This window comes from Pseudokineococcus lusitanus (genome assembly GCF_003751265.1).
Lineage (GTDB): Bacteria > Actinomycetota > Actinomycetes > Actinomycetales > Quadrisphaeraceae > Pseudokineococcus > Pseudokineococcus lusitanus.
Window position 1 is genome coordinate 398,429 of record NZ_RJKN01000002.1, and the last position, 55,873, is coordinate 454,301.

Genomic DNA, 55,873 nt, shown 5'->3' on the forward strand with positions numbered 1-55,873 from the left:
CGGCCGGCCAGGGGGCCGGGTCGAGGTCGACCGTCCCGCCGGGGCCGCCGTCGCCCGGGTCCAGCGAGCCCCACAGCGCGGCGAGGACGTGGCACAGGTCCGCCGGCCGCGGGCGCGGCGCGGGCGGGTCGAGCGGTCCGGGGGCGCCGGCCGGGACGGCGCTCACGCGGCCGCCCCCGGCGAGGCGGTCCGGGCGACGTCGAGCAGGAGCAGCAGCCGCCCGGGCAGCTGGACGGCGCCCCGCGCCAGCTCCGCGAGCGGGTGCGGCAGGACGTCGGCGACGGGCTCGACGTCCGCGTCCTCGACGTGGACGACGTCGCGGACCCCGTCGGCGCGCAGCGCGACCCGCTCGTCGCCGACCCGCACGACGACGTCCGTCGCCCGCCCCGCGGGGACGCCCGGCGCGAGGCCGAGCCGCCGGCGCAGGTCGAGGGTCGTGACGACCTGCCCGCGCAGGTGCAGGAGCCCCACGACCTCGGGCGGGGCCAGCGGCACCCGGGTGAGCGGCTGCTCGGCGAGCACCTCGCGCACCTGGAGGACGTCCAGGCCCACGAGGTCCTCCCCCACCTCGACGACGACGTACGACGTGCCGCTCATGCGGGACCTCCCGGGGCGGTGGTGGTGGCGGGGGCGGACGGCGCGGGCCGCGGGCGGGGCACCTCGACGCCGGGGACCGGCGGACGGGCCGTGGCCGCGAGCACGGCGGCCGCGTCGAGGACGCCGACGAGCCGGCCGCCCACCTCGGCGACGCCGACGAGGCCGCCGTCCGTCGCGGGGCGCACCTCCTCGGCGGGCACCTCGACGACGTCGAGGACGCTGCCGACGACGAGCCCCACCGGGTCGCCGTCCGGGGCGTCGAGGACGACGAGGGGGACGGCGGGGCGGCCCGACGCGGAGCCGGGACGCCGCGGGGCCCGCGCCTCGCCCGCCGCGCGGGCCAGGTGGTCCGCGAGGTCGACGACGGTGAGCACCTCGCCGCGGCGCCGCGCGGCCCACCGGGTCCCGAGCCGCTCGAGCGCGCGGTCGGCGACCTCGTCGAGCCGGGCGACGGCGGGCAGGGGGATGCCGACGCGGTGCCGGCCGACGTCGACGAGCAGGAGCGGCACGCGGACGACGGGCGCGGCCTCGGGCGCCTCCAGCGCGGGCCGGTCGCCCTCGCGGGTCGAGCGGGCGAGCGAGGGCACGTCGAGGATGAGGGCCAGGCCGCCGTCGCCGAGGATCGTCGCGCCGGCGTAGGCGGGCACCGCCCGCAGGTGGCGCCCGAGCGGCTTGACGACGATCTCCTGCGAGGCGTGGACGGCGTCGACGACGAGGCCGAAGCGCCGGCCCGCGGTCTCGAGCACGGCGACGACCGCTCCCTCGCCGGGCGCCGCCGGCGGCAGCCCGAGCTCGGCGCGCAGGCGCACGAGCGGGAGCAGCCGGCCGCGCAGGCGCATGACCTCGACCCCGCCGACGCGCTCCGCCGTGCCGCTCACGGCGCCGGCGACGACGCCGCCCGGCGCGGTCCTGCCGGGCGTCAGCGCGACGAGCTCGCGCAGCGCCCCCTGCGGCAGGGCGTACCGGTCGCCGGCGCAGCCCACGAGCAGCGCGGGGACGATGGCGAGGGTCAGCGGCACGCGCAGGCGCGTCGTCGTCCCGCGGCCGGGCACGGAGTCGAGCTCGACGGAGCCGCCGATGCGCTCGACGTTGGTGCGGACGACGTCCATGCCGACACCGCGCCCCGAGACCGCGGTGACCTCGGTCGCCGTCGAGAAGCCGGGCGTGAAGACGAGCGCCAGCAGCTCGCCGGTCGACATGCGCCGCAGCGTCGCCTCGTCCGCGACGCCGCGCTCGTACGCCCGGGCGGCGATGGTGGCCGGGTCCATGCCGCGGCCGTCGTCGACGACCTCGACGACGACCTGCCCGCTCTCGTGGCGGGCCCGCAGCGTCAGCGTGCCGGTCGGGTGCTTGCCCGCCGCGCGGCGGCCCTCGGGCGCCTCGAGCCCGTGGTCCACGGCGTTGCGGACGAGGTGGAGCAGCGGGTCCTTGACCGCCTCGAGGAGGCTCCGGTCGAGCTCGGTGCCGCCGCCCTCGGTGACGAGGCGCACCTGGCGCCCGAGCTGGTGGCCCAGGTCGCGGACGACACGGGGCAGCGAGGCCCAGGCGTGCTCCATCGGCTGCATGCGCGTCTGCATGACGCTGCGCTGCAACGACCCGGCGACGACGTCGAGCCGGTGGGCGGCGCGCACCACCTCCGCGTCGCCGCTGCGGGCGGCGCGCTCGACGACCTGGTTGCGGGTGAGGACCAGCTCTCCGACGAGCGCGACGAGCTCCTCGAGCACCTCGACGTCGACCCGCACGGACTGCTCCGCCCCGCGGACGTCGGCGGTCGCGGGTGCCGGGGCGGCCGGCGGGCGGGGCGCGGGGACGGGAGCCGGGGCGGGCCCGGGTCCGGCGGCCCGGACCGGCTGCGCCGCAGCCGGTGCCGCAGACGCCTCCTCCGCGCCGGCCGCGGCGCACGCGGCCACCTCGGCGAGCAGGCCGGCGGTGTCCGCCCCGGCGTCCGAGCCGGTGGCGGCGACGACGGCCAGGACGGCGCGGAGCCCGTCGACGAGGTGCAGGAGGACGTCGGTCGTGGCCGGCTCGAGCACGCGGGCGCCGTCGCGCAGCGGCACGAGCAGCGTCTCCCCGGCGTGCGCCAGCTCCTCCAGGCGCGGCAGGTCGAGGAAGCCGCACGTGCCCTTGACGGTGTGGACGGTGCGGAAGACGGCGGCGAGCAGGGCGGGCGCGCGCGACGACGTCGGGTCGGCCTCGAGCGCCACGAGGGCGCGGTCGACGTCGACGAGCCCCTCCTCGGTCTCGAGGAGGAAGTCGCGGACGAGCTCGTCGAGCCCGTCGTCCGCCTCCCCGGTGCCCCCCGGTCCCCCGCCCACGCGCTCAGCCCTCGACGAGGAGCAGCGACAGGCCGCCGCGGCCGTAGCCGGCGACGTCGAGGACGAGGTCGAGGCGGCCGCCCGGGCGGCGCAGCGCGTCGGCCACGTCGGCCGGGCACTCCTCGCCGCTGCCGTGGACCTCCGCGAGACGGCCGTGCGAGCGCCGGCCGTCGGCGTCGACGAGGACGGCGACGAGCGGCGCGAGGACGTTGCAGAGCTCGGCGACGTTCTCGGCGAGGGCGGGCGGCAGGACGCCGTCCTCGACGGCCGCCTCGGCGCCCCCGCGCGGCACGAGCCCGAGGGCGGCGCCGAGCAGGGCCGAGGCGGTGAGGTCGAGCGCGAGGACGCCCACGGGCGTGCGCCCGCGGCGGTAGACGGCCACCGTGCCGGCCGGGTCGTCGCCCGTCACGGCGGTCCCGGGAGCGGTGACGACGGTGCGCCCGAGAAGCCCCTCGAGGACGCCGCGGACGTCGGCGGGGGCGGGCAGCTCCGGGGGCAGCGGCGCGGTGGTCACCGGGCGCCCTGCAGGACGCCCTCGACGGCCTCGCGCAGCGCCTCGGGGGTGAAGGGCTTGGTGACGACGAAGGCGGCCCCGGCGGCGGTGGCGCGCTGGTGCACGTCGGCGGCGGCCTCGGAGGTGACGAAGCCGAGCGGCGTCGTCGTCCCCCCGGCCCGCAGGGAGGCCAGCACCTCGATGCCGGTGAGGCCGGGCATGTTCCAGTCGCAGAGCACGAGGTCGGGGGCGTGCTCGGCGACGGCGTCGAGGGCGGCGTGGCCGTCGGCGGCCTCCACCGTCTCCAGCTGCCCGAGCCCGGCCTGCCGCAGCGCCCGGACGACGATCTGCCGCATCACCCTGCTGTCGTCGACCACCAGCACGCGCATGACCCGCTCCCGCCTCGTCGCCGCCGGCACCCGCGCCGACGGCCCTCGCGGGCGCCCGACGCGCCCCGCGTCCCTCCATCGGCAGGCACGGCCCCGCGCTCAAGGGGTCGGGCGGCCCGGCCTCCGACGGGTGCGGGACGCCGGGCGGGGCCACGATCGGGGCGTGGACCAGCCGCAGCGCGACCGCCCGCCCGCCCGCACCGGACGCCCCCTCGGGGCCGTCACGGCACTCCTCGACCGGGCGGTGGCCTGGTACCAGCGGCGGCTCTCCCCGCAGAAGGGGTACTCCTGCGCGCACCGGGTCGCGCACGGCGGCGACTCCTGCTCGCAGGCCGTCCGGCGCTCGCTGCTCGACCGGGGCCCGGTCGGGGCCGTGCTGCCGAGCCTCGGGCACCTGCTCGCCTGCTACCGCGCGGTCGCGCTGCTCACGCCGCACCAGCGGGTCCAGGGGGTGTGCTGCTGCGCGGGCATCCCCATCCCCTTCGCCTTCGGGCGCCGTCGCGGGTGACGTCCGCGCCGCGGGCCCGCCGAGGCCGTCGGGGCGACGTCAGGTGACGGCGACGAGCGAGCGCGCGGTGAGGGTGGCGGCGGCCATGGCCGCGAGGTGGGCGGCGACGACCTGCGCCGCGCCGGGACCGTGCGCGCCGTCGGCGACCTCCACGCCGCCGGGCGTCAGGTCGCCCTCCAGCTCGCGGACGGCGCTGAGCACCCGCCCCGCGCGGCCGGTGCCGCGCAGGAGCGCCTCGGCGACGACCTCGCCGACCCGGACGTCGCGCACGAGGTGCTCGACCGGGGTGCCGGTGACGTCGGCCACGGCCGACAGCAGGCCGGCGGTGTACAGCTCGTCCTCGCAGGACGGGTCCGGCGCGAGGAGCTCGCAGGCGCGGGCCCGGGTGAGGACGCGGACGAGGTCGTCGGCCGAGCGGGCCCCCGACGTCCCGACGAGCGCGAGGACGACCCACGACGTCAGCACGCGCGGCCCGAGCAGGACGAGCGCCTGGCCGACCGAGCGCACGGGCGCCCGGGTGCCGGAGCCCGCCGAGCCGGCCCAGCGCAGGACCCGGAGGCCGAGCGCGGGGTCCTCCCGGACGAGCGCCTCGACCTCCTTCGGCGAGGCGTCGCCCTTGCCGAGCAGCGCGAGCAGGCGGGCGCAGACGACCTGCGACGGGGAGAGCGCGACGCCGCTCACCGTCAGCGGGCGGTCGAAGAAGTACCCCTGGAACCACGTGTAGCCGGCGGCCGCGCACTCGGCGACGTCGTCGGCCGTCTCGACCCGCTCGGCGAGCAGGCGGACGCCGGGCGAGGCCTCCCAGCAGAGCGAGGCGACCTCGGCGGCCGTGCGTCCCGCGGCGCGGGTGGCCTCGAGGTCGACCTTGACGACGTCGACGAGCGGGACGAGCGCGAGCCGCTCGGCGTCGCCGACGTAGTCGTCGAGCGCGAGGAGGTAGCCCTCGGCGCGCAGGCGCGCCAGGCCCTCGACGAGCGCCGCGTCGACGGGCACGTCCTCGAGCACCTCGAGGACGACGCCGTCCGGCCCCAGCGGCAGCGGCACGTCGCCGACGAGGAAGGAGCGCGTGAGGTTGACGAAGAGGAGGCCGCCCTCGCCGAGGGTGCCGGGGGTGAAGCCGCCGAAGGCCTCGGAGATGACGACGGAGGTGGCCCGGTCCGCGGCGGCCGCGTCCCAGCCCGCGCTGCCGGGGGCGGCGCCGTCGCCGCGGAAGAGCAGCTCGAACCCGACGCGGCGTCCGTCGGCCTCGACGACCGACTGGCGCGCGAGCGGCAGCCGCGTCCCAGGCATCACGGCGGCTCCTCCTCCTCGGCGTGCGGGGCCCGGACGGCCGCGACGGGTGCTCCATCGGCAGGCGTGCGCCCGGGGACGAGCGCAGCGTGGGGCTGTCCCCCGTCTGCCGCACCCCGGGGCCGCCCGGTGGACCCCGCGCTCTCCCGCGCCGTCCCGGCCGCCGCGTGCCAGGGTGCTGGCGTGCCCGAGCTGCCCGAGGTGGAGGCGCTCGCGGGGTTCCTCCGCGAGCGCGTGGTCGGCCGCGTCGTCGCGGGCGTGGAGCTCGCGAGCATCACCGTGCTCAAGACCTTCGACCCGCCCGTCACGGCGCTCGCCGGCCTCGAGGTCCGCGCCGCCGACCGCCACGGCAAGTGGCTCGACCTCGACGTCGACGGGCTGCACCTCGTGTGGCACCTGTCCCGGGCGGGCTGGCTGCGCTGGTACGACGTCGTGCCGGAGCGCCCGGCCCGGCCGGGCAAGGGGCCGATCGCCCTCCGCGTGCGGCTCGACGACGGCAGCGGCTTCGACCTCACCGAGGCCGGGACGCGGAAACGGCTGGCGGTCCACGTCGTCCGCGACCCCGCGGAGATCCCGCAGGTCGCCTCGCTGGGCCCCGACCCGCTCGACCCGTCCTTCGACCGCGACGCCCTCGAGCGGCTGCTCGCGGGATCGCGCCAGCAGGTCAAGGGGCTGCTGCGCGACCAGCACCTGCTCGCGGGCGTGGGCAACGCCTACAGCGACGAGGTGCTCCACGCGGCGCGGCTGTCCCCCTTCGCCGTCGCCGGGCGGCTCACCGAGGGGCAGGTCGACCGGCTCGACGCCGCGCTGCACGGCGTGCTCGAGGCCGCCGTCGCGGACGCCCGCGGGCGGCCCGCCGCCGAGCTCAAGGACGCGAAGCGGGCGGGCATGCGCGTCCACGGCCGCACGGGCGAGACGTGCGGCGTGTGCGGCGACGTCGTCCGCGAGGTGTCCTTCGCCGACCGCTCGTTGCAGTACTGCCCGACGTGCCAGACGGGCGGCAAGGAGCTCGCCGACCGGCGGATGTCGCGGCTGCTGCGCTGACGCGCCCGCCGGGACGCCGGCGCGGCCGCGGCGCCGTCAGCGAGAGTCGCGGGTGCGGCGGCGGCGCGGGGCGTCGTCGCCCGTGGGGTCGGAGCGGTCGGACGGCGTGTGGACGTTGCCGGTCGTCGTCGCCACCGTGCGCCCGTCGAGCCCGAAGGCGCGCAGCAGGGGGCGGACGAGCGTGTCGAAGACGCCCGGCAGGTAGGTGAAGCCTGCGATGACGACGGGGTTGGCCCAGCCGACCTGCTGGTCGCGGCGGGCGCTGCGCGGCCGGGCGAGCGTGCCGACGACGCGCTCGGCCACGGTCTCCGGCGCGTAGACGGGGAACGGCGGCTTGCCGTGCCTGCCGATGAAGGTGGCCGCGCGCCGGTAGACGGGGGTCTCGACCCCGCCGGGCGAGACGACCTTCACCTGGATCCCCGGGTAGGGCCGGTTCTCGATGACGAGGGTCCGCGCGAGGCCGCGGACGGCCCACTTGCTCACCGTGTACGAGCCCATCCACGGCGCCGCGATGTGCCCGAGCAGCGAGCCCAGCAGGACGAGCGTCCCGCCGTCGCCGGGCCGGGCGTCCGCCTGCGCCCGGAGCTGCCGCACCGCGTGCCGCGCGACGTTGGCGGAGCCGAGGACGTCGGTGCGCACGACGGCGTCGAAGGTCCGGGCGGGGACGTCGGCGACGTCGCCGTAGGCGATGGTCGCGGCGCTGTGGACGACGGCGTCGAGGCGCCCGTGGCGGCGGACGACGGCGGCGACCGCCTGGGCCACCGCGGCGTCGTCGCCGACGTCGAGGGCGTGCACCTCGACGTCGGCGCCCTGCGCGCGGCAGTCGGCGGCCACCGCGTCGAGGCCCGCCCGCCCGCGCGCCACGAGCGCGAGGACGGCCCCGGGCCGGGCCAGGCGCAGCGCCGTCGCCCGGCCGATGCCGCTGCTCGCGCCGGTGACGAGGACGACGCGGGGCAGGTCCTCGAGCCGGCCGCGCGGGCCGGCCCCCTGCCCCACCGCGCGGGGGGCGGGGGCGTCGCTGCTGCGGGAGCCGGTCCGGGGGCCTCGGGAGAGCTGCACCCGCCCACCCTCGCCGCCGGGCGCGGCCCCCGCAGCGCGGGACGTCAGCTGCCGGCGCCGCCGACCGCGGGCAGGAGCGGCACCAGCGCGTCCCAGCGGTCGATCTCGCAGCCGTCCGAGCGCGAGAGGTCGGCCGAGACGGGCTCCCCCGCCACGGTCCCCGAGACGACGGCGGTCTGGGACCCGCCGAAGATCATCGTGCAGGCGGCGTCGCCCGTGGGCGCCTGCAGCGCCTCGACGCCGGCGGCCAGGGCCTCGCAGGCGGCGACCGGGTCCTCGACCGTCCCGCTCACCGCCCCCTCGCCGCCGCAGGTGAGGTCGAAGGTCGTCCCGGTGCCGGCGCCGTCGTCGTAGGCGACGGAGACGTCGGCCTCGAAGCCGCCGGGGAGGGTGCCCGCGGTCCCGGTGGCCGACGGCGACGGCGGCGCCTGCGTCGGCGAGGCCGGCGGCGTCGTGCCCGGGGTCGCGGGGGCGCTGGTGGGGGCGGCGCTGCCGCCGCCGGCACCCGGGGTGGTCGGCTGGCCGCAGGCGCCGACGAGCGCGGCGAGGGCCAGCGCGGGCAGGACGAGCGCGGCCCGCGAGGGACGGCGGGGCCGGTCCGCCGTGGGGCGGGGGGCGGGGGTCGGGGAGGTCATGGCGTCGTCTCCTCGGGGAGGTGCGGCAGGTCCGGCAGGTCGGTCGGGCGGTCGCTCCGCCATGCTGGTCCCGACGTCGCAGCCCCCGTCCGGGGTTCCCGCCCGGGCGCCCGAGACGTCCCGACCTGTCCCGCTGCTGCCCCGGAGGCCCCCGTGAGCGACACCCCCCGCGTCCCCGCCGCCGACGTCCCCGCCGACGCCGTCCTCGTCGACGTCCGCGAGCAGGACGAGTGGGACGCCGGCCACGCGCCCGACGCCGTCCACATCCCGATGGGCGAGCTGCCCGACCGCCTCGGCGAGCTCCCCGAGGGCGACGTCCACGTCGTCTGCCGCTCGGGCGGCCGCTCGGCCCGCGCCACGGCGTGGCTGCAGCAGAACGGCGTCGACGCCGTCGACGTCGCCGGTGGCATGGGCGCCTGGCTCGAGGCCGGCCGCCCCCTGGTGAGCGAGAACGGCCAGGACGCGCGCGTCCTCTGACGCGGGGCGGGGCGCCGCCCTGCTCCGACGTCGCTGCCGACGTCGTCCCCAGCGCCTCCCGTCTCCCACTTCGCTGCCGAAGTCGGCCCCTGAGGCCCCTTTCTCCCGACTTCGCTGCCGAAGTCGTCCCGCGGAGCCGCTGTGGGGCGACTTCGGCAGCGAAGTCGTCAGGGAGACGACTGGGTGGCCTCCTTCCGGCAGCAGCGACGTCGGCTGCGCCTGCCTCTCTCGTCGTCTCTCGCGACACGCCTAGACACCGGCAGACGTCCCGGGCCCGACGTCGGGCGCGCCCTACCGTCCGCGCGTGGACCCCGTGCGCAACCCCTACGCCCCCGGCGCCGGCCAACGCCCGCCGGAGCTGGCCGGGCGCGACCGCGAGCTCGAGGCCTTCGACGTCGTCCTCGAGCGGCTGGCGCGCGGGCGTCCCGAGCGGTCGGTCGTCCTCACGGGGTTGCGCGGGGTCGGGAAGACCGTCCTCCTCGGGGCGCTGCGGTCGGCGGCCGTCCGGCGCGGCTGGGGCACGGGCAAGCTCGAGGCGCGGCCCGACCAGCCGCTGCGCCGTCCCCTCGCCGCCGCGCTGCACCAGGCCGTCCGCGAGCTGTCCGGGCGGAACCCCGACGAGGCCGCCGAGGTCCTCGGCGTCGTCAAGGCCTTCGCCCTGCGGGCCTCCTCGGAGCCCGCGGCGGCCACCACCGGCAGCCGCACCCGCACGGCGCCCAAGATGCGCGACCGCTGGCAGCCGGGCATCGACGTCCCCGCGGCAGTGGGCCGGGCCGACTCCGGTGACGTCGAGATCGACCTCGTCGAGCTGCTCACCGACGTCGCCGGCCTCGCCGCGAGCGCCGGCCGCGGCATCGCCATCTGCATCGACGAGATGCAGGACCTCGGTGCGGAGGACGTCTCCGCGCTGTGCGCCGCCTGCCACGAGCTGAGCCAGCAGGGGCTGCCGCTCCTCGTCGTCGGCGCGGGCCTGCCGCACCTGCCGGCCGTCCTGTCCGCGTCGAAGTCCTACAGCGAGCGCCTCTTCCGCTACGTCCGGGTGGACGCCCTCGAGCGCGAGCAGGCCGACCGCGCCCTCCGCAGCCCCGCGCAGGAGGAGGAGGCGGACTTCACGCCCGAGGCCCTCGACGCGCTCTTCGCGGCGACCGACGGCTACCCGTACTTCGTGCAGGCCTACGGCAAGGCGGTGTGGGACGTCGCCCCGACGTCGCCCGTGACGGCCGAGGACGTCGCCGTCGCCGCCCCGCAGGCCGAGGCCGAGCTGGCGGTCGGCTTCTTCGGCTCCCGCTACGAGCGCGCGACGCCGGCCGAGCGCGAGTACATGCGCGCGATGGCCGACCTCGGCGAGCAGGCGGGCGACGGCGCCGTCGGCACCGCGGAGGTCGCCACGCTCCTGGGCCGCAAGCCCCAGTCCCTGTCCCCCGCCCGCGACGCCCTGCTGAAGAAGGGCCTCGTGTGGAGCGCCGAGCGCGGCCGCATCGCCTTCACGGTCCCCCACTTCGGGCGGTACCTGCGGCGGCACGCCGGCGAGTAGCCGATGGCACGGTTCGGCCTCGCCAGCCGACGGGCACGTGGATGCTGTCCTGGTGGAACGACACGTGGAGCACGCCTGGGACCGCCTCCTCAACAACGAGGTGGTCGTCTGCGACCTCCTCGCCGTCCTGGCTGCGGCGGAGCAGGGCCCGCTGCAGGCGCTCTTGGGCACCTCGAGCGAAATCAGCGTCCGACGTGAGGCGTCCACCGGGGGCGGCCGCGCTGATCTGCTCATCAGCGACGACACGGGGGTCGTCGCGGTCGTCGAGGTGAAGCTCTCGGCCGACGAGCACGGTGACCAACTGGCGAAGTACCAGACCGCACACCCCGCGGCCCGGCTGTTCTACGCCTCTCTCGAACAAGAGGTAGGGGGACTCGACTCGCGGTGGAAGCCGATCGACCTCAGCGAGCTCTTCGCCCTGTGGACCGGCGCGGGGGACGCGACGACTCGAGCCATGGCCGAGCAGGCGCGTCGCTTCACGTCGATGCTCTCGCAGGAGAGCCGTGGACCCCTGGGGGCACCTGGCCGGTCGACGGCCTCCCTACCCATTGCCTTGAGGCGTACTGCGGCTCAGTTGAGCAGGACCTCGCCCGGCCTCGGCACGAGCGCAGGGAAGACCTCGGGTGGTGGGAACCCTTTGATGCTCGCGTGGAAGGAGTCCTCCACCAGGCCCGGCCTGTGGTGGGTGGTCGACGTGAGGTGTCGCAACAGGTATGACAGTGACATGGCCTGGGACCTACGTCTTGGGCTCGAGGCCGACAGAACGCTTCTCCCTCTGCGCAATCGACTGATGACCGACATGCTCGACGGCCTCCGGACACCCGCGGTGAAGAAGGCGTTGGACACCCCCGTCGCGACCATCTCGGCCGCCGATGAGCATCAGGGGCTCAAGTCGACACCGCGCGCCCCCAGGAACCTCCCGGTGGAAAAGTTGTGCTTCTACGATCGTCGCGGTGCCGTCATCTACACCCGCCACCGCCTCGACGTGTCGAGGCTCGACTCGCACGGCTTGGGCGAGCTGATCAATCGCTCGTTGGGTTATCTGGCCGCACTCGCGGACGCGGCTCCCGACTTTGCCGTCGGCGATCCGGCGGAGTAGCGCTCACCGCAGACGTCCGAGCCGTCACGGCTCGCGAGTGGGCGTCGCCAGCCCTGTCGCGGCGGTCGTCGCCGCGCGGTCGGCGGCCTCCTGCACGGCGTCGTCGTCCCCCGCCCGCGTCGTCGAGCCGTCCCGCCCGACCTCCTGGGTCGGGTCGACGACCCGGCCCTCCGCCCCCTCGGGGCCCCCGTCGTCGTCCGGCCGGGGGCGGGCGTCGGGCTCGCTCATGGGGTGCTCCTCCGTGCGGGGCACGGCCGCCGGGCGACGGCGCGCGGTTCCCCGACGCTACGGCGGGGTCCCGCGGCCGGCACCTCGCGCCGGGGCCCGCGCCCGCCGCCGGGCTGCAGGTGCTGGTCGTCGTCACGGCGCGTCACCGCAGGTCAGGGGGCCGAGCGCCCCGGCAGCCACGACCGAGGCCTGTCGCACGGCGCGCACGGACCTGCACAAGTTCCCGACCCCGGACGTCGCCGCAGGTCAGCCGTCCGCGCCTTCGCCGGCGGAGGAGTTGTGCAGGTCCGCCCGCGCGGTCTCGAGGTCCAGCAGCCGCCGCTTCGCCGCCAGCCCGCCCGCGTACCCGGTGAGCGCCCCGCTGCTCGCGACGACCCGGTGGCAGGGCAGGACGACGCAGACGGGGTTGGCGCCCAGCGCCGCACCCACCGCCCGGGACGCCGTGGGGCGGCCGAGCCCGCGGGCCAGCGCGCCGTACGTCGTCAGGTCGCCGAAGCCGACCCCCGCGAGGTGTCCGAGCACCGCCCGCTGGAAGGGGGTGGCGAGCGCCAGGTCCACCGGCACGTCGAAGGCGCGACGGTCGCCGGCGAGGTACTCCGCCAGCTGGTCCGCCGCCGCGGCCGTGCGGCCCGGCGCCTCGACGACCCGCGGGGAGACCGCCGCCGCGAGGCGCCGCAGCGCCCGCTCGACGGCGTCGTCGTCCGGCACGAAGGAGCAGGCCAGCAGGGCGTCGTCGGGACCGGCTGCCAGCAGCACCCGCCCGAGGTCGGTGCCGAGGACGGCGAAGCCCACGTCCGCGCCGTCGACGGCCCGGGTCGGCACCCGGGGGCGTGCGCCGGGCGCGGGGCCGGCCGCGCGCAGCCGCGCCTCCACGTCCGCGGTGGTCGGGGCGGTCCCGGGGTCGGGCGCGTGCGTCATGGCGTCTCCTGCCGTGCGTCGTCGTGCGGGTCGGGGGGTGGCGCCGGGAGGGGGGCCAGCTCTCGGCGCAGCGTCGCGAGGCCGTCGCTGACGAGCCGCCGCGTGGCGCCCGGCGTCGTGCCGAGCGCGCGGGCGAGCGCCGCGTGGTCGAGGTCGGCGACGTAGCGCAGCGCCACCGCCTGCCGCTGGCGGGGCGGCAGCCGCCGCAGCGCGGCCCAGAGCTCGGGGTCGGCGCCGGGCAGCTCGCCGTCGGCCGGGTCGGCGCCCGGGGCGGGCCGGTCGGGGACGCCGTCGGCCGGGTCGACGGGGACGGCGCGGCGGGCCCGCGCCCGGTGGACGTCGGTGGCGCAGCGGCTCGTGACGACGAGCAGCCACGCGCGCGGGTCGCGCAGCCCGCCGGGCGGCGGGTAAGCGGCGAGGGCCTGCGCCCACGCCTGCTGGGCGACGTCGTCCCCGTCGACGGGGCCGGCCAGCGCCCGCGCCAGGCGGGCGACGTCGCCGGCGTGGCGCTCGACGAGGAGGGCGAAGGGCGGTGCGGTCACGACGTGCAGACGCGCGGGCGGCGCGTCGTGTGAGGGCGGGCCCCGACGGCCGCGCCGCGGATTTGTCCGCGCGGAGGCAGAACGAGGCCCGTGAGGGCTGGACCATCTGCCCGGTCGCGGTCCAGTCTGTCCCGTGGGGGGTGTCCCGCACCGGTCCGTCCCCCGGTGTCGCGCCTGCCCGCGCGCGCCCGGCTCCAGGAGGAGGAACGGCTGTGGTCCCCATCTCGGCACCCGAGCTGGTCGACGCGCGTCAGCGCGGGGACGCCCGGGCGGTCGCCGTCGCCCACCGCCCCGGCGCCGTGCCGGCCGCGCGGCGGGCGCTCTCCACCGACATCGCCGTCCGCGTCGACCCCGATCTCGCCCACGAGGTGAGCGTCGTGGCCAGCGAGCTCCTGGGCAACGCCGTCCGGCACGCGCGCCCCGACGACACCGGCCGGGTGCTCCTGCGCTGGCAGGTCCGCGGCGAGGTCGTCGACGTCGAGGTCACCGACGGCGGCTCGCCCGCCGAGGTCCGCCCGCAGCGCCCCGCGCCGCTCGCGACGTCCGGCCGCGGCCTCCGCATCGTCCGCGCCCTCGCCCACGAGTGGGGCGTCGTCGAGGACGAGGAGGGACGTCGAACCGTGTGGGCCGCCCTCGGCGGGCCGACCCGCCGCCGCCACCCCGTCACCTGACGGCCCGCGCCGGCCGCGGGGCCCGCGCGGGCGCGCTGCGTAGGGTGCCCGCCATGGCGAGGACGACGACGAGGCGACCGACCGGCACCACGGCGGAGGAGGTCCCCGTCGTCGGGCCGCGGGAGCCCTGCCCCTGCGGCTCCGGCAAGCGCTACAAGCTCTGCCACGGCCGCGCGGCCCGCGCCGCGGCGTCGCAGGTCGTCCGCCGGCCCTTCGAGGGCCTCCCCGGCGAGACGGACCTCGTGTGCCTGCGCGAGGTGGTCCCCGCGGCCACGGCGACCGTCCGCACGACCGCCGAGCACGGCGCGCAGGACGTCCTGCTCGCGACCGTCCTGCCGCTGGCCCGCCCGGGCACCCGCCGCTCGGACGGCGTGGCGATGGTCGGCCTCCAGTCCGCCGGCTCCAGCGGCGACCCGAGCCGCGACCTCGCCGCCGCGCTCCTCGCCGTCCTCGACCTCGCCCCCGGCGAGGACCTCGACGCCCGCCCCGCGGTGACGCCCGCGACGCCGCGCCTCCAGGACGTCCTCGACCTCTCCCACCCGTTGACGGTGCGCGTGCACGAGGGCTTCCGCTACTGGCTCGCCGAGGGCGAGGAGCCGACCGGCCTCGTCGCCGAGTCGATGCAGCGCGCCGACGCCGCCGTCGTCCCCACGGAGCGCCTCACGTCCGTCGAGGGCGCCTACTGGTGCAAGGTCGGCGAGCGCACCCACCTCCGGTGGGCCATGCCGCACGACGAGGAGGCCCTCCTCGACGCCCTGGCCCGTCTCCACGCCGCCGGCCGCTCGGGCCTCGGCGAGGGCACCCGCTACGTCGGCGCCTTCCGCGCGCTCGGCGTCGTCGTCCCCGTGTGGGACCTCGCGCCCGACGCGGTGGCGGACGACGTCGAGGAGCCCGCCGCGGCCTTCGGCGCCGCCCTCGCGGAGGCCCTGGCCGTCACGGAGCCGCTCACGGCCGACGAGCGCCGCGCCCGCGCGGGCGTCGTCTCCCGCCAGCTGACGCTGCGCTGACCGCCGCCGCGGCGGTCCGCACGACCGCCGCGGCCGCGGTGACCGCTACGCCGGCAGCGGGTCCCGCTGCACCGGGCAGGACATGCACCGCGGCCCGCCGCGGCCGGAGCCCAGCTCGGAGCCGCTGATGGCGAGCACCTCGACCCCGTGCGCCTCGAGCCGGGCGTTGGTGCGGGTGTTGCGCTCGTAGGCCACGACGACGCCCGGGGCCAGCGCCAGGGTGTTGTTGCCGTCGTCCCACTGCTCGCGCTCGGCGGTGACCTCGTCGAGGCCGGTGTCGACGACGCGCAGCTCGTCGATCCGCATGGCCTCGGCCGCGGCGACGAGGAAGGGCCGCTCGGCGGCGACGTGCACCCCGGCCGACGGGTCGTCCCGGTCGACCGGCGTGACGGCGTGGGCGACGAGCGAGGACGCGACGGACGGGTACATGACGACCTGGTCGACGTCGACCATCGTGCAGACGGTGTCGAGGTGCATCGTCGCCCGCTCCTGCGCCACGGGGACGGCGAGGACGACGCGCGCGGAGCCGCTCGCGAAGGCCCGGCGGGCCAGCCGCTCGACGCCGGCCGGCGTCGTCCGCTCCCCCGTCCCGACGGCGAGGACGCCGTCGCCGAGCACGAGGACGTCGCCGCCCTCGAGGTGCTCCAGGCCGGGCTCGTACAGCAGCGGCGTCCCCGCGAACCGCGGGTGGTGGGCGTAGACCGCGCGCGTCAGCGACGTCTCGCGGTGCCGCGCCGGCATCGCCAGCGACGAGACGACGACGCTGCCGCCCACCCACGCCGCCGAGTCGCGCGTGAAGAGGAGGTTGGGCAGGGGCTCGACGACGAAGTCGCCCGCCTCCCGCAGCGCCGCCACGAGCCCGGGCTCGCGCTCGGGCCGGGCGACGTCGAGCTCGTCGAGCCGCAGGCCCGCCATGAGCACGTGCGCGAGGTCGACCGGGGCGAGCGACGCGAGGTGGGCGCCCACGCGCTCCCCGAGCGCGACGCCGAGGGAGGGGTCGGTCATGACGGCCGCGACGGCCTCGGCCCGCGCCTCCGCCGAGCCGGAGAGGGTCTCCTCGACGAGCCGCGCGAGGTGCAGCACCTCCACGCCTCGGCCGCGCAGGACCTCGGCGAAGGCGTCGTGCTCCTCCTGCGCCCGCCCGACCCACGGGATGCCGTCGAAGAGCAGCCGGTCGTTGTTGCGCGGCGTGAGCCGGGCCAGCTCCGCCCCGGGGCGGTGCAGCACGACGGTGCGGAGCGTCCCGACCTCGCTCGTGACGCCGTGCGGCGCAGCGGGTCCGGGGTCGCCGGTGGTCGAGGACGGGACGACCGCGCGGTGCTGGCTCATGGGCGGAGGCTAGGTCGTCGGCGCCCGCCCCGGGAGGCCCCGGGCCGCCCCGGCAGCCCTCGACCTGCTCACGACCCGTCGGCCACCCCGGTGCGGTGTGGTTAGGTTTGCCTCACCTACCGTCCGGACTGCCGGATTGGCGTAGGTACGCCCTGCCCTGCCCCGCCACCCCCCGGAGTTCCCATGCGCCCGCCGGCCACCCGTCACCGTCCCGCCCTCCTCGCCGTCCCGACCGCCCTCCTCGTCGCCCTCGCCGGCTGCGGGACGCCGACCGCGGACGGGGCGGCGGACGCCCCCGGCGACGTCCTCGTCGTCGAGCACGCCCAGGGGACCACCGAGGTGCCGCGGGACCCGCAGCGCGTCGTCGTCCACGACCTGTCCGTCCTCGACACGCTGGACGCCCTCGGCGTCGAGGTCGTCGGCGTCCCCGACTTCGAGGCGGGCGACGCCCTGCCGGGGTACGAGGACGTCGAGACCGTCGGCACGCTGCACGAGCCCGACGTCGAGGCCGTGGCGGCGCTCGAGCCCGACCTCGTCGTCGTCGCGGCCCGCTCGAGCACCTCCTTCGACGCCCTCTCGGAGGTCGCGCCCACCATCGACCTCACCGTCGACCAGGCAGACTTCCTGCCCAGCGCCCGGGAGCGCGTGGAGACCCTCGGCGAGATCTTCGGGCTCGAGGACGAGGTGGCCGAGCGCCTCGACGCCGTCGACGCGCTGGCCGAGGAGACGGCCGCGCTGGCCGCGGACGCCGGCACGGGCCTCGTCGTCATGACGAGCGCCGCCGAGGTGGGCGCCTACGGGGCCGGCTCGCGGTTCGGGCTCGTCCACGACGAGCTCGGCGTCGCGCCCGCCGACCCTGACATCCCCGAGGCCTCGCACGGCGACGTCGTCTCCTTCGAGTACCTCGCCGAGACCGACCCCGACCACCTCTTCGTGCTCGACCGCGACGCCATCATCGGCGAGGGCGGGACGGCCGCGGCCGAGGTGCTCGACAACCCGCTGGTGGCCCGCACGGCCGCGGCGCGGGCGGGCGACGTCCACTACCTCGACTCCTTCGCCTGGTACATCGCGCCGAGCGGCCTGACGTCGCTCGAGACGATGGTCGGCGAGGTCCACGCCGCCCTCGCGTGACGACGACCTCCCCGCACGACGCCGGCCCCGCCGCCCCCTGGCGGGCGGCGGGGCTCCGCCGCGCGGCGGGCTCGCGCCCGGCCGCCGTCGCCGCCGCCGCGCTGGTCGTCGCGGGAGCGCTCGCCTCGCTCTTCCTCGGCGCGGCCGACCTCGCCCCCGCCGACCTGCTCGCGGCCCGGTCCCTCGACGACCCCGCGGTCGAGCTGCTGCTGGTGTCGCGCGGGCCCCGGCTGCTGGCCCTGCTGCTCGCCGGCTCGGCGATGGCCGTCGCAGGGCTGCTGATGATGCACCTGACGCGGAACCGCTTCGTGTCCCCGTCGACGGCGGGGACCGTGGAGTGGGCGCAGCTGGGGCTGCTGCTCGCCACACTCGTCCTCGGCTCGACGGGCGTGCTCGAGCGGATGCTCGTCGCCGTCGTCGCCGCGCTGGCCGGCACCGCGCTGTTCCTCCGCCTGCTGCGCCGGCTCGTGCTCGCCGACACCCTCCTCGTGCCCCTCGTCGGGCTCATGCTCGGTGCCGTCGTCAGCGGCGTGACGACGGGCATCGCCTACCGCGCGGACCTCCTGCCCGTCCTCGCGACGTGGACGGCGGGCGACGCGTCGGGAATCATCGCCGGCCGCTTCGAGCTGCTGTGGCTCGTGGTCGTCGCCCTGGCCGTGGCCTGGTGGCAGGCCGACCGCTTCACCGTCGCCGGCCTCGGCGAGGGCACGGCGGTCAGCCTGGGCGTCGACCACGGCGCCGTCGTGCGCGTGGGACTCGTCGTCGTGGCGGTCGTCACGGCCGTCGTCGTCGTGGTCGTCGGCGCCGTCCCGTTCGTGGCCCTCGTCGTCCCCAACCTCGTGACGATCGTCGTCGGCGACGACATCCGCCGCGCCCTGCCCGTCACGGCCGCAGCGGGTGCCGCCTTCGTGCTCCTGTGCGACGTCGTCGGGCGGGTGGTCGTCCACCCCTACGAGATCCCCGTCGGCACGGTGGCCGGGGTGATCGGCGGCGTGGTCTTCCTCGTCGTCCTGCTGCGGCTGCGCGGGCGGGGCGTGAGCGCGTGACGACCTCGACGTCCCCCGCGACCACCGCCCACGAGGCCGGCACGGGACCCTCGGACGCCGAGCGGAGGGCCGCCGCGCGCCGGTGGCGGGTCGTCGTCGTGCTCGCCGCCCTCGTCCTGCTCGCCGCCGCCGCGCTGCTGCTGCTCGGGGTCCGCGGCGACTGGGGCTTCGTCCTGGGGCTGCGGGGGCGCCGCCTCGGCGCGCTCGTCGTCGCGGGCGTCGCCGTCGGCGTGTCGACCGTCCTCTTCCAGACGGTGACCGCCAACCGGATCATCACGCCGGGGATCATGGGCTTCGACGCCCTCTACGTCCTCGTGCAGACGGTCGCGGTGGCCACGCTCGGCACCCTCGTCGTCGTCACCGCCGACGTGCGGGTCCGCTTCGCGCTCGAGGTGCTCGTCCTCCTCGCGTTCGGGCTGCTGCTCCACGCGCTCGTCCTCCGCAGCACCGCCTCGGGGGACGTCCTCCTGCTCGTCCTCGTCGGCGTCGTGCTCGGCGCGACCTTCACGAGCGCGACCCTCCTGGTCTCGCGCGTCATCGACCCCAACGAGGCCCTGACGCTGCAGGACCTCCTCTTCGCGCGGGTCGGCACCGTGGACCGGCAGCTGCTGCCGCTGGGCGCCGCGGTGGTGGCGGTCGTCGCCGCCGCCGCGCTGCGCCGGGCGCCGGTGCTCGACGTCGTCGCGCTCGGCCGGGAGGCCGCGGTCGGGCTCGGCGTGGCCCACCGGCGGGAGGTCCGACGGGCCTTCCTCCTCGTGGCCGTCCTCGTCGCCGTCTCGACGGCGCTCGTCGGCCCGCTGACCTTCCTCGGCCTGCTGGCGGCGAACGTCGCCCGCGAGCTCCTCGGCACGCACGCCCACCGCTGGAGCCTGCCGACGGCGTCACTCGTCGCCGTGCTCGCTCTCGTCGGCGGGCAAGTCGTGCTGGAGCGACTGCTCGGATGGGGCACGGCCCTCACCGTCGTCGTCGACGTCGTCGGCGGCCTCTACCTGCTCGTCCTGCTGGTCCGCCAGGGCCGCCCGCACACCCGGGGAGCCCTCCTGTGATCACGGTCCGCGGCGTCAGCGCCTCCCACCCCGGCGGCGGGCGGGTGGTCCACGACGTCGACCTCGACGTGGCCCCGGGCGCCGTCACCGCGCTCATCGGCCCCAACGGCGCCGGCAAGTCCACGCTGCTGGCCGTCATGTCCCGGCTCCTCGAGCCGGACGCCGGCGCGGTCCTGCTCGACGGCCGCGACGTGCGCTCCCTGCCCGGGGACGTCGTGGCCCGGCGCACGGCCGTCCTCCGGCAGGACACGCAGCTCGCCGTCCGGCTGACCGTCCGCGAGCTCGTGGCCCTGGGGCGCTTCCCCCACTCCGGCGGGCGCCCGACGGACGCCGACCGCGCGCTCGTCGCGCAGTCCGTCGCCGACGTCGAGCTGGCCGACCTCGCCGACCGCCGGCTGGACCGCCTGTCGGGCGGCCAACGGCAGCGCGCCCACCTGGCGATGACGCTGTGCCAGGTCGACGGCGGCGAGGGCGGCGAGCACCTCCTCCTCGACGAGCCCCTCGCCGCGCTCGACGTCCGGCACGCCGGCGCGGTCATGCGGCTGCTGCGCCGCCGGGCCGCCGAGCGCGCGGCGAGCGTGGTCGTCGTCGTCCACGACATCGGCTTCGCCGCCGCCCACGCGGACCGGGTCGTGGCGATGCGCGACGGCCGGGTCGTCGCCGACGGCCCCACCGCCGAGGTCATCACGTCACCGGTCCTCTCCGACCTCTACGCGACCGACGTCGTCGTCCACGAGATCGGGGGGCGGCGCCTCGTGGCCCACCACGGGTGAGCCGTCGGGGGACGGCGGGGGCTGGGTACCGTCCCCCCGTGCGAGTCGCCGTCGTCATCCCCGCCAAGGACGAGGAGGAGCGGATCGACGCCACCGTGCGCGCCGCCCTCGGGATCGAGGGGGTCGACGTCGTCGTCGTGGTCGACGACGGCAGCACCGACCGCACGGCCGTGACGGCCCGCGCGGCGGGCGCCCGCGTCGTCCGCCACCACCGCAACCGCGGCAAGGCGGCGGCGCTCGAGAGCGGCGCCGCGCTCGTCCGCGAGCTCGAGGACCCGCCGGACGGCGTCGTCCACGACGCCGCGGGCCGGGCGCTGGCGACCGACGAGCCGCGCGCGCTGCTGCTCGTCGACGCCGACCTGGGCGCGACGGCGGCGGCCACCGCGGCGCTGGCCGTGCCGGTGCTGGCCGGCGCGGCGGACGCGAGCATCGCCGTCCTGCCCCCGCAGCAGAGCCCCGGCGGCGGGCGCGGCCTCGTCATCGGCCTGGCCCGCCGCGGGATCGAACGCGCGACGGGGTGGACGCCCACCCAGCCCCTGTCCGGCATGCGCTGCCTCACGCGGGCGGCCTTCGAGGCGGCACGGCCCCTCGCCCCGGGCTGGGGCGTGGAGACGGCGATGACCGTCGACCTCCTGCGCGCCGGCCTGCGGGTCGTCGAGGTGCCGTGCGACCTGCACCACCGCGTCTCCGGGAAGGGCCTCCGGGCGCAGCTGCACCGCGCGGCCCAGTACCGCGACGTCGTCCGCGCCCTCGCCGCGCGCGGCCAGCTGGGCGCCGTCCGGGGCTGATGCCGCGCACGGTCGGGTCGACGGCGGGTGCCGGGTCCGACGTCCGGCCCCGCCGGACCCCTCACGGACGTGCACGACGTCGGACTCGCGACGTCTCGTCGGACCCGGGCGGACGGCACCCCGCGGGTCAGCGCGTCGACGCCCCGATCGCCACGCCCTCGCGCCGCTCGGCGGCCGCGTCGTCGTCCTCCAGCGCCCGGACCCCGGCCGCGGTGAGCAGCGGGACCATGAGCGTCGCGGCGACGGCCGGGATCGACGTGCCGGAGTCGTTGACGGCGAAGCCGATGAGCACGAGCACGAGCCAGGCGAGGAAGCCGTGGCGCAGGGTCGGGCTGCGGTCGAAGGCGCGGCGCAGGGCCGGCGGGCCGCCCGCCCCGGGCCGCAGGAGGACGAAGGCCACGAACAGCGCCGCGAGCGGCACGAGGAGCCCCTGCGGGTTGCCGGTGAGGACCTCGATGTTGGCGGACAGCTTCCGCTGCACGACGCCGACCGCGCCGCCGTCGAGCACCGTCTCGACGAAGCGGCCCAGGTGCGTGCGCTGGTCCGCCGGCCGCAGGTAGTCGAGCGTCGCGAGGAGCGACATGACGAGCAGCGTGCCGACGCCGACGCCCAGCACCCGGACGACGGTGAGCCGCACCCCCGCCACGAGGAGGGCGAGGAGCGTGAAGGCCGGGACGATGGCGGGCGGGCCGCCGAAGTCGCTGCCGAGGCCGGGCGTCCCGTTGATCGCGGCGCAGACCACGCCGACGACGGCGACGACGCCGACCGCGGCGCCCCGCCGGTCCCGGGTGAGCAGGCCGTGCGCCAGCGCCGTGGCGAGCAGGAGGAAGCCCGTCGAGAAGAGGGCGAAGGGCGGGTTGCCGAGGCCGTAGAAGCGGCCGGCGACCACGGGGTTCGGCCCCATGAGGCTGGACAGCTGCAGCGTCGAGCCCGTGATGACGTCGGCGGCCAGCACGAGCGCGGTCGCGCCGCCGACGACGGCCGCCGGGCCCAGCAGGGTCCGGCGCCAGGGCCCGAGGAGCGCCACCGCCGAGACGACCGCCGTGCCTGCGCCGACGGCCAGGACGAGGGAGAGCCCCGGGACGTCGGACCGCCACCACGGCACGAGGCCGGCGAGGACGGTGGCGACCGGGACGGACGCGAAGACGACGGACACCCGGCGCAGCCACGCGAGCACGCCGCGGCGGCCCGCCGTACCGCCCCAGCCGCGGCGGAGCCCGAGGAAGGCCGCGCCGTAGAGGAGCACCTGCGCGCCGTACAGGGCGTAGAAGAAGGGCCCCACGACGGGACGGACCTCGACGGCCGCGAGCGAGAGGTCGAGCACCGAGTCGCGGCGCTCCTCCGCGGTGAGGCCCGTGACGACGGGCAGCACCGGGGCGCCGACGAGCCCGCCCGGGGCGTCGACGCCGAGCGCGGCGAGCAGCGTGGGCGCCACGTCGGTGGTCTGGAGGAGACCGTCCTGACGGGTCGAGGTCGAGCCCACGAGCGTCCCGTCGTACGTGGCGGACGCCCCGCCCGCGGGGGCGGGGCCGACGGCCGCGAAGGCGCCGAGGTGGGCGCGCGCGGTCGCGTCGGCGATGCCCGCCACGAGGACCGTGGCGTCGTCGGGGACGGCGTCGAGGACGGCGCCGACGCGGGCGTCGAGCAGCTCGACGCTCGTCACCGCCGCCTCCTCGGGCACCTCCTCGCCGGGCGCCGGGTCGGCGAGGACGCTGCCGGCGTCGACGACGAGGAGCCGGGCGCCGTCGTCGAGCAGCCGCTCGACCGCCTCGCCGAGCGCGGCCGGCTCGGGCGGGCGCCGCTCGTGCGGGCCCTCGAGCGTGCCGTCGGTCGTGGCGAGGGCCACGGCGGCCCCCGGGCCCACGGACGCCGAGGGCGTCCCGGCCGCGGCCAGCGCGTCGCCGAGGAGGCCGAGACGGGCGTCGTAGTCCTGGGTGGCGACGGCGGCGCGGTACGTGCCCCACCGCGTGACCTCGCCGTCGACCGGCTCGGTCAGCGGCGAGCAGCGCGTGAGCACCTCGGCCGGGTCGGGCTCGGCGGTGCCGCCGTCGGCCAGGGGAATCTCCAGCCCCGGCCGGGGGTCGAGGGCCCGCGAGCCCGCGGAGACGGCGAGCCAGCCGTCGGCGGGGCAGGCGCTGGAGGTGACGGAGCGGACCGCGACGTCGCCGAGGCCGGCGTCGCGCTGCAGCGCCCCGAGGACGGGCGTGCCGGCGGGCGCCTGGACGGTGCCCGTGGGGCCCGCGCCGTGCTCGGCGAGGTCGCCGAGGGGCTCGCCGTCCGCGTCGACCGGGGTGACGTCGCCCCACCGCAGCCCTGGGACGCCGACGAGGACGACCGGGCCGGGGACGGCCGCGCCGCCCGTCGACCGGGGCGCGGAGGTCGCGGCGACGGCGGCGGGGGCCGCGACGAGGCCCGCCAGCAGCGCCAGGACGAGGGCGAGGGCGGCGGGCACGGCCCCGAGGGTAGGGGCGCCCCCTGGACGAGGCCTGTGCCGCGACGGCCGGGCCCTCCCCGCCGGAGCGGCGCCCCGGGAGGAGGCCGACGGGGGCGGCGTGCGGCCGACCGGTGGACGGCGGACCGGACGGCCCCCCGCGTCGGCTAAGGTCTGCGCCGTTCACGAAGGGGAGTAGCCCCCAACCGCGGCGTCGACACACTGGCCGCCCCGACCGCAGCAGTGCGGACGAGGCACCCGGTGCCGCGGACCTGGGCCCGCCGGCAGGCGCGCGCAGGTGGGCGAGACCTTCGACCACGCGCCCGTCGGCGCTCGGTCGGAGGCGTCCCCGCTCCCGCCCGGGCGCCTGCGCCCGACCCGGAGGACCTCCGTGGACGCCTTCTTCCTCACCGCAGCCGTCGGCTTCGGCGTCATCTTCGTCGCCGAGCTGGGCGACAAGTCCCAGCTCATGGCGCTGACCTTCGCCACCCGCTACCGGCCCTGGCCGATCATCGCGGCCATCACCGCGGCGACCGCCCTCGTGCACCTCGTCTCCGTGGTCCTCGGCGCCGCGCTGGGGGCGGCGCTGCCGACGACGGCCATCGCCGTGGTCGCCGGCCTCGCCTTCATCGGCTTCGGCCTCTGGACCTTCCGCGGCGACTCGCTCGACGACGACGAGCAGTCGCGCTCCTCGCGCACCGGCCGCTCGGTCTTCGTCACGGTGGCCGTGGCCTTCCTCCTCGCCGAGCTCGGCGACAAGACGATGCTCGCGACGATCACCCTCGCCGCCCGCGACGACGGCCTCGCCGAGATCGCGGGCACCTGGCTCGGGTCGACGATCGGCATGGTCGCGGCCGACGCCCTCGCCATCCTCCTCGGCGCCTTCCTCGGCCGGCGGCTGCCCGAGAAGGCGATCCGGATCGGCGCCGGCGTGCTGTTCTGCCTCATCGGCCTCTGGCTGCTGGCCGACGTCCTCCTGCTCGGCTGAGGCCCGGGCGGCGGGCTGTCGCCCGCCGCCCGCACCGCTCAGGACACGCGCGAGCGCGCCCGGTCCACGTCACGGGTGGACCGGTGACGCAGGACGGCCGCCCGCACCCCCGCCGCGAGCACGACGAGCGCGGCCGCCGCTGCCACGACGACGACGACCGGCACGGGCCCCGTCGTGTCGCTCGGGTCCGTGCGCCCGACCGCCACCCACGCCAGGCCCCACGCGAGCGAGAGCGTCGGCGCCAGGCGCCCCGTCAGCGTGGCGATCCCGACGCCGATCGCCGCGGCCACGACGAGGACGAGCACCGCCCACAGGCTCTCCCCGCCCGGGACGGGCGTCGGCAGCACGTCGGTCTTGAGCCACGCCGAGACGTTGGCCACCGTCGCGATGAGCACCCAGCCGAGGTAGAGGCCCGTCGTGCCGTCGACGAGCAGCGCCTCGACCCTCGTGCGCGGCGGCGTGCGGCCCAGCCGCGCGAGCGCGACGCCGAGCACCGCGGCGAGCGCGGCGATGACGACCACGCTGCCGACGAGCGAGCCCAGCTGGACGACGGTGATCCACAGCGCGTTGAGCACCGCCGAGGCCACGAGCCACCACCCCGCCGCGCGCTGGCGGGGGTAGTCCGGGCGCGCGGCGGCGAGCTGCCAGACCGCCAGCGCCACGAGGCCCGTGTAGATGACGCCCCAGATCGAGAAGGCGGGGCCCGCCGGCGCCACGAGCGTCGAGGTCGCCGAGAGCGCCCCTCCCGCCGCCTGCTCCACGGGCTGCCCGCCGAAGGCGCCCGACCCGATCGTCGAGACGGCCACCGCCACGACGGCGCTGACGAGCAGCACCCACTGCCTCACCCGGTCGCGCTGCTGCGCCCTCGATGTCTCCATGATGGAGAGACTACGGTGGGGAGCCGGGGACCGCTCGCCGGAGCGGTCGGGAGGGCGGGGCCGTGGCCGACGACGAGGGTGCACGCCGCTCCCCCCGGGCGGCACGGGTCCTGGCGGGCCTGCGCCGGCTCACCTCGGAGAGCGACCGGTACGTCGAGGCGGTCGGCGCCGCCCACGGCAGCGCGCCGACGGACCTCGCGGCCGTCTCCCTCGTCGTCGAGGGCGAGGCGCGCGGCGTGGAGCACAGCCCCGGCAGCCTCGGCCGCGGCCTGCACCTGTCCTCCCCCGCGACGAGCGCCCTCCTCGCGCGGCTCGAGCGCGCCGGCCACGTGCGGCGCACGCGGAGCGCCGAGGACGGCCGCCGCGTCGTCGTCGAGGTGACCGACACGGCCCGCGACCTCGGCCGCGCCGTCTTCACCCCGCTGGCCCGCGAGCTGGACAGGGTGCTGGCGGGCTACTCCGACGAGGAGCTGGCCCTCGTCGAGCGCTTCCTCGGCGAGGCGGGCGACGCCGTCGAGCGCAGCCGGCGCGCGGCCGGCGGCCCCGCGTCCTGAGGCCGGGGCGGGCGCCGACGCCCCCGTCGGGGCACCGACGCCCCACGTCCGGGTCACCGGTGGACGACGCCGCCCGCGGCGGGCGGCCTACCGGCAGACTGCGCCCCGTGCGCCCACGGGGAGGCGCGCGGGCGGGGGACCGCCGCACCCGAGCGGAAGAGCAGGCATGGACATCACCACCGGCATCGTCACCCTCGTCGTCGTAGGGCTCCTGGTCCTCGTCGTCCTGATCGTCGTCATCTCGGTGGTGCGGCGCTACAAGATCGCCAACCCGTCGGAGGCGCTCGTCGTCGTCGGGCGCAAGGGCGGGCGCCCCGTCCTCAACCCCGAGACGGGCGAGTCCTCGATGGACCTGTCCGGCCAGCGCGTCGTCATGGGCGGCGGCGTCTTCGTCAAGCCCTTCGTCGAGCAGGCGTACGCGCTGTCGCTCGCCTCCCGCTCGATCCGCGTGCAGATCCGCGGCGCCGTCTCGCAGCAGGGCATCCGGCTCAACCTCGACGCGGTCGCCATCGTCAAGGTCGGCGGCGCCGAGGCGAGCGTCCGCGCGGCCGCGCAGCGCTTCCTCCACCAGCAGGACGAGATCGAGGCCTTCACGCAGGAGGTCCTCGCCGGCTCGCTGCGCTCCATCGTCGGCACGCTGACGGTCGACGAGATCATCCGCGACCGCGCCGCCTTCGCCCGCCAGGTCGCCGACGAGTCGGTGTCCTCGCTCAACAACCAGGGCCTCGTCCTCGACACCTTCCAGATCCAGGACGTCTCCGACGACAGCAACTACCTGCGCGACCTCGGCCGCCCCGAGGCCGCCGCGGCCGCCCGCAACGCCGCCATCGCCGAGGCCGACGCCCAGCGCGAGGCGTCGCAGCGCGAGGCCGCGGCGCAGCAGCTCGTCGCCGAGGCCGAGCGCGACCTGGCCCTGCGCCGGGCCACCTTCCGCGCCGACACCGACCGCGCGCAGGCCGAGGCGCAGGCCGCCGGCGCGCTGGCCAAGGCGGCCCAGGACCAGGAGGTCCTCACCGTCCAGGAGCGGGTGGCGCAGCGGCAGGCCACCCTCACCGAGACCCAGCTCGACACCGACGTCCGCAAGCCCGCCGACGCCGCCCGGTACAAGACGGAGCAGGAGGCGCAGGCGCGCCGCAGCGCCGTCCAGTACGAGGCCGAGGGCCGCGCGGCGTCGTCCGTCGCCGACGCGAAGGCCGCCGCCGAGCGCACCCGCCTGACCGCCGACGCCGAGGCGCAGCGCCTGTCCATCAGCGCCGAGTCCGAGGCACGCGCCGTCCGCCTGGCCGCCGAGGCGGAGCTCGCGCGCCGCACCGCTCAGGCCGACGCCCGCCGTCTCGAGGGCGAGTCCGAGGCCGCCGCCGAGGAGGCGAAGGGCCGTGCGCAGGCCGCCGCCACCGAGGCCAAGGGCCGCGCCGAGGCCGCCGCCCGCCGCGAGCTGGCCGCGGCCTTCGCCGGCTACGGCGAGGCCGCCCGGCTGCAGATGGTCGTCGAGGTCCTCCCCGAGATGGCCCGCGCGCTCGCCGAGCCGCTCGGCTCGATCGACGACCTCACCGTCATCTCCAACGACGGCGCGGGCGCCCTCTCGCGCTCCGTGGCGGGCAACCTCCACGAGACGCTCGAGACGGTCCGGCGCACCACCGGGCTCGACCTGCGCTCCCTCCTCGGCGGGGGCGACGCGAAGGCCGCCCCGGCGCGGCCCGTGGCCGCCGGCGTGGCGCCGGGCGGCTTCGGCGCCGGCGACGAGGGCGAGCAGACCGCCGCCGGGGACACCGCCGGGGACACCGCCGGGGACACCGCCGGCGGGGGTCGGTGACCGGCGGGCCGCGGCCGCGCCGGTACGGCTACCTCGGCCCCGAGGGCACCTTCACCGACGCCGCCCTCGGCCTCGCGCTCGCCGCGCGGGGCGAGGACGGCGCGACGGGCGCGCCGACGGCCGAGCGCGTGCCCGCCGCCAGCGTCGACGCGGCGCTGGCGGCGGTGCGGGCCGGCGGGCTCGACGCCGCCGTCGTGCCCATGGAGAACTCCGTCGAGGGCGGCGTGCCCGCGACGCTCGACGGCCTCGCCGGCGGCGACCCCCTCGTGGTCGTCGCCGAGGTCCTCGTGCCCGTCTCCTTCGTCCTCGCCGTCCGCCCGGGCACGCGGCGCGAGGACGTGCGGGTCGTCAGCACGCACTCCCACGCCCAGGCGCAGTGCCGCGGCTGGCTGGCCGAGCACCTGCCCGACGCCGGGTACACGCCGAGCACGTCGACGGCCGCGGCCGCGGCCGGCCTCGCGCCGGACGCGCCGGCGCCGTCGTACGAGGCCGCGCTGTGCGCCCGCGTGGCCGCCGAGCGGTACGGCCTCGAGGTGCTGGCCGAGGACGTCGGCGACACCGCCGGCGCGGTGACGCGCTTCGTCGTCGTCTCGCGACCCACCCCGCCGCCCCCCCGCACGGGCGCCGACCGCACGACGGTCATCGCCTTCCAGCCGGCGGACCACCCGGGCATGCTGCTCGGCCTCCTCGAGGAGTTCTCCTCGCGCGGGGTCAACCTCACCCGCATCGAGTCGCGCCCCACCGGTGACGCGCTGGGCCGCTACTGCTTCGCCATCGACGCGGAGGGCCACGTCGAGGACGCCCGCGTGGCCGAGGCGCTCCTCGGCCTCCACAGGGTGTGCGCGCAGGTCCGCTTCCTCGGCTCCTACCCGAGGGCGGACGCCGTCCCCGTCGTCGTCCGGCCCGGCACGGCCGACGACGACTTCGCCGCCGCCCGCGGGTGGCTCGACGCCGTGCGCGCCGGTCGTCCCCCGGCGGGCTCCCACGCCGGTGACGGACCCGTCGCGCGGACCACCTCTTAGGATCGACGCGTGACGGAGATCTCCGGGCTGGCCGAGGCCGAGCCGACCGCCGGCGCGGCGCTCCCGGCCGTCGTCCTCGACTCGCCCGCCGCCGTCCTCCTCGTCGACCTCGGCCAGGGGGACGTGGTCTACGCCAACCACCTGGCGCAGCAGCTCGCGCCCGGCCTCGGGCTGCCCGCCGCCATCGGCGACTGGTCGCGCGCCGCGGGCCTGCGCGACGCCTCCGGCGAGGAGATGGAGGAGAGCTCCGCCCCGCTGCAGCGCGTCGCCGCCGGCGAGCCCGTGGCCGGCGAGGCCGTCTCGGCGGCCCGCGGCTCCGACGCCACGGAGGCCCGCGAGGCGCTCTGGGTCGTCGGCATCCCCCTCACGGACGCGCCTCCGCCGCTGGCCACGCGGGCCCTCGTCGTCATGCTGCCCATGCGGGAGCAGGCCGCCGTCGAGGGCCTGCGCGCCAGCAGCGACCTGCGGCACCGGGCCGTCCTCGCGAGCGACCTCTCCTTCAGCATCAGCGACCCCCACCGCGAGGACAACCCGCTCGTCTGGGTCAACCCCGCGTTCGAGCGGACCACCGGGTACACCTCGGAGCAGGTGGTCGGGAAGAACTGCCGCTTCCTCCAGGGGCCGGGGACGGACCGTGCGGCCGTCGCCCGCATCGCGCAGGCGCTGCGCGACGACGAGCCGGTCACCGAGGTCCTGCTCAACCACCGTGCCGACGGCACCGCCTTCTGGAACGAGGTGGTCATCAGCCCGGTGTTCGACGCCGACGGCCGGCTCACCCACCACGTCGGCGTGCAGTCGGACGTCACGCTGCGCGTCGAGGGCGCCGCCGAGCGCGACCGCGCGCTCGAGGCCGCCCGCCGCGCCAACGCCCGCCTCGAGGCCCTCTCGCGGGTCAGCGAGGCGCTGGCCAGCCGCTTCGACAGCCACGAGGCCCTCGCCTCGCTCCCAGGCCTCGTCGTCCCCGACCTCGCCGGCTGGGCCTTCGTCGTCGAGGCCGACACCCAGGGCCGTGCCGTCGGGGTCCACGTCGCCCACGGCGACCCGGCCCACGTCGAGGACGCCGCCGCGATGGAGCGGGTCGACCTCGGCGTCCTCCAGCGGGCGCCCGAGCTGGTCGACGTGCTCAGCGGCTCGGTCACGAGCCCCGTCGTCATCGACCTCAGCACGGCCGAGGGCACGGAGGGGCTCGAGCCCGAGGCCGCGCGCGCGGTCGAGGCGGTCCGGCTCGGCCGCGTCGTCCTCGTCCCCCTCCGCGCCCGCGGCCGGACGACGGCCGTGCTCGGCCTCGTCGTCGGCGAGCGCGAGCCGAACCAGGCCGACCTCACGACGATGGCGGACGTCGGGCTGCGCGCCGGCCTCGCCGTCGACAACGCCCGCCTGTACGAGCGCGAGCACGCCGCGGCGCTGACGCTGCAGCGGAGCCTGCTGCCGGACCTGCCGGACCTCGACGGCTTCGACGTCGCCGCCACCTACCTGCCGGCCTCGGTCGGCGCCGAGGTGGGCGGCGACTGGTACGACGTCCTCGACCTTCCGGACGGCGGCGTCGGCGTCGCCATCGGCGACGTCATGGGCCACGACCTCCAAGCCGCCGCCGCCATGGGCCAGCTCCGCTCGGTCCTGCGCTCCTACGCCTGGAGCGGCGACGAGCCGGGCGCCGTCGTGCGGCAGCTCGACCTGCTCGTCCGCGGCCTCGGCATGGCCGGCCTCGCCACCTGCGTCTACGCGCGGATCCAGGCCGACGACGAGGGGCGCTGCGTCGTCTCCTACGCCAAGGCCGGCCACCCGCCGCCGCTCATGCTCGTCCCGGGCGAGGGCGTGCACCGCCTCGACCAGGCGCTCAGCACGCCCATCGGGGTGGCCGCCGCCGCCCCGGGGGCGGAGCAGGCCGAGCTGGAGATGCGCCCGGGCTCGTCGCTCGTGCTCTACACGGACGGACTGCTGGAGCGCCGCGACCGGCCGCTGCGCGAGGGCATCGAGCAGCTGGAGGCCGTCCTGCGCGCCGCGCCCGCCGACGCCGACGCCGCGGCGCTGCGCGACCTCGTCGTCGAGGGGCTCGTGGACGACGTCGCCGCCCTCGACGACGACACCTGCGTGCTCATCGTCCGCCACCGCTGACGTCGCCCCCCGGCACGGCCCGGGGCCCCGCCGGCCGGGTCAGGCCGCGGCGTGCACCGCGCGGGAGACGTCGACCTCCTCGAGCCGCACCGGGCGCTGCAGGTGGTACCCCTGCGCCGTGTCGCACCCCGCGTCGCGCAGGGCCGTCACCTGGTGGGCGCTCTCGACGCCCTCGGCGACGACCTCGAGGTCGAGCGCCCGTGCGAGGGCGAGGACGGCGTCGACGACGGGCGTGCAGCCGGCGCCCGGCACGACGCGGTCGACGAAGGACTTGTCGAGCTTGAGGACGTCGACGGGGAGCTGGTCGAGCCGCGAGAGCGTGGACCACCCGGTGCCGAAGTCGTCGACGGCGATCCGGACGCCGGAACGGCGCAGCGTCGAGAGGGAGGCGTCCATCGTGGGGACGTCCATGAAGGCCGTCTCGGTGACCTCCAGGACGAGGTCGGAGGGCGCCAGACCGCTGTCGTCGAGGGCCCGGAGCACGCGGGCCGGGTAGGCCGCGGAGGCGAGCTCGGCGCCGGAGACGTTGACGGCCACGCTCGCGCGGCACCCGGTGCGGTCCTGCCACGCCTTGACCTCGTGGCAGGCGGCCCGCAGGACGCGGGCGCCGAGAAGGTCGACGACCCCGGTGGCCTCGGCGAGCGGCAGGAAGGTGTCGGGCGCGAGCAGCCCGCGCTCGGGGTGCTGCCACCGCACGAGCGCCTCCACGCCGGCGAGGCGGCCGGTCCGCAGCTCGACGACGGGCTGGTAGCGGACGACGAGCTCGCCGTCGGTGATGGCGCGCAGCAGCTCCTCGGCCTCGGGGGTGTCGAGGCTGGCCGGCACGAGGCCGCGGCGACGGCGCTTGGCGTCGTAGAGGTCGGCGTCGGCGCGCTGGCGCCAGGTGGCCCCGGAGTCGCTGCCGTCGAGGACGGCGACGCCGTAGGACAGCCCCTGCCCGTCCGGCATGGCGGCCGCCGACGCGTCGAGGCGGTCCCGCACCGCGGTCTCCGTCGCCTCGACCACCCAGACGAACTCGTCGCCGCCGATGCGGGCGAGCAGGCCGCCGCCGAGCGAGACCTCGAGGTGGCGCGCCACGGCGACGAGGCGGGCGTCGCCCGCGGCGTGCCCGTGGGTGTCGTTGACCTCCTTGAACCCGTCGAGGTCGAGCATCGCGAGGGCGACCGGCCCGCCGTCGCCGGCTCCCGGCCCCTGGGCGAGGAGCTCGTCGAGGCGGCGGTCGAGGGCCCGGCGGTTCGGCAGGCCCGTCAGCTCGTCGACGTCCGCGCGGGCGGCGGCCCGGCTGACGACGACGCCGAGGACGGAGACGGCCACGAGCATGACCGCGAGGTAGAGGCCCTCGACGGCGAGGGCCTCCCCCGGCCGGCCGAGCGTCAGCGTCGCGACGACGAGCAGGACCGCCGCGAGGTGGAGCGCGGCCGGGACGGGGCGCAGGAGGAAGGCCGAGGGGAGGACGCCGAGGACCAGCAGCGAGAGGACGGCCACGAGGCGGTGCGGGTCGGCCACGGCGTCCACGGCCGAGACGACGAGGAGGACCTCGCCGGCGACGACGCCGAGGTGCAGCACCCGCCACGACACGACGGCCCGGCGCAGGAGCAGCGCGGCCCCGCCGACGGCGGCCACGGCGGCGACGAGGAGGAGGACGGACGGCGTCTGGCCCGGGGCGGGACGCAGCACGGAGGCGACCGAGCACGCGCTGCCGACGAGCAGCACGACGCCGGCGAGGACGACGACCACCGGGCCGGGACGTGCGCCGGCCACCTCGGTCGTGGGCGCCTCCGGGGTCAGGGGAGACGGCGGCGGGACGGTCACGGGGACATCCTGCGGCCAGAAGGCCGCTTCCGTCACCGGTAGTAGGTGAAGACACCTGAGGGTGATGGCCGGATCGACGCGCCGGCGGGCGCCACGTCACCCGTTCGGAGCACCCTCCCGGCTCAGAGCAGGCCTTCCAGCCAGGGACGCAGCGCTGCGTACCCGACGAAGGCGACGGCGTCGATGAGGAAGTGGGCCACGACGAGGGGCATGACGCGGCCCGTGCGGCGGTAGACGAGGGCGAAGACGACGCCCATGACGACGTTGCCGACGAAGGGGCCGAAGCCCTGGTACAGGTGGTAGCTGCCGCGCAGGAGCGAGCTGACGACGACGGCGGCCACGGCGCCCCAGCGCAGGTCGCGGAGCCGTGTGAGCAGCCAGCCGACGACGAGCACCTCCTCGAGCACGGCGTTCTTCGCCGCGGCGAGCAGGAGCACGGGCACCGTCCACCAGTACGTGTCGAGCGCCGCGGGGTCCACGGAGGCGGTGACGCCCAGTGCGCGGCCGGCGAGGTAGAGGCCGAGCCCGGGGACCCCGATGAGCGCCGCGAGCCCGAGCCCCGCGAGGAGGTCGTGCCCGGGCCGGCGGAGGTCGAGCCCGAGCCGGTGGGCGGCCGAGCGGACGGTCCCGCCGGCGCTCCACCCGAGCAGGGCGAGCGCGAGGAGGACGGGGACGAGCGCCGTCGCCGTGCCGAGCAGCTGGTAGGTGAGGTCGAACCAGGGTCGCTCGCTGCGCGAGGCGTTGAGCGTGGCCGTCGCCTCGCCGATCGGCCCCCGCGTCAGCGAGCCGACGAGGCTGACGACGGCGTACACGCCCGACGCCCCCAGGCTCAGCGCGAGCACCAGCCCGATCTCCCACCGCAGCCGCGCGCGGCGGACGGCGTCGGGCAGCGCGTCGAGGAGCAGCGGCCCCCCCGCCCCGGTCCCCGCGTCGGGCCCGCGCCCCGGCTGCACGCCCTGCCCCGCCGTCATGCGCCGGAGAGTAGGCCGCGTCCCCGACCGCCCGCCCGCGCCCCGCTGGGAGCCCGCTGTGCGCGCGGCCGTCCTCCGCTCGCCGTCGAGGCGCGCGCCCGCCCCGTCACCCGCCCCTCCCCCTCACGACGTGCGGCCATGACGCGGGCGGGGCGGGCCTCACCGACGCGACATGGCCGCACGTCGCGGTGGGGTGGGGCGTCAGGCCTCGGACGGGCGGGCGCCGCGACGGCGGCGCAGCACGACGAGCGGGACGACGACGAGGGCGGCCACCGCGGCGAAGGGCAGGGCCGCCCCGACGACGACGGCGGCCACGCGGACGACGGCGACCAGCGCGTCCCACCCGGCGCCGAGCCCGCCGGTGAAGCCGCCCGCCGCGACCGGCTCGACCGGCAGGGCCGCGGCCTCCTCGGCCAGCGCGACGTCGAGGGTGGCGAGGGAGGTCTGGTCGGCGAGCACGCGCTGCCGGGCCTGCAGCGCCTCGAGGTCGGCCTGGCGCGCGGCCAGCTCGCGCTCCAGGGCGATGACGTCCTCGACGTCGGTGGCCTCGGGGAGCCGGGCGCGGAAGCCGGCGAGGACGGCCTCGGCCGAGTCCACGCGACTGGCGACGTCGGCGACCTCGGCCGTGACGTCGGTCGAGGAGGTCGTGCGCGACGTCGCCTCGCCGAGGCCCTCGACGCCGGCGAGCACCTCGGCGAAGCGGTCGGACGGGACGCGCAGGGTGAGGGTCGCGGTGGCCGGCTCCCCGCCGGGCTCCCCGGCGCCGCCGCTCGAGGAGCTCTCGGCCACGAGCCCGCCGGAGCCGGTGGCCAGCACGGCCGCCGCGTCGGCCGCCGCGCGGACGTCGTCGACGAGGACCTGCACGCCGCCCGTCGTCACGACCGCGCGCTCGCCGGGGAGGTCGGCGCCGACGACGCGGGCCGGGTCGGCGGTCGGGGCGGCGTCGGCGGCCGCGGCGGCGTCACCCTCGGCGTCGTAGGCCAGGTCGGCCCCGGAGGCGGCGGAGCCCCCGCCGCCGTCGCCGCCCTGCTCGTTCGCCGCCCCCGTGCACGCCGCCAGGGCGAGGAGGGCCGCCACGAGGCCCGCGGCGGCCAGGGCCCGCGGGGCCCGGCGGGGCCGGGGGGCGGTGGGGGTCGGGGCTGGGGTCGCGTCGCTCACGGCTGCCTCCTCGTCGGCCCGGCGGCCTGCCGGGGCCGTGGGACGCAAGGGGCGGTCCCGCGGGTTCCGGGGCGCCGAGGACGGCGTGCGGGCGCGGGCGCGAGCCGCACGAAAGGGGCACGCCGGGCACCGACGCAGTCCTACCGTGGCCGCCCCACCCCCGTCGGCCCGAAGGCCGCCATGACCCCCCGCCCCCTGCGCTCCCTGCTCCTCGCCACCACCCTCGCCCTCGCGGCGGGGCTCGTGCCGCCCGCCTCCGCCGCCCCGCCGACGGACGACACCGTCCCCGCGGCGGCCACGGACGACCCCGGCTGCGCCCCCGAGGCCACCGTCCCGCGCTCCGTCAGCATCGACCGGCCCGTCGTCGAGGTGGCGATGCCCCTGAGCAACCCGTGCGCGGCTCCACGGGGGGACGTCGTCGTCTACAGCGAGTACGACCGGACCGGCCCGTCCTTCGGAGGCTCACGGTGGACGGCCGCGGACGACGTCGTCGTCTGGCGCTTCGACGACCAGGTGGTGCCGCCGGGCCCGTACCAGGTCCGTACCCGACTCCCGGGGACGTACAGCATCTTCGAGGCCTCGCCCACCACCGTCGGCTTCGGCTCGCGCGTCCGCCTCACCGGGGTCCGGGACGGCGAGGACGTCACCTTCCGGCTCTGCGCCGCCTACTACAACGGCCGCCGCGACGCTTTCGTCCCGTGGGTGCGCGACCTCGTCGTCCAGCGGCTGGGCGCCGACGGGGTGACGTGGGAGTACGTCAAGACGCACCAGATGGACGCGGGCGGGTGCGGCGACTTCGTGCTCCGGGACGTCGGCGTCGAGACCTACCAGGCCCGGGCCTCCACGGGGGCCAAGATCTTCGGCCGGACCTCGCCCGCCCTCCGGGTCTGACCCCGACGCGACGACGCCCGCCCCCTCGCGGGGACGGGCGTCGTCGGGCCGGGCGGGAGAGGTCAGCGGCGGCCGCTGCTCTCCAGGTGGTCCGGGGTGCCGCCCTCGGGCGTGCTGGCGTTCGTCACGCCGACCGGGTCGGCGCTGGGCTTCGCCGCCGGGCCGTGGTGGTCGTCGACCATCGTCGACTCGTCGAACGGGTCGTCGCCCGAGAGGACGCGCTGCATCTGCGCCCGGTCGAGCGCCTTCGTCCAGTGGCCGATGAGCACGGTGGCCACGGCGTTGCCGGAGAAGTTGGTGAGGGCGCGGGCCTCGGACATGAAGCGGTCGATGCCGACGATGAGGCCGACGCCGTCCACGAGGTCGGGGCGGTGGCTCTGCAGCCCGCCGGCCAGCGTCGCGAGGCCGGCGCCGGTGACGCCCGCCGCGCCCTTCGAGGCGATGATCATGAAGACGAGCAGGGAGATCTGCTGGCCGATGCTGAAGGGCGCGCCCGACGCCTCGGCGATGAAGAGCGAGGCCATCGTCAGGTAGATCGCCGTGCCGTCGAGGTTGAACGAGTACCCGACGGGGACGGTGATGCCGACGACCGAGCGGTCGACGCCGACGTGCTCCATCTTGGCGATGAGGCGGGGCAGCGCCGTCTCGGAGGACGAGGTCGCGACGATGAGCAGCAGCTCGCGGCCGAGGTACTTCAGCAGCGTGAAGATCGAGATGCCGGCGACGAGCCGCAGCAGCGTGCCGAGGACGACGAAGATGAAGAGCGCGCAGGTCACGTAGAACGCGAGCATGACGAGCAGGAGCCCGCGGATGGCGCTCCAGCCGGTCTCGCCGACGACACCGGCGATGGCGCCGAAGGCCCCGACCGGCGCGACCCACATGATCATCGCGAGGACCTTGAAGACGACCTTCTGGAAGACCGCGACGCCGCGCAGGGCCGCCTCGCCGGTCTGGCCGAGGGCCTGGACGGCGAAGCCGACGAGGATCGCGACGAAGAGGGTCGAGAGGACCGACTCGCCGACGAGCGGGGAGACGAGCGTCGTCGGGATGATCGACAGGACGAAGCCGAGCGTGCCGCCGGGGCCGTCGCCCTCCGACTCCGGGGCCTCGTAGTCGTAGCTGGAGCCGGAGTAGTTGATGTCCGCGCCCGGCTGGACGAGGTTGCCGACGACGAGGCCGATGGCCAGCGCGAACGTCGACATCCCGATGAAGTAGCCGAGGGCCAGGCCGCCGACGCGGCCGACCTGCGCGGCGGCGCGGATCGAGCCGATGCCGAGGACGATCGTGCAGAAGATGACCGGCGAGATCATCATCTTCACGAGGTCGACGAAGGCCGAGCCGATGGGCTTGAGGGCCACGCCGGCCGAGGGCGACAGCAGCCCGACGGCGGCACCGGCCACCACGGCGATGATCACGCTGATGTACAGCCAGTGGCTGCGGTCCTTCTTGGCGGGCGCCGCGGTCGGCGTCTCCTGGGGGCTCTGCGGCGGCGGCTGGGCGCTCATGCCATCTCCTCGTCGAGATCTGCGGTCTGCACCGCTCAGGGCAGCGGTGCCCGCGCAGCATCGTGGGGCCGCCCGGCCCGCCGCGCAGCCTTGCGTTCCTTGCGTCGACGCGACGGCGACGCAGCGGCGACACTTCCGCCGTGGCGGTGACGACGACGGGGCGCGGGGGACGACGTCGTCCCGCCGGCCGGCCCCGGAGCGTCGCGGCCTCGCTCATGTGGTGGCAGGTGGCCCTCGTCGTCGCGCTCGTCGTCGTCGCCGCGGTGCTGGCCACCGTCGACGTCCGGGCGGACGCCCGCGACGGTGCCGGCGAGCGCGCCGAGGCGGTGGCCGTCTCCGTCGCCGACTCCCCCGAGGTGCGCGAGGTCGCGGTCGACGCCGACCTCGACGTGGCCGCCCGCAGCGCGCGGCTGCAGCCCTTCGTCGAGCGGGTCCGCCGCGACACGGGCACGAGCTTCGTCGTCGTCATGGCGACGGACGGGACGCGGTGGACCCACCCGGACCGGGGCCAGATCGGCCGCACCTACATCGGCAGCCGCGACGCCGCGCTCGCCGGCGGCCGCGTCGTCGAGACGTACACCGGCACGCTCGGGCCGTCGGTGCGCGCGGTCGTGCCCGTCGTCGAGGGCGGCGACGTCGTCGCGCTCGTCGCCACCGGCATCAGCGTCACGTCGGTCGGCGAGGACGCCGCCGACGGCCTGCGCCTCGTCCTCCTCGCGGGCGCCGGCGTCCTCGCGCTCGCGCTGGGCGGCTCGTACCTCGTCGCGCGGCGGGCGCGGCGCCTCACGCTGGGGCTCGCCGGGCCCGAGCTGGCGCGGATGGTCACCTACTACGACGCCGTCCTCCGCTCGGTCCGCGAGGGCCTGCTGCTCGTGGACGCCGACGGGCGCGTGCAGCTGCTCAACGAGGAGGCCCGCGCGCTGCTGGACCTGCCGGACGACGTCGTCGGGCGGCCCGTCGACGACCTCGGCCTGCCGCCCGGCCTCGTGCGCCTGCTGCGCGGCGACGACGACGTCGCCGACGAGGTCGTCCTCACCGCGTCGCGGGTCCTCGTGGCCTCGGTCCGTGACGCGCGGGCGCCGTCCGGCGCGGGCGCCGCGCCCGCGCACGACGCCGGCCGCGTCATGACGCTGCGCGACCGCACCGACCTCCTCGCCCTCTCCGACGAGCTGGAGACCACCCGCTCGCTCGCCGAGGCGCTGCGCAGCCAGGCGCACGAGCAGGCCAACCGGCTCCACACCGTCGTCCAGCTCGTCGAGATGGGCCGCTCGCGGGAGGCGGTGGAGCTGGCCGTGGACGAGCTCGCGGCCGCGCAGGCCCTCACCGACCAGGTGGTGGGCGCCGTCGCCGAGCCCGTCGTCGCCGCCCTCCTGCTGGGCGCGAGCGCCCGGGCCGCCGAGCGCGGCGTGGACGTCGTCGTCGCCGGGCAGAGCCGCCTCGACGAGGGGGCGCTCGACCGCACGGGGACGCCGGTGCGCGACGTCCTCACGGTGCTCGGCAACCTCACCGACAACGCCGTCGACGCCGCGGCGGCGGCACGCGACGCGGCCGGCGGGGGCGACGCGCTCGTCGAGGTGGTGCTGCGGGCCGACGACGACGGGGTGGTCGTCGAAGTGTCCGACTCGGGCGCCGGCCTCGCCCCGGAGGACGCCGAGCGGGCCTTCCGCCGCGGCTGGTCGACGAAGGGCGACGGCGGCCGGCTGCACGGGCGGGGGCTGGGGCTCGCGCTCGTGGGCCAGGCGGTGGACCGCCTCGGCGGCCGGATCGACGTCTCCCGCTCCGACCTCGGCGGGGCGTGCTTCGCCGTCCGGCTCCCCGCCGGGCCCGGCCCGTCGGGCGCCGGGCGGGCCGACGCCGTCGTGGGCGCGCCGTGACCGGCCGGCGCGACCTCGTCGTCCTCGTCGTCGAGGACGAGCCGGTGGCCGCGGCGGCCCACCGCACCCACGTCGACGCGACGCCCGGCTTCCGGGCCCTGCCGCCCGCCGCGACCGCCGCGGAGGCGCTGCGCCGGCTGCGGGCCGCGGACGAGATCGACGGCGAGCCCGTGGACCTCGTCCTGCTCGACATGCACCTGCCGGACCGGCCGGGCCTCGACGTCGTCCGGGCGCTGCGGGCGGCCGGGCGGTGGACCGACGTCCTCGCCGTCACGTCGGCGCGCGAGCTGTCGACAGTGCGGGCGGCAACGTCGCTCGGCGTCGTCGGCTACCTGCTCAAGCCCTTCGCCGGGGCGGCGCTGCGGGAGCGGCTCGAGCAGTACGCGGCCGCCCGCGCCGCGCGGTCCGACGACGGCACCGCGCTGTCGCAGGAGGAGGTCGACCGGGCGGTCGGGGGGCACCTGGCGCCGCGCGGCGCCACCACTGGCCGGCCGGGCGGGCTGTCCCCCGAGACCCTCACCGCGGTGGCCGAGGTGGTGCGTGCCGCGCCGTCCTCGGCCGGGGAGGTCGCGTCCGCCGTGGGGGTCGGCCGGGTCACCGCGCGCCGCTACCTCGAGCACCTCGTGGGCCAGGGGACGGCCGACCGCCGACCGCGCTACGGCGGGACGGGGCGCCCCGAGCTCGAGTACCGCTGGACCGGCTGACCCCCGGGCCGGCTCAGGGGGCGTGCAGCGGCCGCAGGCACGACGCGGGCAGCCACCCCATGACGACGCCGCCCGTGCCGTCGTCCCCCAGCGCGTAGGCGACGCGGGCCTGCCACGCGCCCTGCTCGTCGCGCCGCCAGCCCGCGACGACGCCGGGCATCGGCTCGACGTCGGGCATGAGCACCCAGCAGTGCGTGCCGCGCGGCGAGCGCCGGGGCGTGGCGCCGGGCGCTCCCCCGTCGGCCCTGTCAGCCCCGTCAGCCCCGTCGGCCTCGTCGGGCGCGGCGGCCGACTGCTCGTGCTGGTCGGCCATGGATCGGCGGAAGGCGGCCGCCCTGCTGCTCGACCACCCTCCGCCCACGACGGAAGGTTCGCACAGACGTTCGAGTGATCGCACGGCCGCTCCCCCGGTCGGTGGACGACGGCGGGGCAGGGCGGCCGGGGTCAGCCCTCGGCGAGGGCCCCCTCCCACAGGCCCGCCTGCTCCTCCGTGCGGGCGACGAGCAGGGCCAGCTCGACGCGGGTCCGGGCGGCACGGAGGGCGCCGACCGAGACGCGGGCGGCCTCCGGCGCCGGGTAGCCGTAGACGCCGGTGGAGATCGACGGGAAGGCCACCGACGTGGCGCCCACCTCGTCCGCCCGCGCGAGCGACGCCGTGTACGCCGAGGCCAGGAGCACCGGGTCCTCCGGCCGGCCCGACCAGCGGGGGCCGACGGCGTGGACGACCCAGCGCACGGGCGCGAGGTCGAACGCCGGGGTCACGACCGCCGAGCCCGTGGGGCAGGGCGCCAGCGCGCGGCTCGCCGTGAGGAGCTCGGGCCCGGCGGCGCCGTGGACCGCGGCGTCGACCCCGCCGCCGCCCCTCAGCGCCCGGTTGGCCGCCGTGACGACGGCGTCGACCGGCTGGCGGGTGACGTCGCCCGACGTGCCTGCGACCACCTCGATGCGCACGCGCCCATGGTGCGCGGGCCGCGGGCCCGCCGGGGGCGGACGTCCCGACGGCGCCGTCGGCGGGTCAGCGGCGGGCGGCCACGGGGCGGCCGGCGGCCACCCGGTCGTAGAGCTCCTCGAGCCGGGCGGTCTGGCGGGCGAGGTCGAAGTCGCGCTCGACCATGCGGCGCCCCGCCAGCCCCATCTCCTGCGCGGGGGCGCCGTCGGCCATGACGGCGCCGAGCGCGCGGGACAGCGCCGGGACGTCGCCCTCGGGCACGAGGTGGCCGGTGACGCCGTCCTCGACGGCCTCCGGGACGCCGCCGTGCCGGTAGGAGACGACGGGCAGCCCGGCCGCCGCGGCCTCGAGGAAGACGGTGCCGAGGCCCTCGGCGTCGCCGGCCGCGCTGCTGCGCGAGGGCCCGCAGAAGACGCCGCCGCCGCGGTACGTCGCCGCGAGCTGGGCGGGCGTGAGGTGGCCGCGGAACTCGACGGTGAGGCCGAGCTCGGCCGCGCGGCGCTCGAGGTCCTCGCGGAGCGGACCGTCGCCGCAGATCTCCACGGGCGTGCCGCGCAGGTCGCCGGGCAGCGCCGCGACCGCCTCGAGGAGGTCGGCGACGCCCTTCTTCTCCACGAGGCGGCCGACGAAGAGCACCCGCCGCACCGGCGGGGCGGGCGGCGCCGCCGGGCCCGGGTCGATCCCGGTGGGCAGCCGCACGAGCCGGTCGGCGTGGGCCCCCAGGGCCAGCACCTGCTCGCGGACGAAGTCCGACACGACGACGACGGCCGCCGCCTGGTCGAAGAGCCGGCGCAGCCCCGCCCGGTAGGCCGGGCCGGTCCGCGGGTGCCGCGGCAGCTGCGTGACGTCGTAGCCGTGGAGCGTGACGACGAGCGGCCGCCGGGCCCGCGCGGCCGCGGGCGCGACGAGCTGGGCGTCCCGGCCGAAGTGGGCGTGCACGACCCGGACGTCGGGACGGCGCAGCAGGGCGTCGAGGCGCCGGCTGCGGCCGCTGCGCCGGACCCATCGCCGGTAGGGCGCCGCCCAGCGGGCCGACGGCGAGAGCACCAGCTCGGGCCGCACGTCGAGGACGCTGGGCGTCCGGTAGAGCCCGGCGACGACGGGATGCCACCGCCGCATCGCCCCCACCTGCCCGGCGACGAACGTCTCCGACGCCGGCAGGACGTCGTCCCGCCACACGACGACCGACCCGGCCGACCCGTCCTGCTGCTGCACCGCTCCACCCCCGTGGTGCCGGCACGCCGTCGCGCCGACCGGTGGTCGACCCTAGGGCGCGGCGGCACGCCCGCGGGCGGCGTCGGGTCGACGTCGCCCGGCGGGGAGCCGCCGCCGTCCGACCGGGGAGCGCTGTGCACGGTCGCGCGGCGTCCGGGGAACGCCCGGCACGGCTGGAGGTCTCTCGGCCGGACCGCACGCTCCCCAGTCGACGCTCCACCGGACCGCACGCTCCCCGGACGCCGCCGACGCCCCACGGCGAGGCTCACCAGCCCGCCGAGACCGATTGGGGAACGCCCTGCACGGCCGCAGGGCCCTCAGCCGGACCGCACGCTCCCCAATCGACGCTCCACCGGACCGCACGCTCCCCGGACGCCGCCGACGCCCCACGGCGAGGCGCCCCAGCCCGCCGGGACCGACGGGGGAACGCCGTGACCGGCCGAAGGGCGACCGGGGAACGCCCTGCACGGCCGCAGGGCCCTCAGCCGGACCGCACGCTCCCCGGTCGCCGCCCGTCACCCGAGGTAGAGGCAGAAGGGGTGGCCCGCCGGGTCCAGCACCACGCGGACGTCCTCCTGCGGCTGGTGCTCGGGCAGCCGGCCCCCGAGCGCGACGGCGCGGTCCGCCGCGGCCGCGAGGGCCGCGGCCGGCGTCGTCCCGTCCGGGACCGCCACCTCGACGTCGAGGTGCAGCTGCATCTGCTGGTCGCCCGGCCCCTGCGGCCAGACGGGCGGGACGTGGTCGGGCTCCCGCTGGAACGACAGCCCGGCACCGCCGTCCGGCGCCCTGAGCGTCACCCAGTCCGGCTCGTCCGTGCCGGGCGTCAGCCCCAGCAGCTCGCGGTAGTACGCCGCGAGCGCACGGGGGTCCGGGGCACCGAGGACGGTGGCGTTGAGGCGGAGAGGTGCGTCCATCCCCCGAGCCTGGCCGACCGGCGCCGCGGGCGGGGGCGCCGGTCAGCCCGGGGCGGGACCGGCCCCGGCGAGGGCGCCGTGGCCCGAGGCGCTGTGCGCGTCCGCCCGCGCCCGCAGGTGCTCCGGCACGTGCCGGAGCACCTCGGCCATCGCCCGACCGCCGCCGCGCCAGTCGCCGCCGTCCAGCGGCACGGTCGCCGTCGTCCCGACGAGGACGTGCGTGAAGCCCTCGCTGTCGTCCTCCAGCAGGCCGAGGACGTCCTCCCACCGCACGGTGGCGCGGTGGTCGGGGCCGGTCGTGAGCGTCACGCCCTCCTCGCCGACGACGAGCCGCGCGCGCCGCGGCACGCCCTTCCACCACCGCGGCAGGTAGGTCCGCCCGGTCACGGTGGTCGGGGACGACGTCGGCCACACCGAGAGGTCGGCGACGCGCTCTTCCGCGTCCGTCTCCTCCGGGACGACGACGAGCGCGGACCGCTCCACCGCGCGGAAGACGTCGCGGACGTCCTCCGGGCGCACGGACCGCGCCTCCTCGTCGATGTCGGCCGTCTCCTCGCCCGCCCACCCCAGCACCCGGCACTCCGCCCGCCACCGGGCGTAGCCCCGGAGCCGCTCGGGGTCGGGCTGCTCGCCGGGGTCCTCGCAGAAGATCTCGACCTCCTCGGCCAGCTCGGCCGCCGAGGGGCCGCGCTGGGCCAGGTCGCGGAGGACCGACCTCACCACGTCCACGACCTGCCCCTCACGTCCCTCCGGCGGCGCGGCCGTCACGAGCAGGTGCCGCTCCCCGTCCGACAGGCGGAGGAGGTCCACGTCGACGTCGTAGACGAGGCCTCTGCGGGTCCTCAGCTCCGTCACGAGACGCTCCTCGAGCAGGTTCGCCCCCATCGACGTGGCGACGGCGTGCGGCACGACGGCGGTCACGGCGACCGGTACGTCCGGCAGCGACAGGCGGGCCGGGAGCGGCGCACCCACCGGCAGCTCGCCACGGTCGACCGACGGCGGTCGGCCCGGCGGCAGGGGCAGGGCGAGGTGCCCCGGCACCGGCCCGGACAGCCAGACGCAGGCGTTGCCGGCGACCGCCCAGCGCGCCGCCCACTCCCTGACGGCGGACGCGTCCAGGGTCGCCGTCGCGGGCTCGACCAGGGCCGCCAGCCCCGCCCGACGCCGGCCGAAGCGCTCCGCCAGGAGGGTGGCGCCGAGATCCGGTCCGCCGTCCTCCCGCTCCTCGGCGGCGAGGACGTCGAGCTCCAGGGCGAGGTGGTCGGTCGGCGGGTCGGCCAGGAGCTCGCAGACCCGGCGCAAGAAGGTGACGACCACGTCCGGGGAGCCGCTGACGTGGAACTCGGTCGACAGGACGTCCACCGAGGCCCCCACCGCCGCCCTCCGGGTGTGCACCTCGCGCATGACGAGGTGCTCGAGGAGGTGGGTCACGCCCCGCCGGAGGTAGGGCTCGTCACGCCAGCCGACCCCGAGGACGAGACCCGCCGACAGCTCCCCCGGCGCCTCCACCGAGACGACGGGCACGCCGTCGACCTCGGTCCAGCGGGTCCGGCGGCCGGTCGTCCGGCCGACGGTGGTCGCGTCGTGGCCCGCGGAGGAGGTCGAGGTGGTCACCCCGGCATGCTCACCGCCGGGCACGCGCCGGCGCACGCCCTTTCCGGCGACGTCACCGGTCCGGGCGTCACCCGGCGGTCGCGGCGGGGCTCAGGCCGACGTCGTCCGCACGTCCCGCCACGAGTGCTCGGGCTCGTAGCCGAGGAGCTCGCGGGCGGTGTCGATGGACAGCAGCGTCTCGTGCTCGCCGAGGTCCTTGCGCACCTCGACACCCGGGAAGACCTCCGCGAGGAGGCTCGCGCTGGAGCGGCTCATCACCGTGTCGGCCGCCGCGATGATCGCGACGTGCGCGCCGGGGCGGTCGAGCTCGAGGCCCTTCCGGACGGCCTGGGCGCCGTCGCGGGCGTCGATGTAGCCCCACAGGTTCCACTTGCGCAGCATCGGGTCGGCGTCGAAGGACGGGAAGCGCGCGTAGTCCTGCGGCTCCATGACGTTGGAGAAGCGCAGCCCCACCATCGTCAGCTGCGGGTCCCACCGGCACAGGTGGTGCGCCATCTCCTCCTCGAGCGTCTTGACGAGCGAGTAGGTGGAGCCGGGGCGCGCGCGGTAGCGCTCGTCGACGGGCGCGTACGGCGGCGCCTCGTCGAAGGGCAGGCCGAGCACGGTCTCGCTCGAGGCCCAGACGACGTGCCGGACGCCGGCGGCGCGCGCGGCCGTCTGGACGTTCCACGCGGCGGTCATGTTGTTCGTGAAGGTCGCCGAGTTCGGCACGATCCCGGGCGCCGGCACCGCGGCGAGGTGGGCGACGGCGTCGACCGGGCCCTCGCGCTCGTCGGTGCGCCCCGCGATCACCTCGACGACCTGCGCCTGGTCGGTGAGGTCGACGACCAGGAGGTCCTCGGGCGCGTGCGGCGTCCGCTCGCGGTCCACCGGCAGGACGTCCCAGCCGTGCTCACGGAGGTCCGCGACGACGGCCCGGCCGAGCTTGCCGGCGGCGCCGGTGACGACGACGCGACGGGCACGGCCGGAGGGGGTGTCAACGCTCACAGCGAGGACCGTGGCAGCAGTCGGTCCCGGCCGCACCCCGGCGCGGGGACGGCAGCCGCCGGCTCACCCGGTCGCCGTCGTCGTCGGTGCCCCCGCCCCCTGCGCGGGAGCACCGACGACGGGCGGGCTCAGCGGACGGTGACGGCCGCGTAGGCGTCGACGAGGCCCTCGCCGAAGTAGGCGTTGTCCTCGGCGCCGCCGGTGCAGGGCTTGGTGGCGGGCGCCGTCGCCGGGCAGGGCACGTCGGTGGCCTGCTCCTCGAGCAGCGCGGTCAGCTCGGCCGGCGTCGCGTCCGGGTGCGTCGTCGCGAGCAGCGCCAGCACCCCGGCGACGTGCGGCGAGGCCATCGACGTGCCGGAGATGGAGGCGTAGCCGGACGGCGAGACGGAGAGCGGGAAGGTCGAGACGACGGAGCTGCCCGGGGCCGCGACGTCGACGACGCCCTCGCCGTAGTTGGAGAAGGACGACAGCGCCCCGGCCGACGTCGTCGACGAGACGGTGACGACGCCCGGCAGCTCGGTCGGGAGGTCGAGGCAGCCGATGACGGGCCGCTGGACGGGCGTGCTGTCGTTGGGGCTCGAGCCGCTCGTCGTCTTGTGCGCGAGGTCGTACGAGGAGTTGCCCGCGGCCGCGGCGCTGACGACGCCCTGCTCCTGGCTGTACGCGACGGCCTTGGCGACGGCCTCCCGGGCGGCGGCCTGGCTCGCCTGGTCGGCGCACCAGAACTCCCACGGGTCGACGTAGTAGCTGTTGTTCGTCACCTCGAAGCCCTCCTCCGCGGCGTGCATGAAGCCGCAGATGGCCGACTCGGGGTAGATGAAGCCCTCGTCGCTGACGACCTTGACGGCCGCGAGCGTGACGCCCGGCGCGACGCCGACGATGCCGACGCCGTTGTCCGCGGCGCCGATCGTGCCCGCGACGTGGGTGCCGTGGTAGCTCCCCGCCGTCGGCAGGTACGCGCCCGCGCTGCCGTCGAAGCGGCCGCCGCCGGTGCAGTCGCCGGAGAGGCTGCGGTCCACCCGGCCGGCGAGGTCGGGGTGGCTGTCGTCGATGCCGTCGTCGAGGACGCCGACCACGACGTCCGGGCTGCCCGGCTCGACGGCGTTGGCGCGGTCGGCGCCGATGGCGGCCATGTCGTACTGCACGGCCTCGCCCGGGTCGGGCACGTTGACCTGCGCCGCCTCGACGGCGGTGCGGCCGCCGAGCCCGCGCAGGTCCGTCCGCTCGCGGCCGGCCACGGGGCCGCGGTCGCGGCCGGGCAGGCCCTCGACGACGGGGGTCGTCCGTGTCGGGCCGACGGAGTCGACGACCCGGGCGTACGGGCTGGCGAGGACCCGCGCGGGGAAGTCGGCGGCGGTCGAGCGGGCCACGACGACCCCGATCTCGGGGTAGTCGACGACGACGCTGCCGCCGGCGCGCGCGACGGCGAGGCGGGCGCGGGCGACGTCGGCGACGCTCGCGTCCGTGTTGACGACGTAGCTCATGAGGCCGGGGGCCGGCGTCGTGCGGGTGAGCGGCTGGGCGACGGCCGGGCCGGCCACCGCCGTCGCCGCGGCCGCCCCCGCGAGGGCGAGGGCGGCGGCAGCAGCGAGGGCGCGGGACGTGCGGCGGGAGGGTGAGGTCACCGGCGGACCGTACGCCCGGGCAACGACAAAGGGAACGGGTCCGGACAGGTCGGCGTCGCGCCGGTGGCCCGCCCGGCGTCAGGGGCGGTCGAGCTCCCCCACGAGGCGGCCGGCGAGGCCCGTGTACGTCGCCGGCGTGAGGGCGGCGAGGCGGGCGGCGACGTCGTCGGGCAGGCCGAGACCGGCGACGAACTCCTGCATCGCGGCGCCGTCGACGCGGCGGCCCCGGGTCAGCTCCTTGACCCGCTCGTACGGCTCGTCCATGCCGGGGACGCCGGCCACGGCCTGGGCGCGCATGACCGACTGCACGGCCTCGCCGAGCACCTCCCACGTCGCGTCGAGGTCGCTGGCCATCGCGTCGGCGGCAACGTCGAGCCCCCGCAGGCCGCGGCGGACGTTGTCGACGGCGAGCAGCGAGTGGCCGACGGCCGTGCCGATGTTGCGCTGCATGGACGAGTCGGTGAGGTCGCGCTGGAGCCGCGACGTGACGAGCGTCTGCCCGAGCACGTCGAGGAGCGCGTTGGAGACCTCGAGGTTGGCCTCGGCGTTCTCGAAGCGGATCGGGTTCACCTTGTGCGGCATCGTCGACGAGCCCGTGGAGCCGTGGGCCCCGAGCTGCTGGCGGAAGTAGCCGACGGAGATGTAGCTCCACACGTCCGTGCAGAGGTTGTGCAGCACGCGGTTGAAGCGGGCGAGGTCGGCGTAGAGCTCGGCCTGCCAGTCGTGCGACTCGATCTGCGTCGTCAGCGGGTTCCACGTGAGCCCGAGGTGCTCGACGAACGCGCGGCCCTCGGCGGGCCAGTCGACGTCCGGCAGCGCGGCGACGTGGGCGCCGAAGGTGCCCGTGGCGCCGTTGAGCTTGCCGAGGTACTCGGCGCCCTCGACCCGGCGGAGCTGGCGGCGGAGCCGGTGCGCGAGGACGGCGAGCTCCTTGCCGAGCGTCGTCGGCGTCGCGGGCTGGCCGTGGGTGCGGGCGAGCATGGGCACGTCGGCGCTCTCGTGCGCCATCTGCGCGAGCTGGTCGACGAGCGCCGTCGCGGCGGGCAGCCACACCTGCGTGACCGAGCCGCGGACCATGAGCGCGTAGGCGAGGTTGTTGACGTCCTCGCTCGTGCAGCAGAAGTGGACGAGCGCCGCGGCGTCCTCCAGCGACGTGCCCTCGAGGTGGCGGGCCACGTAGTACTCGACGGCCTTGACGTCGTGGGCGGTCTCCCGCTCCAGCGCGGCCAGCTCGGCGACGGCGTCGGCGTCGAAGCGCTCGACGAGGCCGCGGAGGGCGGTCACGTCCTCCGGCGTCGGCTGCGGCGCGCCCGGGACGACGCGCGTGAGGTGCAGCAGCCACTCGACCTCGACGCGGACCCGCTCGCGGTTGAGCGCGGCCTCGGAGAGGTGCTCGACGAGGGGGGCGACGACGCCGCGGTAGCGCCCGTCGAGCGCGCCGAGCGGGATGCCCGCGTCGGCCAGCGGGGTCGGGGTGGGCTGGGCGGCGGCGGGCGCGTCGGTCACGGCCCCGATCGTCCCAGACGTCGGGCCGGCGCCGCGCCGCCGGAGCGGGCGGCGGAGGTCCGGTGGCTCAGGAGGGCAGCAGCGTCTGCCAGTAGTCCCAGAAGCGGGTGCCCACGAGGGCGACGACGACGGCGTACGACAGCAGGACGAGCGGGACCCGCAGGTCCACGACGGCCCGCACGAGACCGGACGGCGCGGGCAGCGCGCCCTGCTCGAGGGTCCGCGCCGTCGTCGTCCAGAACAGCGGCACCATGACCGCCCACACGACCATGCAGTACGGGCACAGCGCGTTGATCGAGTAGAGGCTCTGCGCGATCAACCAGCCCACGAGCACGGTGCCGGCGGTCACGCCGACCTGCAGCCCGAGCTGCACCCACCGCGCGAGCCGGCCGCCGCCGAGGAGCACCGCGCCGAGCGCGAGGAGCACCGGGAAGGCCGCCACCCCGATGAGGGGGTTGGGGAAGCCGAGGAGCGCGGCCTGCGGCGTCGCCATGACGCTGCCGCACGACAGCACCGGGTTGATGCTGCAGGAGGGGACGTACGTGGGGTCCTCCGCCAGCGCGAAGCGCTCGACGGCGAGGACGAAGGCGGCGACGAGGCCGATCGCCCCGCTGACGACGAGCCAGACGCCGAAGCGCCGGTCCCCGAGGACGGGCTCCGGCGCGAGGTCGCCGTCGTCCCAGGTGTCGTCGACCGGCTCGTCGGCACCGGCGGGGAGGGCGTCGCCGCCCCGGGACGAGCGGTCGGTGAGGGCCATACCACGAGGGTAGGTCGCCGACCCTGGGCCGCCGCTGGGAACGACCTGGCCGGACGCCCCGGGCCACCCGTCCGGAGCATCCGGACGGGTGACCCCCGACGGACCTGCACAGGTCGGCCGCCGCCAGCGTCGCCGCAGGTCAGCGGCCTGCCATCCCCGCCGGGCGGCGGTTGTACAGGTCCGCCCGCGGGCTCAGCCCTCGCGGACGGCGTCCGCCGGGCGACGCTCGCGCAGCGCCCGGGCCACGAGCACCGCGGCGGCGAGGACGACGACGCCGCCGATGGCCGCGGTGACGTCGACGCCCGCGGCGAAGGCGTCGCGCGCCGAGGCGAGCAGCGCGTCGCCGTCCGCCCCGCCGAGGGCGCCGGCGGCCTCGACCGCGCCGCCGAGCGTCTGGGTCGAGGCGTCCACGGCCTCGGCCGAGGCCGTGGCCGGGACGAGGAGGTGCGAGCGGTAGACGGCGCCGAGCACGCTGCCGAGGACCGCGGTGCCGAGGACGGCGCCCAGCTCGTAGGCCGTCTCGGAGACCGCGGACGCGGCACCGGTCCGCCCGGCGGGCGCCGCGGTGAGGATGGCGTCGTTCGTCAGCGTCTCCGCGAGTCCGACGCCCGCACCGACGAGGACCGACGCCGCGACGAGCAGCGCCGCCTCGGGGCCGCCGCCGAGCTGGGTGGCGACGGCGTAGCCGAGCGCCGACGTCGCGAGCCCCGTGGGGACGAGGACCCGCAGCGACCACCGCTTCGCCAGCTGCACCGCGAGCAGCCCCGTGACGACGGTCGCGACCATGGCCGGGACGAGGTGCGCCGCGGCGACGAGCGGCGACAGCCCGACGACGAGCTGCAGGTACTGCGCGGTGAAGAAGAGCAGCCCGGCGAAGGCGAAGATGCTCATGAGGTTCGCCGCGACGGAGGCGCTGAAGACCGGGAGCCGGAAGAGGCCCAGGTCGAGCAGCGGGTCGGCGAGGGTCAGCTGGCGGCGGACGAAGAGCACGAGGCTCACCGTCCCGAGCACCGCGGCGGCGAGCGCCGTCGTCCACGGCGCCGACCCGACGGCGGCCTTCACGGCGTACACGAGCGGCACCATCGTCAGCAGGGACAGCAGCACCGAGGGGAGGTCGAGCGGCCCCGGCGAGGCCTCCTTCGACTCCGGCAGCACGCGGCGGCCGACGACGACGAGCAGCGCGATGACCGGCACCGAGGACAGGAAGACCGAGCCCCACCAGAAGTGCTCGAGGAGCACCCCGCCGACGACCGGGCCGACCGCGGCGCCCGCCGAGAAGCCCGTCGCCCAGATGGCGACCGCGAGGCGGCGCTGGCCGCCGTCGGGGAAGACGGTCCGCAGGAGCGCCAGCGTGGAGGGCATGAGCATCGCGCCGAAGAAGCCGAGCCCCGCCCGGGCGCCGACGAGCGCGCCGGCGCTCGGCGCGTACGCGGCCACGACGGAGAGCACGCCGAAGCCCGTGGCCCCGACCATGAGCAGCCGACGACGTCCGACGCGGTCGCCGAGCGAGCCCATCGCGACGAGGAGGCCCGCCAGGACGAGCGGGTAGATGTCGACGATCCACAGCAGCTGGGACGCCGTCGGCGCGAGCGAGGTGCTGATGGTCGGCAGGGCGAAGGACAGGATCGTGCCGTCCGCCGCGACGAGGACGGTGGGCAGCACCAGCGCCACGAGCGCGACCCACTGGCCCGGCCTGATGCGCGGGGGCGCCGGCGGGCGCTCGCGCAGGGCGGGGGCGGTCACGGCGGCGGTCATGGTGTCCTCCTCGGACGTCGGGGCGCCCTCGGCGCACGGTGCTCGACGACGGCCCTGCTGGACCGTCCGGTCGGTGAACTGTACCGGCTGGACGGTCTATTCCTCGCCGCTGGCTACGCTGCCCGGATGACGGCACGCGACCGCGTCCTGGACGCCTACGAGACGTTGCTCGTCGACACCGGGCCCGCGGCGGCCACGCTCGACGCGGTGTCGTCGGCGGCCGGGGTCTCCAAGGGCGGTCTCCTGTACCACTTCCCCAGCAAGGAGGCGCTGGTCACGGGCCTGCTGGAGCGGCTGCGCGTGCGGGCCCAGGCGGACGCCGAGTCCATGCGCACGGCCCCCGAGGGGGCGACGGACGTGTGGCTGCGGACGTCCGCGCCGCCCATCGAGGCGACGAGCGGCCTGTCGCGCACCTACGTCGCGGCCCTGCGCATCGCCGGCGGCGACGAGGCCGCCGACCTGGCCCGCGCCGTCTTCGCCGAGATCGACGACGCCTGGTACGCCGCGCTGCTCGACGAGCTGGGCGACCCCGCCCGCGCCCGCCTCGTCCAGCTCGTCGGGGACGGGCTCTACCTGGCCGCCCTCACGGGCGCGGAGCAGGTCGGCCCCGTGCCCGTCGACGACCTGCTGGCGGCCCTGCGCCCCTGAGGCGCCGCCCGACCTTCGTCGGTCGCCCGCTCCGGGTGTCGCAGGTCGGCGACCCGGCGCCCCGGCGGGTGGCGACCGACGCCTGCCGCCCGGCGGCCCACCGCCCTAGCCTCCCGGCATGGCTGACGCGCGCGGACCCGCCCCGGACGTCGAGCACGAGCTGACGCTGCCGGAGGAGCTCGTCCTGCTCGCGTACGACGACGAGAAGGGCCACACCTGGAACGGCTCCCTCGACACGGGCCTGGGCGGGGCGGTGATGCTCGACCTGTCGCTGCGCGGGCGGGTCGAGGTGCGCGAGAAGGACCTCGTCGTCGTCGACCCGGCACCGACGGGAGAGCCGGTCCTCGACGCGGCGCTGGCCGAGGTCGCCGGGGCCCGCCGCCCGAAGCCCCCGAAGAGCTGGCTCGGCGGACTGGGCCGCGCCGCGCGGCCGGCGACGCTCGACCGGCTCGTCGAGCGCGGCGTCCTCGCCCGGGACGAGCGGAAGGCCCTCGGCCTCTTCTCGTACACCCGCTACCCGGAGGCCGACGGCGGGCCCGAGCAGCGGGTGCGGCAGCGGCTCCACGACGCCGTCGTCGTCGGCACGACCCCCGACGCCCGGACGGCGGCCCTCGCGTCGCTCGTCAAGGCCCTCGGGATGCGGCGGGAGGTCTTCCCCGACGCGGACCGCCGTGCCACCGACCGCCGCCTCGCCGAGCTGGCGGAGGGGGCGTGGGCCTCGGACGCCGTGAAGAAGGCGGTCGACGAGATGGCGCTCGTCGTCATGATGGTGACGACGTCGGCCGTCGCGACGGGCGCCGCGTCGAGCTGACCGTGAGGACCGGCCCCGTCAGAACGCGTAGCGGACGGTGAGCCAGGGCGTCCGCTCGGCCATGAGGTCGAGCAGCCGCTGCAGCCACACCTTCTTCCACCGGGCGCGGTAGCGGACGTTCTCCATGCCGTTCTGGGAGCGCTTGGTCTCCTGGATGTCCGGACGCCAGATGGCCTCCTCGCCCTTGGGGTGCCACCCGAGGTTGACCTCGTGGAGCCCGGCGTTGTGGGTGAGGAGGATGACCTCCGCAGCCGCCTGGGCCTTGGCGGCCGGCGAGAGGACGTCGTCGAGCTCGTCGAGGAGCTCGGCCCACTCCTCGAGCCAGCCCTCGTGGACGACGACGGGCGACAGGTTGAGGTGCACCTCGTAGCCGGCGGCGACGAAGTCGTCGACGGCGGCGACCCGCTGGGCGACCGGGGTCGTGCGGACGTCGAGCAGCCGCGCCATCCGGTGCGGCATGACGGAGAAGCGCACCCGGGTACGGCCCTGCGGGTCGTAGTCGAGGAGGTCGCGGTTGACCTGCTTGGTGGCGAAGGACGCCTTGGCCGTCGGGAGGTCGCGGAAGGCGGTGACGAGGTCGCGCACGTTGTCGCTGACGACGGCGTCGACCGACGCGTCGCTGTTCTCGCCGATGTCGTAGACCCACGCGTGCGGGTCGCACTGGTCCGGCCCCGGCTTGGGCCCCTGCCGCGCGACGTGCCGCTGCAGGTACCCGACGACCTGGTCGATGTTGGCGTAGACGGTGATGGGGTTGGCGTACCCCTTGTGCCGCGGCACGTAGCAGTACGCGCAGGCCATGGCGCAGCCGTTGGCCGTCGACGGCGCGATCCAGTTGGCGGACCGCTCGTTGCGCCGCGCGGTCAGCGTCTTGCGGACGCCGAGGGCGAGCACCTCCGTCTTGACGCGCACCCACCGGTCGACGCTCGCGGCGTCGTCGTGCAGGCCCTGGACGCGCTGCGCGGACGGCACCTCGACGACCTCGGCGCGCGGCCACCGCTCGACGACCTGCCGCCCCCGGTCGAGGGCCAGCGCCGCCGGCTCGGCGTAGATGGTGCGGACGTCGAGCAGCTCGCCCGGCGCCCGGGTGGGCGCGGGGCGGGCCGCCGTGCCGTCGGACGCCGAGGTGCTCACGCCCCCATGCTCGCCCGGGCCACCGACAGCCGCCCGCCCCCCTCCCGGTGCTCGTGCGCTTCCACCGCCCTCGGGGCGGCCTCAGGAGGTGGAAGTGCACGAAGACCGGCGTGGGGGCGCCGAAGGGGATCGGGGTCAGCGGGCGACGCGGCGGCGGCCACGGGAGCGGCGGCCGAGGAGGGCGTGGTCGACGCTGGCCCGGCCGGGGCCCGCCGCGGCGAGCGCGAGCGACACCGCCGCGATGACCCCGACGAGCTCCCACCCGCCGTCGGTGACGAAGACGCCGTTCTCCGCGTGGACGAGCCAGGCGGCCAGCGCCATGTCGACGACGACGAGCAGCCCGACGACGGCCGTCGCCGCGCCGAGGACGAGCAGGAGCCCGCCGACGAGCTCGAGGACGCCGACCGCCACCGCCGCGACCTGGGGGGCGGGGACGCCGAGCGAGCCCATGAAGCCCGCCGTGGCGGCGACGCCCTGGCCGGCGAGCTTGTCCCAGCCGTGGGCCACGAGGACCGCGCCGACGAGGAGGCGGGCGAGCAGCAGGGCGACGTCCTGGACGGGGGCGGGCAGCGGCACGGGGTCCTCCGGTGGGGTCGACGGGCGGGCCAGATGCATGAGCCCTCAATGACTGATAAGCCTAGCGGTGCGCGCGGCACGCCCGACGGCGCGACGGCAGCGAACTGCCGCCCCGTCCGGGCCCGGCGACGCAGGGCGCCGACCGTCGGCGCCGACGAGCGGCAGGAGCAGACGATGGCGCAGTACGACGTCCAGGACAGGTCCGCGGTCGTGACGGGCGGTGGGTCCGGCATCGGCCGGGCGGTGGCACTGGCCCTCGCGGCGAGCGGGGCCGCGGTCCTCGTGGCCGACCTCGACGAGGACGCGGCCCGCTCCGTGGCGGACGAGATCACGGCTGCCGGCGGGACGGCACGGCCCTTCGTCGTCGACGTGACCGACGCGGGGCGCGTCGCCGAGATGGTCGCCGCCGCCGGCGAGATGGGCCCTCTCAAGGTGGCCGTCAACAACGCCGGCATCGGCGGGCCGGCCGCCACGGTGGCCGACTACCCCGCCGACGCGTGGCGCCGAGTCATCGACGTGAACCTCGTGTCGGTCTTCACGTGCCTCCAGGCGGAGATCCCCGCCATGGCGGCCGTCGGCGGCGGGTCGATCATCAACATGGCGTCGGTGCTGGGCAGCGTCGGCTTCGCCGGCTCCAGCGCCTACGTGGCGGCCAAGCACGCCGTCGTGGGCCTGACGAAGTCGGCGGCGTGGGAGCACGCCGAGCAGGGCGTGCGGGTCAACGCCGTCGGCCCGGCCTTCATCGCCACGCCGCTCGTCGAGGCGACCCTCGACGAGCCCTCGCGCGCGGCGCTCGCCGCCGCCCACGCCGTCGGTCGCCTGGGCACGCCCGAGGAGGTCGCCGGGCTCGTCACCTTCCTCGCGAGCGACGACGCGGCCTTCGTGACCGGCAGCTACCACCTGGTCGACGGCGGGTACAGCGCCCGCTGACGTGCACGGCGGCACGACGACGCGTCGTCGTGCCGCCGTCCCTACCCCCGTCCCGTCAGTCGAGGACCGCGGTGGCCTCCAGCTCGACGAGGACGTCGGGCTCGAAGAGCACCGAGACGCCGACCAGCGAGGCGGGCGGCATCGGCGTCGGGAGGCCCACCTCCTCCGCGACGGCCTCGACGCCCGCCATGAAGGCGCCCATGTGCCCGGGCTCCCACCCGGCGGCGTAGAAGGTGAGCCGGACGACGTCGTCGAACGTCGCGCCGGCGGCGGCGAGGCCACGGGCGGTGGCGCGCAGCACGTGCGCGACCTGGCCGGCGAGGTCGCCCTCGGCGACGGGGCGGCCGTCGGGCGTACGGGCCACCTGGCCGGCGACGTGCACGTGGCGGCTGCCGGTGCCGACGGCGACGTGGGCGTACGGGACGGGCTGCATCATGCCCTCGGGGGCGAGGCGCTGGACGGCCACGGCGGGTCTCCTCTGACGGGGTCGGACGGACCCCGTCTTCCTACGGGCCGAGGCCCGACCACTTCCACGAGACCAGGTGTCATGACGGATACCGCGCCCGCGGCACGCGAGGACGCCCTCCACGTCGGCCGGCCGCACCGCGAGCTGCTCGACCAGGTGCTCGACCGGTGGTCGCTCGGCGTCCTCGGCGAGCTGTGCGAGCGGCCGTGCCGCTTCGCCGAGCTGCGGCGGGCCCTGCCGCCCGTGACGCAGAAGTCGTTGACGGCGACGCTGCGCCGGCTGGAGCGGAACGGCGTCGTCGAGCGCCAGGTCCTCGGCACCCGCCCCCTCGCGGTGCAGTACCGGATCACCCCG

At 77.4% G+C, this 55,873-nt stretch carries 55 protein-coding genes (2 of these 55 cut by a window edge); 24 read left to right on the forward strand and 31 right to left on the reverse strand.

Annotation, left to right across the window (positions count from 1 at the left end; translation table 11 throughout):
* The 5 genes in view from EDC03_RS05040 to EDC03_RS05060 are tightly spaced (at most 4 nt apart) and all read right to left on the reverse strand, a layout consistent with a single transcriptional unit that may run on beyond the window.
* Positions 1-166: the beginning of a chemotaxis protein CheX gene (locus tag EDC03_RS05040; protein ID WP_123379098.1), read on the reverse strand. 362 nt of this gene lie to the left of the window's left edge; 166 of the gene's 528 nt are visible here — the first part of the coding sequence; its start codon is at positions 164-166; the stop codon falls past the left edge of the window.
* Positions 163-597, reverse strand: a complete 435-nt coding sequence (locus tag EDC03_RS05045; protein WP_123379099.1) for a chemotaxis protein CheW — start codon at positions 595-597, stop codon at positions 163-165. The genes EDC03_RS05040 and EDC03_RS05045 overlap by 4 nt, the downstream gene beginning before the upstream one ends.
* Positions 594-2,912 carry a chemotaxis protein CheW gene (locus EDC03_RS05050; protein WP_123379100.1) on the reverse strand — a complete coding sequence of 773 codons (2,319 nt, stop codon included), beginning with the start codon at positions 2,910-2,912 and terminating at the stop codon, positions 594-596. Before EDC03_RS05050 ends, EDC03_RS05045 begins: the two co-directional genes overlap by 4 nt.
* Before the next feature lie 4 nt (positions 2,913-2,916).
* Positions 2,917-3,426 (reverse strand): hypothetical protein, encoded by a 510-nt coding sequence (locus tag EDC03_RS05055; protein ID WP_123379101.1) that lies wholly within the window; start codon positions 3,424-3,426, stop codon positions 2,917-2,919.
* Complete coding sequence (locus tag EDC03_RS05060; RefSeq protein ID WP_123379102.1) at positions 3,423-3,794, reverse strand: response regulator; 372 nt, start codon at positions 3,792-3,794, stop codon at positions 3,423-3,425. The genes EDC03_RS05055 and EDC03_RS05060 overlap by 4 nt, the downstream gene beginning before the upstream one ends.
* 163 nt (positions 3,795-3,957) lie before the next feature.
* Here EDC03_RS05060 and yidD point away from each other — a divergent pair, with 163 nt between their 5' ends.
* A complete protein-coding gene (gene yidD, locus EDC03_RS05065; RefSeq protein WP_241967036.1) occupies positions 3,958-4,302 on the forward strand; it encodes a membrane protein insertion efficiency factor YidD in 345 nt (114 codons plus the stop codon).
* Between the two features lie 39 nt (positions 4,303-4,341).
* On the opposite strand, the gene EDC03_RS05070 is transcribed toward yidD, so the two are convergent.
* Complete coding sequence (locus tag EDC03_RS05070; RefSeq protein WP_241967051.1) at positions 4,342-5,592, reverse strand: EAL and HDOD domain-containing protein; 1,251 nt, start codon at positions 5,590-5,592, stop codon at positions 4,342-4,344.
* A gap of 183 nt (positions 5,593-5,775) precedes the next feature.
* On the opposite strand from EDC03_RS05070, the gene EDC03_RS05075 reads away from it, so the two are divergent.
* The gene (locus EDC03_RS05075) at positions 5,776-6,636 is read left to right on the forward strand and encodes an Fpg/Nei family DNA glycosylase (RefSeq protein ID WP_123379303.1); all 861 of its coding nucleotides are present in this window, start codon (positions 5,776-5,778) and stop codon (positions 6,634-6,636) included.
* A gap of 36 nt (positions 6,637-6,672) precedes the next feature.
* On the opposite strand, the gene EDC03_RS05080 is transcribed toward EDC03_RS05075, so the two are convergent.
* Complete coding sequence (locus tag EDC03_RS05080; protein WP_199719943.1) at positions 6,673-7,695, reverse strand: SDR family NAD(P)-dependent oxidoreductase; 1,023 nt, start codon at positions 7,693-7,695, stop codon at positions 6,673-6,675.
* Positions 7,696-7,739: 44 nt separating this feature from the next.
* Complete coding sequence (locus EDC03_RS05085) at positions 7,740-8,330, reverse strand: hypothetical protein (protein WP_123379104.1); 591 nt, start codon at positions 8,328-8,330, stop codon at positions 7,740-7,742.
* 153 nt (positions 8,331-8,483) lie between these two features.
* Between EDC03_RS05085 and EDC03_RS05090 the strand changes: the two genes are divergently transcribed.
* The 3 genes from EDC03_RS05090 (at position 8,484) to EDC03_RS05100 (ending at position 11,440) form a co-directional block, all read left to right on the forward strand.
* Positions 8,484-8,807 (forward strand): rhodanese-like domain-containing protein, encoded by a 324-nt coding sequence (locus EDC03_RS05090; RefSeq protein ID WP_123379105.1) that lies wholly within the window; start codon positions 8,484-8,486, stop codon positions 8,805-8,807.
* A gap of 304 nt (positions 8,808-9,111) precedes the next feature.
* Positions 9,112-10,341 (forward strand): ATP-binding protein, encoded by a 1,230-nt coding sequence (locus EDC03_RS05095; RefSeq protein WP_123379106.1) that lies wholly within the window; start codon positions 9,112-9,114, stop codon positions 10,339-10,341.
* A 52-nt stretch (positions 10,342-10,393) separates the two neighbouring features.
* Positions 10,394-11,440, forward strand: coding sequence for a PD-(D/E)XK nuclease family protein (locus tag EDC03_RS05100; protein ID WP_158674205.1), 1,047 nt, complete (start codon positions 10,394-10,396; stop codon positions 11,438-11,440).
* A gap of 24 nt (positions 11,441-11,464) precedes the next feature.
* Here the strand turns inward: EDC03_RS05100 and EDC03_RS05105 are convergent, their stop codons facing one another.
* The 3 genes from EDC03_RS05105 to EDC03_RS05115 form a co-directional block, all read right to left on the reverse strand.
* Positions 11,465-11,668 carry a hypothetical protein gene (locus EDC03_RS05105; protein ID WP_123379108.1) on the reverse strand — a complete coding sequence of 68 codons (204 nt, stop codon included), beginning with the start codon at positions 11,666-11,668 and terminating at the stop codon, positions 11,465-11,467.
* 246 nt (positions 11,669-11,914) lie between these two features.
* Positions 11,915-12,586 (reverse strand): methylated-DNA--[protein]-cysteine S-methyltransferase, encoded by a 672-nt coding sequence (locus EDC03_RS05110; protein WP_123379109.1) that lies wholly within the window; start codon positions 12,584-12,586, stop codon positions 11,915-11,917.
* Positions 12,583-13,128 carry an RNA polymerase sigma factor gene (locus EDC03_RS05115; RefSeq protein ID WP_123379110.1) on the reverse strand — a complete coding sequence of 182 codons (546 nt, stop codon included), beginning with the start codon at positions 13,126-13,128 and terminating at the stop codon, positions 12,583-12,585. The genes EDC03_RS05110 and EDC03_RS05115 overlap by 4 nt, the downstream gene beginning before the upstream one ends.
* Before the next feature lie 212 nt (positions 13,129-13,340).
* Between EDC03_RS05115 and EDC03_RS05120 the strand changes: the two genes are divergently transcribed.
* Complete coding sequence (locus tag EDC03_RS05120; protein ID WP_199719944.1) at positions 13,341-13,799, forward strand: ATP-binding protein; 459 nt, start codon at positions 13,341-13,343, stop codon at positions 13,797-13,799.
* 53 nt (positions 13,800-13,852) lie between these two features.
* Positions 13,853-14,806, forward strand: a complete 954-nt coding sequence (locus tag EDC03_RS05125; RefSeq protein ID WP_123379306.1) for a DUF5926 family protein — start codon at positions 13,853-13,855, stop codon at positions 14,804-14,806.
* 45 nt (positions 14,807-14,851) lie between these two features.
* Here the strand turns inward: EDC03_RS05125 and EDC03_RS05130 are convergent, their stop codons facing one another.
* Positions 14,852-16,135, reverse strand: coding sequence for an arginine deiminase (locus EDC03_RS05130; protein WP_123379111.1), 1,284 nt, complete (start codon positions 16,133-16,135; stop codon positions 14,852-14,854).
* A gap of 183 nt (positions 16,136-16,318) precedes the next feature.
* Here EDC03_RS05130 and EDC03_RS05135 point away from each other — a divergent pair, with 183 nt between their 5' ends.
* Genes EDC03_RS05135 through EDC03_RS05155 form a run of 5 tightly spaced genes read left to right on the forward strand, consistent with a single transcriptional unit; the run spans position 16,319 to position 20,919 of the window.
* Positions 16,319-17,266, forward strand: a complete 948-nt coding sequence (locus tag EDC03_RS05135; RefSeq protein ID WP_123379112.1) for a siderophore ABC transporter substrate-binding protein — start codon at positions 16,319-16,321, stop codon at positions 17,264-17,266.
* A complete protein-coding gene (locus tag EDC03_RS05140; RefSeq protein ID WP_123379113.1) occupies positions 17,263-18,312 on the forward strand; it encodes an iron chelate uptake ABC transporter family permease subunit in 1,050 nt (349 codons plus the stop codon). Before EDC03_RS05135 ends, EDC03_RS05140 begins: the two co-directional genes overlap by 4 nt.
* Positions 18,309-19,358, forward strand: a complete 1,050-nt coding sequence (locus EDC03_RS05145) for an iron chelate uptake ABC transporter family permease subunit (RefSeq protein ID WP_123379114.1) — start codon at positions 18,309-18,311, stop codon at positions 19,356-19,358. The genes EDC03_RS05140 and EDC03_RS05145 overlap by 4 nt, the downstream gene beginning before the upstream one ends.
* Positions 19,355-20,131, forward strand: coding sequence for an ATP-binding cassette domain-containing protein (locus tag EDC03_RS05150; RefSeq protein WP_123379115.1), 777 nt, complete (start codon positions 19,355-19,357; stop codon positions 20,129-20,131). The genes EDC03_RS05145 and EDC03_RS05150 overlap by 4 nt, the downstream gene beginning before the upstream one ends.
* Positions 20,132-20,169: 38 nt before the next feature.
* Complete coding sequence (locus tag EDC03_RS05155; protein WP_199719946.1) at positions 20,170-20,919, forward strand: glycosyltransferase family 2 protein; 750 nt, start codon at positions 20,170-20,172, stop codon at positions 20,917-20,919.
* Positions 20,920-21,046: 127 nt separating this feature from the next.
* On the opposite strand, the gene EDC03_RS05160 is transcribed toward EDC03_RS05155, so the two are convergent.
* Positions 21,047-23,371 (reverse strand): hypothetical protein, encoded by a 2,325-nt coding sequence (locus tag EDC03_RS05160; RefSeq protein ID WP_123379117.1) that lies wholly within the window; start codon positions 23,369-23,371, stop codon positions 21,047-21,049.
* Between the two features lie 370 nt (positions 23,372-23,741).
* Between EDC03_RS05160 and EDC03_RS05165 the strand changes: the two genes are divergently transcribed.
* On the forward strand, positions 23,742-24,338 hold the full coding sequence (locus EDC03_RS05165) for a TMEM165/GDT1 family protein (RefSeq protein ID WP_123379307.1): 597 nt from the start codon (positions 23,742-23,744) through the stop codon (positions 24,336-24,338).
* Between the two features lie 38 nt (positions 24,339-24,376).
* On the opposite strand, the gene EDC03_RS05170 is transcribed toward EDC03_RS05165, so the two are convergent.
* On the reverse strand, positions 24,377-25,216 hold the full coding sequence (locus tag EDC03_RS05170) for a tryptophan-rich sensory protein (RefSeq protein WP_123379118.1): 840 nt from the start codon (positions 25,214-25,216) through the stop codon (positions 24,377-24,379).
* Positions 25,217-25,278: 62 nt separating this feature from the next.
* Here EDC03_RS05170 and EDC03_RS05175 point away from each other — a divergent pair, with 62 nt between their 5' ends.
* From EDC03_RS05175 to EDC03_RS05190, 4 genes are all read left to right on the forward strand, one after another.
* The gene (locus tag EDC03_RS05175) at positions 25,279-25,770 is read left to right on the forward strand and encodes a MarR family winged helix-turn-helix transcriptional regulator (protein WP_123379119.1); all 492 of its coding nucleotides are present in this window, start codon (positions 25,279-25,281) and stop codon (positions 25,768-25,770) included.
* A 166-nt stretch (positions 25,771-25,936) separates the two neighbouring features.
* A complete protein-coding gene (locus tag EDC03_RS05180; protein WP_123379120.1) occupies positions 25,937-27,583 on the forward strand; it encodes a flotillin family protein in 1,647 nt (548 codons plus the stop codon).
* Positions 27,580-28,605 (forward strand): prephenate dehydratase, encoded by a 1,026-nt coding sequence (pheA, locus tag EDC03_RS05185; RefSeq protein WP_123379121.1) that lies wholly within the window; start codon positions 27,580-27,582, stop codon positions 28,603-28,605. The genes EDC03_RS05180 and pheA overlap by 4 nt, the downstream gene beginning before the upstream one ends.
* Before the next feature lie 9 nt (positions 28,606-28,614).
* Positions 28,615-30,720 carry a SpoIIE family protein phosphatase gene (locus tag EDC03_RS05190; RefSeq protein ID WP_123379122.1) on the forward strand — a complete coding sequence of 702 codons (2,106 nt, stop codon included), beginning with the start codon at positions 28,615-28,617 and terminating at the stop codon, positions 30,718-30,720.
* A gap of 39 nt (positions 30,721-30,759) precedes the next feature.
* Here EDC03_RS05190 and EDC03_RS05195 read toward each other — a convergent pair whose 3' ends face one another.
* The 3 genes from EDC03_RS05195 to EDC03_RS05205 form a co-directional block, all read right to left on the reverse strand.
* Positions 30,760-32,532, reverse strand: a complete 1,773-nt coding sequence (locus tag EDC03_RS05195; protein ID WP_123379123.1) for a putative bifunctional diguanylate cyclase/phosphodiesterase — start codon at positions 32,530-32,532, stop codon at positions 30,760-30,762.
* A 122-nt stretch (positions 32,533-32,654) separates the two neighbouring features.
* On the reverse strand, positions 32,655-33,503 hold the full coding sequence (locus EDC03_RS05200; RefSeq protein ID WP_123379124.1) for a CPBP family intramembrane glutamic endopeptidase: 849 nt from the start codon (positions 33,501-33,503) through the stop codon (positions 32,655-32,657).
* A 201-nt stretch (positions 33,504-33,704) separates the two neighbouring features.
* A complete protein-coding gene (locus EDC03_RS05205; RefSeq protein WP_158674206.1) occupies positions 33,705-34,661 on the reverse strand; it encodes a DUF4349 domain-containing protein in 957 nt (318 codons plus the stop codon).
* Positions 34,662-34,841: 180 nt separating this feature from the next.
* Between EDC03_RS05205 and EDC03_RS05210 the strand changes: the two genes are divergently transcribed.
* Positions 34,842-35,552: a hypothetical protein gene (locus tag EDC03_RS05210; RefSeq protein ID WP_123379126.1), complete on the forward strand. Its 711-nt coding sequence runs from the start codon at positions 34,842-34,844 to the stop codon at positions 35,550-35,552.
* Between the two features lie 62 nt (positions 35,553-35,614).
* Here EDC03_RS05210 and EDC03_RS05215 read toward each other — a convergent pair whose 3' ends face one another.
* A complete protein-coding gene (locus tag EDC03_RS05215) occupies positions 35,615-37,057 on the reverse strand; it encodes a cation:dicarboxylate symporter family transporter (protein ID WP_123379127.1) in 1,443 nt (480 codons plus the stop codon).
* A 140-nt stretch (positions 37,058-37,197) separates the two neighbouring features.
* On the opposite strand from EDC03_RS05215, the gene EDC03_RS05220 reads away from it, so the two are divergent.
* Complete coding sequence (locus EDC03_RS05220; protein ID WP_199719947.1) at positions 37,198-38,931, forward strand: sensor histidine kinase; 1,734 nt, start codon at positions 37,198-37,200, stop codon at positions 38,929-38,931.
* On the forward strand, positions 38,928-39,635 hold the full coding sequence (locus tag EDC03_RS05225) for a response regulator (protein WP_123379309.1): 708 nt from the start codon (positions 38,928-38,930) through the stop codon (positions 39,633-39,635). Before EDC03_RS05220 ends, EDC03_RS05225 begins: the two co-directional genes overlap by 4 nt.
* 13 nt (positions 39,636-39,648) lie before the next feature.
* Here EDC03_RS05225 and EDC03_RS05230 read toward each other — a convergent pair whose 3' ends face one another.
* From EDC03_RS05230 to EDC03_RS05275, 10 genes are all read right to left on the reverse strand, one after another.
* Positions 39,649-39,996, reverse strand: coding sequence for a hypothetical protein (locus EDC03_RS05230; RefSeq protein WP_148058012.1), 348 nt, complete (start codon positions 39,994-39,996; stop codon positions 39,649-39,651).
* An 83-nt stretch (positions 39,997-40,079) separates the two neighbouring features.
* Positions 40,080-40,586, reverse strand: a complete 507-nt coding sequence (locus tag EDC03_RS05235; protein ID WP_199719948.1) for a macro domain-containing protein — start codon at positions 40,584-40,586, stop codon at positions 40,080-40,082.
* Positions 40,587-40,650: 64 nt separating this feature from the next.
* A complete protein-coding gene (locus EDC03_RS05240) occupies positions 40,651-41,799 on the reverse strand; it encodes a glycosyltransferase (RefSeq protein WP_123379129.1) in 1,149 nt (382 codons plus the stop codon).
* A 515-nt stretch (positions 41,800-42,314) separates the two neighbouring features.
* On the reverse strand, positions 42,315-42,713 hold the full coding sequence (locus EDC03_RS05245) for a VOC family protein (RefSeq protein WP_123379130.1): 399 nt from the start codon (positions 42,711-42,713) through the stop codon (positions 42,315-42,317).
* 42 nt (positions 42,714-42,755) lie between these two features.
* Positions 42,756-44,327: an insulinase family protein gene (locus EDC03_RS05250; RefSeq protein WP_123379131.1), complete on the reverse strand. Its 1,572-nt coding sequence runs from the start codon at positions 44,325-44,327 to the stop codon at positions 42,756-42,758.
* Positions 44,328-44,417: 90 nt separating this feature from the next.
* Positions 44,418-45,314 (reverse strand): NAD-dependent epimerase/dehydratase family protein, encoded by an 897-nt coding sequence (locus EDC03_RS05255; protein WP_123379132.1) that lies wholly within the window; start codon positions 45,312-45,314, stop codon positions 44,418-44,420.
* A 128-nt stretch (positions 45,315-45,442) separates the two neighbouring features.
* Positions 45,443-46,939, reverse strand: coding sequence for a S8 family serine peptidase (locus tag EDC03_RS05260; protein WP_123379133.1), 1,497 nt, complete (start codon positions 46,937-46,939; stop codon positions 45,443-45,445).
* Positions 46,940-47,017: 78 nt separating this feature from the next.
* The gene (purB, locus tag EDC03_RS05265; protein ID WP_199719949.1) at positions 47,018-48,445 is read right to left on the reverse strand and encodes an adenylosuccinate lyase; all 1,428 of its coding nucleotides are present in this window, start codon (positions 48,443-48,445) and stop codon (positions 47,018-47,020) included.
* 67 nt (positions 48,446-48,512) lie between these two features.
* Positions 48,513-49,202, reverse strand: coding sequence for a vitamin K epoxide reductase family protein (locus EDC03_RS05270; RefSeq protein WP_123379134.1), 690 nt, complete (start codon positions 49,200-49,202; stop codon positions 48,513-48,515).
* 192 nt (positions 49,203-49,394) lie between these two features.
* The gene (locus EDC03_RS05275; RefSeq protein ID WP_123379135.1) at positions 49,395-50,957 is read right to left on the reverse strand and encodes an MFS transporter; all 1,563 of its coding nucleotides are present in this window, start codon (positions 50,955-50,957) and stop codon (positions 49,395-49,397) included.
* A gap of 126 nt (positions 50,958-51,083) precedes the next feature.
* On the opposite strand from EDC03_RS05275, the gene EDC03_RS18385 reads away from it, so the two are divergent.
* Together EDC03_RS18385 and EDC03_RS05285 are read left to right on the forward strand one after the other, a co-directional pair.
* Positions 51,084-51,605 (forward strand): TetR/AcrR family transcriptional regulator, encoded by a 522-nt coding sequence (locus EDC03_RS18385; protein ID WP_123379136.1) that lies wholly within the window; start codon positions 51,084-51,086, stop codon positions 51,603-51,605.
* 118 nt (positions 51,606-51,723) lie between these two features.
* On the forward strand, positions 51,724-52,416 hold the full coding sequence (locus tag EDC03_RS05285; protein ID WP_123379137.1) for a GOLPH3/VPS74 family protein: 693 nt from the start codon (positions 51,724-51,726) through the stop codon (positions 52,414-52,416).
* Between the two features lie 18 nt (positions 52,417-52,434).
* Here EDC03_RS05285 and EDC03_RS05290 read toward each other — a convergent pair whose 3' ends face one another.
* Both EDC03_RS05290 and EDC03_RS05295 read right to left on the reverse strand, forming a co-directional pair.
* Positions 52,435-53,547, reverse strand: a complete 1,113-nt coding sequence (locus tag EDC03_RS05290) for a spore photoproduct lyase family protein (RefSeq protein WP_199719950.1) — start codon at positions 53,545-53,547, stop codon at positions 52,435-52,437.
* Between the two features lie 135 nt (positions 53,548-53,682).
* The gene (locus EDC03_RS05295; protein ID WP_199719951.1) at positions 53,683-54,123 is read right to left on the reverse strand and encodes a DoxX family protein; all 441 of its coding nucleotides are present in this window, start codon (positions 54,121-54,123) and stop codon (positions 53,683-53,685) included.
* A 174-nt stretch (positions 54,124-54,297) separates the two neighbouring features.
* On the opposite strand from EDC03_RS05295, the gene EDC03_RS05300 reads away from it, so the two are divergent.
* Positions 54,298-55,053: an SDR family NAD(P)-dependent oxidoreductase gene (locus EDC03_RS05300; protein ID WP_123379139.1), complete on the forward strand. Its 756-nt coding sequence runs from the start codon at positions 54,298-54,300 to the stop codon at positions 55,051-55,053.
* Positions 55,054-55,108: 55 nt separating this feature from the next.
* Here the strand turns inward: EDC03_RS05300 and EDC03_RS05305 are convergent, their stop codons facing one another.
* The gene (locus tag EDC03_RS05305) at positions 55,109-55,519 is read right to left on the reverse strand and encodes a RidA family protein (RefSeq protein ID WP_241967037.1); all 411 of its coding nucleotides are present in this window, start codon (positions 55,517-55,519) and stop codon (positions 55,109-55,111) included.
* A gap of 81 nt (positions 55,520-55,600) precedes the next feature.
* Between EDC03_RS05305 and EDC03_RS05310 the strand changes: the two genes are divergently transcribed.
* Positions 55,601-55,873: the 5' portion of a winged helix-turn-helix transcriptional regulator gene (locus EDC03_RS05310; RefSeq protein WP_123379140.1), read on the forward strand. It continues 111 nt past the right edge of the window; the window shows 273 of its 384 coding nt (coding positions 1-273); the start codon lies at positions 55,601-55,603; the stop codon falls past the right edge of the window.

What these genes read in the sequence shown, in the direction of transcription:
- EDC03_RS05045 (WP_123379099.1), bottom strand. Translation starts at nt 597, where the DNA reads ATGAGCGGCACGTCGTACGTCGTCGTCGAGGTGGGGGAGGACCTCGTG.
- EDC03_RS05060 (WP_123379102.1), bottom strand. Translation starts at nt 3,794, where the DNA reads ATGCGCGTGCTGGTGGTCGACGACAGCAGGGTGATGCGGCAGATCGTC.
- EDC03_RS05070 (WP_241967051.1), bottom strand. Translation starts at nt 5,592, where the DNA reads ATGCCTGGGACGCGGCTGCCGCTCGCGCGCCAGTCGGTCGTCGAGGCC.
- EDC03_RS05085 (WP_123379104.1), bottom strand. Translation starts at nt 8,330, where the DNA reads ATGACCTCCCCGACCCCCGCCCCCCGCCCCACGGCGGACCGGCCCCGC.
- EDC03_RS05105 (WP_123379108.1), bottom strand. Translation starts at nt 11,668, where the DNA reads ATGAGCGAGCCCGACGCCCGCCCCCGGCCGGACGACGACGGGGGCCCC.
- EDC03_RS05110 (WP_123379109.1), bottom strand. Translation starts at nt 12,586, where the DNA reads ATGACGCACGCGCCCGACCCCGGGACCGCCCCGACCACCGCGGACGTG.
- EDC03_RS05125 (WP_123379306.1), top strand. Translation starts at nt 13,853, where the DNA reads ATGGCGAGGACGACGACGAGGCGACCGACCGGCACCACGGCGGAGGAG.
- EDC03_RS05130 (WP_123379111.1), bottom strand. Translation starts at nt 16,135, where the DNA reads ATGAGCCAGCACCGCGCGGTCGTCCCGTCCTCGACCACCGGCGACCCC.
- EDC03_RS05135 (WP_123379112.1), top strand. Translation starts at nt 16,319, where the DNA reads ATGCGCCCGCCGGCCACCCGTCACCGTCCCGCCCTCCTCGCCGTCCCG.
- EDC03_RS05170 (WP_123379118.1), bottom strand. Translation starts at nt 25,216, where the DNA reads ATGGAGACATCGAGGGCGCAGCAGCGCGACCGGGTGAGGCAGTGGGTG.
- EDC03_RS05180 (WP_123379120.1), top strand. Translation starts at nt 25,937, where the DNA reads ATGGACATCACCACCGGCATCGTCACCCTCGTCGTCGTAGGGCTCCTG.
- EDC03_RS05200 (WP_123379124.1), bottom strand. Translation starts at nt 33,503, where the DNA reads ATGACGGCGGGGCAGGGCGTGCAGCCGGGGCGCGGGCCCGACGCGGGG.
- EDC03_RS05210 (WP_123379126.1), top strand. Translation starts at nt 34,842, where the DNA reads ATGACCCCCCGCCCCCTGCGCTCCCTGCTCCTCGCCACCACCCTCGCC.
- EDC03_RS05215 (WP_123379127.1), bottom strand. Translation starts at nt 37,057, where the DNA reads ATGAGCGCCCAGCCGCCGCCGCAGAGCCCCCAGGAGACGCCGACCGCG.
- EDC03_RS05245 (WP_123379130.1), bottom strand. Translation starts at nt 42,713, where the DNA reads ATGGACGCACCTCTCCGCCTCAACGCCACCGTCCTCGGTGCCCCGGAC.
- EDC03_RS05270 (WP_123379134.1), bottom strand. Translation starts at nt 49,202, where the DNA reads ATGGCCCTCACCGACCGCTCGTCCCGGGGCGGCGACGCCCTCCCCGCC.
- EDC03_RS05275 (WP_123379135.1), bottom strand. Translation starts at nt 50,957, where the DNA reads ATGACCGCCGCCGTGACCGCCCCCGCCCTGCGCGAGCGCCCGCCGGCG.
- EDC03_RS18385 (WP_123379136.1), top strand. Translation starts at nt 51,084, where the DNA reads ATGACGGCACGCGACCGCGTCCTGGACGCCTACGAGACGTTGCTCGTC.
- EDC03_RS05285 (WP_123379137.1), top strand. Translation starts at nt 51,724, where the DNA reads ATGGCTGACGCGCGCGGACCCGCCCCGGACGTCGAGCACGAGCTGACG.
- EDC03_RS05300 (WP_123379139.1), top strand. Translation starts at nt 54,298, where the DNA reads ATGGCGCAGTACGACGTCCAGGACAGGTCCGCGGTCGTGACGGGCGGT.